Annotated in this window: 47 protein-coding genes, 1 pseudogene and 1 riboswitch; of the genes and pseudogenes, 5 read left to right on the top strand and 43 right to left on the bottom strand. The window is 38.4% G+C overall.

Features of this window, described 5'->3' with window-relative positions; all coding sequences use genetic code 11:
- Positions 1 to 90: 90 nt before the first annotated feature.
- The 9 genes from WKU33_RS12845 to WKU33_RS12805 form a co-directional block, all read right to left on the bottom strand.
- On the bottom strand, positions 91 to 540 hold the full coding sequence (locus WKU33_RS12845) for a hypothetical protein (protein WP_340454991.1): 450 nt from the start codon (positions 538 to 540) through the stop codon (positions 91 to 93).
- 32 nt (positions 541 to 572) lie between these two features.
- A complete protein-coding gene (locus WKU33_RS12840) occupies positions 573 to 857 on the bottom strand; it encodes a hypothetical protein (RefSeq protein WP_340454989.1) in 285 nt (94 codons plus the stop codon).
- A 37-nt stretch (positions 858 to 894) separates the two neighbouring features.
- Positions 895 to 1,209, bottom strand: coding sequence for a hypothetical protein (locus WKU33_RS12835; protein ID WP_340454987.1), 315 nt, complete (start codon positions 1,207 to 1,209; stop codon positions 895 to 897).
- A 27-nt stretch (positions 1,210 to 1,236) separates the two neighbouring features.
- On the bottom strand, positions 1,237 to 1,698 hold the full coding sequence (locus tag WKU33_RS12830) for a regulatory YrvL family protein (RefSeq protein WP_340454986.1): 462 nt from the start codon (positions 1,696 to 1,698) through the stop codon (positions 1,237 to 1,239).
- Positions 1,699 to 1,813: 115 nt separating this feature from the next.
- Positions 1,814 to 2,491 carry a DUF3885 domain-containing protein gene (locus WKU33_RS12825; RefSeq protein ID WP_229782716.1) on the bottom strand — a complete coding sequence of 226 codons (678 nt, stop codon included), beginning with the start codon at positions 2,489 to 2,491 and terminating at the stop codon, positions 1,814 to 1,816.
- A 389-nt stretch (positions 2,492 to 2,880) separates the two neighbouring features.
- Positions 2,881 to 3,300, bottom strand: a complete 420-nt coding sequence (arsC, locus tag WKU33_RS12820; protein WP_340454984.1) for an arsenate reductase (thioredoxin) — start codon at positions 3,298 to 3,300, stop codon at positions 2,881 to 2,883.
- Between the two features lie 14 nt (positions 3,301 to 3,314).
- The gene (locus tag WKU33_RS12815; protein ID WP_340454982.1) at positions 3,315 to 4,628 is read right to left on the bottom strand and encodes an arsenic transporter; all 1,314 of its coding nucleotides are present in this window, start codon (positions 4,626 to 4,628) and stop codon (positions 3,315 to 3,317) included.
- Positions 4,629 to 4,973, bottom strand: a complete 345-nt coding sequence (locus WKU33_RS12810) for an ArsR/SmtB family transcription factor (protein ID WP_188858052.1) — start codon at positions 4,971 to 4,973, stop codon at positions 4,629 to 4,631. It lies immediately after the preceding gene.
- Between the two features lie 82 nt (positions 4,974 to 5,055).
- A complete protein-coding gene (locus WKU33_RS12805; RefSeq protein WP_188858028.1) occupies positions 5,056 to 5,256 on the bottom strand; it encodes a hypothetical protein in 201 nt (66 codons plus the stop codon).
- 365 nt (positions 5,257 to 5,621) lie between these two features.
- On the opposite strand from WKU33_RS12805, the gene WKU33_RS12800 reads away from it, so the two are divergent.
- The 3 genes from WKU33_RS12800 to WKU33_RS12790 are packed head-to-tail and all read left to right on the top strand — an operon-like array spanning position 5,622 to position 7,859.
- Positions 5,622 to 6,371 (top strand): methionine ABC transporter ATP-binding protein, encoded by a 750-nt coding sequence (locus tag WKU33_RS12800; protein ID WP_340454979.1) that lies wholly within the window; start codon positions 5,622 to 5,624, stop codon positions 6,369 to 6,371.
- Between the two features lie 55 nt (positions 6,372 to 6,426).
- On the top strand, positions 6,427 to 7,026 hold the full coding sequence (locus WKU33_RS12795; RefSeq protein WP_340454976.1) for a methionine ABC transporter permease: 600 nt from the start codon (positions 6,427 to 6,429) through the stop codon (positions 7,024 to 7,026).
- Positions 7,027 to 7,043: 17 nt separating this feature from the next.
- Positions 7,044 to 7,859, top strand: a complete 816-nt coding sequence (locus WKU33_RS12790; RefSeq protein WP_340454974.1) for a MetQ/NlpA family ABC transporter substrate-binding protein — start codon at positions 7,044 to 7,046, stop codon at positions 7,857 to 7,859.
- A 451-nt stretch (positions 7,860 to 8,310) separates the two neighbouring features.
- Here WKU33_RS12790 and WKU33_RS12785 read toward each other — a convergent pair whose 3' ends face one another.
- The 4 genes from WKU33_RS12785 to WKU33_RS12770 form a co-directional block, all read right to left on the bottom strand.
- Complete coding sequence (locus tag WKU33_RS12785) at positions 8,311 to 8,445, bottom strand: YvrJ family protein (RefSeq protein ID WP_188858022.1); 135 nt, start codon at positions 8,443 to 8,445, stop codon at positions 8,311 to 8,313.
- A gap of 103 nt (positions 8,446 to 8,548) precedes the next feature.
- The gene (locus WKU33_RS12780) at positions 8,549 to 8,764 is read right to left on the bottom strand and encodes a DUF2922 domain-containing protein (RefSeq protein ID WP_188858020.1); all 216 of its coding nucleotides are present in this window, start codon (positions 8,762 to 8,764) and stop codon (positions 8,549 to 8,551) included.
- Positions 8,765 to 8,822: 58 nt separating this feature from the next.
- Positions 8,823 to 9,047 (bottom strand): DUF1659 domain-containing protein, encoded by a 225-nt coding sequence (locus tag WKU33_RS12775; protein WP_188858018.1) that lies wholly within the window; start codon positions 9,045 to 9,047, stop codon positions 8,823 to 8,825.
- Positions 9,048 to 9,881: 834 nt separating this feature from the next.
- The gene (locus WKU33_RS12770) at positions 9,882 to 10,253 is read right to left on the bottom strand and encodes a hypothetical protein (RefSeq protein WP_340454970.1); all 372 of its coding nucleotides are present in this window, start codon (positions 10,251 to 10,253) and stop codon (positions 9,882 to 9,884) included.
- A 567-nt stretch (positions 10,254 to 10,820) separates the two neighbouring features.
- Between WKU33_RS12770 and WKU33_RS12765 the strand changes: the two genes are divergently transcribed.
- Entirely contained in the window at positions 10,821 to 12,134 is a 1,314-nt protein-coding gene (locus WKU33_RS12765) for a nucleotide sugar dehydrogenase (protein ID WP_156854377.1), read from the top strand.
- Between the two features lie 33 nt (positions 12,135 to 12,167).
- Here the strand turns inward: WKU33_RS12765 and WKU33_RS12760 are convergent, their stop codons facing one another.
- The 5 genes from WKU33_RS12760 to WKU33_RS12740 are packed head-to-tail and all read right to left on the bottom strand — an operon-like array spanning position 12,168 to position 16,701.
- Entirely contained in the window at positions 12,168 to 12,944 is a 777-nt protein-coding gene (locus WKU33_RS12760) for a putative hydro-lyase (protein WP_340454968.1), read from the bottom strand.
- A gap of 39 nt (positions 12,945 to 12,983) precedes the next feature.
- The gene (locus WKU33_RS12755) at positions 12,984 to 13,928 is read right to left on the bottom strand and encodes a 5-oxoprolinase subunit C family protein (protein WP_340454967.1); all 945 of its coding nucleotides are present in this window, start codon (positions 13,926 to 13,928) and stop codon (positions 12,984 to 12,986) included.
- Complete coding sequence (locus tag WKU33_RS12750; RefSeq protein WP_340454965.1) at positions 13,929 to 14,696, bottom strand: LamB/YcsF family protein; 768 nt, start codon at positions 14,694 to 14,696, stop codon at positions 13,929 to 13,931. It abuts the gene before it with no gap.
- Positions 14,693 to 15,424 (bottom strand): 5-oxoprolinase subunit PxpB, encoded by a 732-nt coding sequence (pxpB, locus tag WKU33_RS12745; protein WP_340454963.1) that lies wholly within the window; start codon positions 15,422 to 15,424, stop codon positions 14,693 to 14,695. Before pxpB ends, WKU33_RS12750 begins: the two co-directional genes overlap by 4 nt.
- A gap of 50 nt (positions 15,425 to 15,474) precedes the next feature.
- Positions 15,475 to 16,701: an NRAMP family divalent metal transporter gene (locus WKU33_RS12740; protein ID WP_340454961.1), complete on the bottom strand. Its 1,227-nt coding sequence runs from the start codon at positions 16,699 to 16,701 to the stop codon at positions 15,475 to 15,477.
- A 324-nt stretch (positions 16,702 to 17,025) separates the two neighbouring features.
- Between WKU33_RS12740 and WKU33_RS12735 the strand changes: the two genes are divergently transcribed.
- Entirely contained in the window at positions 17,026 to 18,090 is a 1,065-nt protein-coding gene (locus tag WKU33_RS12735) for an LCP family protein (RefSeq protein WP_340454959.1), read from the top strand.
- 104 nt (positions 18,091 to 18,194) lie between these two features.
- Here the strand turns inward: WKU33_RS12735 and WKU33_RS12730 are convergent, their stop codons facing one another.
- The 25 genes and pseudogenes from WKU33_RS12730 to WKU33_RS12610 all read right to left on the bottom strand — a co-directional run.
- Positions 18,195 to 19,634: an APC family permease gene (locus tag WKU33_RS12730; RefSeq protein WP_340454957.1), complete on the bottom strand. Its 1,440-nt coding sequence runs from the start codon at positions 19,632 to 19,634 to the stop codon at positions 18,195 to 18,197.
- Positions 19,635 to 19,879: 245 nt separating this feature from the next.
- Positions 19,880 to 20,014, bottom strand: a pseudogene (locus tag WKU33_RS12725) (GntR family transcriptional regulator); the annotation flags it as partial.
- Positions 20,015 to 20,075: 61 nt separating this feature from the next.
- Positions 20,076 to 23,018, bottom strand: a complete 2,943-nt coding sequence (locus WKU33_RS12720) for a peptidoglycan-binding protein (protein WP_340454955.1) — start codon at positions 23,016 to 23,018, stop codon at positions 20,076 to 20,078.
- A gap of 176 nt (positions 23,019 to 23,194) precedes the next feature.
- A complete protein-coding gene (locus tag WKU33_RS12715) occupies positions 23,195 to 25,444 on the bottom strand; it encodes a peptidoglycan-binding protein (RefSeq protein WP_340454952.1) in 2,250 nt (749 codons plus the stop codon).
- Between the two features lie 145 nt (positions 25,445 to 25,589).
- A complete protein-coding gene (locus WKU33_RS12710; protein ID WP_340454951.1) occupies positions 25,590 to 27,335 on the bottom strand; it encodes an ATP-grasp domain-containing protein in 1,746 nt (581 codons plus the stop codon).
- 54 nt (positions 27,336 to 27,389) lie between these two features.
- Positions 27,390 to 28,967, bottom strand: coding sequence for an acylphosphatase (locus WKU33_RS12705; RefSeq protein WP_340454949.1), 1,578 nt, complete (start codon positions 28,965 to 28,967; stop codon positions 27,390 to 27,392).
- A 61-nt stretch (positions 28,968 to 29,028) separates the two neighbouring features.
- The gene (locus WKU33_RS12700) at positions 29,029 to 30,615 is read right to left on the bottom strand and encodes an ATP-grasp domain-containing protein (RefSeq protein WP_340454947.1); all 1,587 of its coding nucleotides are present in this window, start codon (positions 30,613 to 30,615) and stop codon (positions 29,029 to 29,031) included.
- A gap of 32 nt (positions 30,616 to 30,647) precedes the next feature.
- Entirely contained in the window at positions 30,648 to 32,261 is a 1,614-nt protein-coding gene (locus WKU33_RS12695) for an acylphosphatase (protein ID WP_340454945.1), read from the bottom strand.
- Between the two features lie 66 nt (positions 32,262 to 32,327).
- Complete coding sequence (locus WKU33_RS12690) at positions 32,328 to 33,950, bottom strand: ATP-binding protein (RefSeq protein ID WP_340454943.1); 1,623 nt, start codon at positions 33,948 to 33,950, stop codon at positions 32,328 to 32,330.
- Positions 33,951 to 33,985: 35 nt separating this feature from the next.
- Complete coding sequence (locus tag WKU33_RS12685; protein WP_340454941.1) at positions 33,986 to 35,401, bottom strand: ATP-grasp fold amidoligase family protein; 1,416 nt, start codon at positions 35,399 to 35,401, stop codon at positions 33,986 to 33,988.
- Positions 35,391 to 37,544, bottom strand: coding sequence for a glycosyltransferase family 2 protein (locus tag WKU33_RS12680; protein ID WP_336253220.1), 2,154 nt, complete (start codon positions 37,542 to 37,544; stop codon positions 35,391 to 35,393). Before WKU33_RS12680 ends, WKU33_RS12685 begins: the two co-directional genes overlap by 11 nt.
- Positions 37,537 to 39,465 carry a glycosyltransferase family 2 protein gene (locus WKU33_RS12675; RefSeq protein WP_156854341.1) on the bottom strand — a complete coding sequence of 643 codons (1,929 nt, stop codon included), beginning with the start codon at positions 39,463 to 39,465 and terminating at the stop codon, positions 37,537 to 37,539. The genes WKU33_RS12680 and WKU33_RS12675 overlap by 8 nt, the downstream gene beginning before the upstream one ends.
- A 24-nt stretch (positions 39,466 to 39,489) precedes the next feature.
- Positions 39,490 to 41,061: an ABC transporter ATP-binding protein gene (locus tag WKU33_RS12670; RefSeq protein ID WP_336253218.1), complete on the bottom strand. Its 1,572-nt coding sequence runs from the start codon at positions 41,059 to 41,061 to the stop codon at positions 39,490 to 39,492.
- Positions 41,062 to 41,087: 26 nt separating this feature from the next.
- Positions 41,088 to 41,882, bottom strand: coding sequence for an ABC transporter permease (locus WKU33_RS12665; protein WP_156854337.1), 795 nt, complete (start codon positions 41,880 to 41,882; stop codon positions 41,088 to 41,090).
- Between the two features lie 47 nt (positions 41,883 to 41,929).
- Complete coding sequence (locus WKU33_RS12660; protein WP_156854335.1) at positions 41,930 to 42,703, bottom strand: glycosyltransferase family 2 protein; 774 nt, start codon at positions 42,701 to 42,703, stop codon at positions 41,930 to 41,932.
- Entirely contained in the window at positions 42,704 to 43,858 is a 1,155-nt protein-coding gene (locus tag WKU33_RS12655) for a glycosyltransferase (RefSeq protein WP_336253217.1), read from the bottom strand.
- Positions 43,859 to 43,890: 32 nt separating this feature from the next.
- Positions 43,891 to 45,006 carry a glycosyltransferase gene (locus WKU33_RS12650; protein WP_336253216.1) on the bottom strand — a complete coding sequence of 372 codons (1,116 nt, stop codon included), beginning with the start codon at positions 45,004 to 45,006 and terminating at the stop codon, positions 43,891 to 43,893.
- Between the two features lie 346 nt (positions 45,007 to 45,352).
- On the bottom strand, positions 45,353 to 46,165 hold the full coding sequence (locus WKU33_RS12645) for a MetQ/NlpA family ABC transporter substrate-binding protein (RefSeq protein WP_156854329.1): 813 nt from the start codon (positions 46,163 to 46,165) through the stop codon (positions 45,353 to 45,355).
- Between the two features lie 18 nt (positions 46,166 to 46,183).
- Entirely contained in the window at positions 46,184 to 47,269 is a 1,086-nt protein-coding gene (locus WKU33_RS12640; protein ID WP_340454936.1) for an iron-containing alcohol dehydrogenase family protein, read from the bottom strand.
- 30 nt (positions 47,270 to 47,299) lie between these two features.
- Positions 47,300 to 48,442: an alpha-hydroxy-acid oxidizing protein gene (locus WKU33_RS12635; protein ID WP_340454935.1), complete on the bottom strand. Its 1,143-nt coding sequence runs from the start codon at positions 48,440 to 48,442 to the stop codon at positions 47,300 to 47,302.
- A gap of 33 nt (positions 48,443 to 48,475) precedes the next feature.
- Entirely contained in the window at positions 48,476 to 49,138 is a 663-nt protein-coding gene (locus tag WKU33_RS12630) for a methionine ABC transporter permease (RefSeq protein ID WP_156854325.1), read from the bottom strand.
- Between the two features lie 5 nt (positions 49,139 to 49,143).
- Entirely contained in the window at positions 49,144 to 50,160 is a 1,017-nt protein-coding gene (locus tag WKU33_RS12625) for a methionine ABC transporter ATP-binding protein (RefSeq protein ID WP_340454932.1), read from the bottom strand.
- Positions 50,161 to 50,565: 405 nt separating this feature from the next.
- Positions 50,566 to 50,677, bottom strand: a riboswitch (SAM riboswitch).
- A 79-nt stretch (positions 50,678 to 50,756) separates the two neighbouring features.
- Positions 50,757 to 51,923, bottom strand: coding sequence for a pyridoxal phosphate-dependent aminotransferase (locus WKU33_RS12620; RefSeq protein ID WP_308425605.1), 1,167 nt, complete (start codon positions 51,921 to 51,923; stop codon positions 50,757 to 50,759).
- 25 nt (positions 51,924 to 51,948) lie between these two features.
- A complete protein-coding gene (locus WKU33_RS12615; RefSeq protein WP_340454929.1) occupies positions 51,949 to 52,734 on the bottom strand; it encodes a carbon-nitrogen family hydrolase in 786 nt (261 codons plus the stop codon).
- 253 nt (positions 52,735 to 52,987) lie between these two features.
- Positions 52,988 to 53,210 (bottom strand): hypothetical protein (locus WKU33_RS12610; protein WP_340454927.1); only part of this gene is annotated, 223 nt, incomplete at its 5' end.

Below are 53,210 nucleotides of genomic sequence, written 5' to 3'. Positions count from 1 at the left end.
AAAAAGTATTGCTTCTCTACTCAGAGAGGGCTTTCTGGAAGTATGAGACGAAAGTAACTGATTTTTCCCGATTGACGCGGGAAAATAACGTTAGAAAGTGATCTCCCAGAACTCCAGGTCTTCCAGGACTAAATCATAAGGATCTTTCATATCAGACCAGCGAATGTGGCGCTTTTTTGAAATGGCGGATTCCTCTTTACCGTTTAAACAAGTGAAATACTCTACAACACCGCTTGCCTGGAGAACTTCTTCTATATAAGCATGCAGAATGCCTAAACACTTCGCTTCCTCCGCCGTCCCTCGTAACTGAAGTTTCAACGGGATGTCGCGAGCATCGGCCGCTACTTGATGCTTGAAGGAAAAGTGCGGACTATAGGAGAATCTATCTTTTAATCCGGGATCATAATTGTTTTCAAAATGTAAGTGGGCAAAATCCAATTCACTCTTAAAGATATTCGGTTGTTCAGGCGCTAAAGATGACTGTCCAAACGAACCTTTTGGCAGTCTGATAGGTGAAGCGAGATAAATATATTGAGTCATCGGTGTTTTCCTCTCTTAGCTTTTAAGATTTATCACTTTATACCAACACTCGAGAAAATAATTCCAATCATGAATGCTATTATTATAAAGTTTAAGATAGAAAGAATGATTTTACTTTTTAATGATAACGAATCGAAACGTTTAAATAACGTAAACGCTAAAAATAATAAATAGCCTAGAATAGGAAGACATATGATGCTCGCTAGGACATCAACCTTAGTAAATGGTGGGCCAAGATGAATGTTGTAAAAATAATTCACGATGATAATCAACCCAAATAATATCGACTCCTGAATAAGAAACTTAACATAATGCAAGTTGCATTGCTCCTCAACCTCATGTTTTTTTATTGCCCTACTTTGCTGATTTATAACGAAAGACGAACAGCGTAATGGCATTTAATAGAATCGTCACGATGAGCAAAACTGTGGCAGCAAAAACGACCGCGCCAGCTGTATCCATCAGAGCAGCCCAATCCTCTATTTTCACGAGATGATAATTGTAAAACATCTGGAAACATAGCGAAATCGCACAAGCACTCAAACTGAGAATGGAAAGCGTAATCCAATTCGTATTGTTAGTGCTTCTATATTTCAATAGACTGATGACAGGCAGGATCCAAGCAATCAGTCCAAGTACGAGACTCCCAACATTAAGCAAACCAATCATATGTAATTTCCCCTTCTATTTTTCTTTTCACTCCGCGGTGTTTTTCTTCGTATCTTTATCATCGAAAACAATTTCGAGTGTGGCAATAAACAATGCAATGATAATCTCTGTTTGAAGCGATAGTGTGATACTCCTCATCAGCTCATCCACTGTAAAGATGACAACCCAGTTCGTGATTGCCTCGATAAGGAATCGGATCATGAGCACTTTTGCTTTTCCCGTCATATTCCGGACGGACAATTTAAATATCACGTTGGAAAATATCTCGAATAGAAGGCCGATCACAAGCAAATTAACAACAAAAATAGCTAACGACCAGACCGAATCATACTGGACACCGAGCACTTTAAAAACACCCGCAAGCCCAAAGAAATAAAGTCCAAATATAAAACCTGCGACAAACAGTATGAGAAGTCCTATTCCTACAACGGTTGCGACTTTTTCTTTTTTATTCATATTACGAAATGAATAATCATTGGATTCTGGCATAACTGTATTTCCCCTTTTGTTTTTCTATAACTTCATGCTGTATATATTAAATGGAGTGGTAATCTCGGTTTCACGTGAGGACAGCCGCTCATTCGAGTATTCCCCATTTCCAACTTCATGTAAAGTATTGATCGATTTCTGCCCGATTGCTTTCATCCAACCAATCCGCATATTTTTCATAAATAGGGCGTATCGCTTCTCTATCCCTCGCGATCACCTCACACCCTCGATCATCATACATGTAAAAAATAATATTTCTCGTCGTGTTCATAAAGAATATATCCGGCTCCTCCAAGTTAGATGGATTATGTATGCTTGGCTTCAATGACGGAAAATCCTGATTGCAAATTGCCTTTATTAAAATAGAATACCGGATGTCTTGCTTACGGCATCGTAAAGAAAATTGGCATGTATATTTTTCTTCCTTCTCCTCGTCGTCCTCAAACATATAAGGTAAGGTTGCTTGTGTTAAACGAGAGCGAACATCTTTACTTTTAATATAATGAAGATATATCCCAAGCTTTCTTCTCTTCTTTCTCCTTTCCTTTTTATACCGATAACTATTCGTTACCAATAGTATTTCATCTTCGGCTGAGAATAGGTCGTGAAACAGGGAGATGGCTTGATGATAGACGGTTTGAAAATAAACTGGATTTAGCTCGTCACTCCCCTCTTTGAATGGATAAAGCCCTTTGGCTAGTTCAAGATGAAGACTTGGTTTCCATTCGGAGCTGAGGTTTGGTTTTAGCGTTAGGCCTGGGAAGTTTGTTTGGATATATTTTTTTAATTGCATTATGTATGGTCTCCGTTCTCGTACAATCTGTTTAGCTTTATATGTTAATGCTCTGCTTTTTCATTCGACTTCTAATCTAGTTCCTATATTGCATTTTACCATTCTTTGTTATTTATATTAATTCGTAATACGGAATTGTTTAGCTGAAGGTTTCGGGTTGGAGGTATTTTTTTATAATGCATGAAAACAACCCTTCTCTATTATGAGAAGGGTTGAGAAAAATTTGATTATATTACGTTCGGTTCCTTTTAACTACGCTATCATGTTATGGTCTTATCAATTATTGTACATGAAATCAGTCACAAGAAGGTAGGCCCATATTGCGACAACGAGACATAGTAGATAGGAGAATTTTAAATAGTTTATTCGCCCCTAGAGATGACCTATCTTTACTCCCCAGTTTCTGCAAAACGTTTAATACGCTCTCCTATTTCATCCCGAACACGCTGAAATACGGCCCATTTCTCTTCAGGGGTTCCCTCCGCTTTTGCTGGATCATCAAACCCCCAATGTTCTCTTTTTACATGTGGCGGTGTCATCGGACAACGGTCAGCTGCATCACCACAAAGGGTCACTGCTAACGTGGCATTATGAAGGAACTCCACATCAATTAATTCTGATTGCTGGTTCGAAATATCTATCCCTACTTCATCCATAGCTTTGACAGCTTTTGGATTTAATCCGTGTGCTTCCATACCAGCACTCTTAACCACCCATTCTTCTCCAAGCAGTTTCTTCGCCCACCCTTCTGCCATCTGACTTCTGCAAGAGTTCCCGGTACATAAGAAATAGATTGTTTTTTTATCCATATCAATGCTCCTTTTTAAAAAATAATCAATGTTACATATAGACCTAGTAACGTGATAAACAGGATTGGTATCGTTAAAATAATTCCAGTCCTGAAATAGGTTCCCCAAGAAATTTTGATACCTTTTTGCGATAATACGTGAAGCCAGACTAACGTTGCCAAAGAACCAATCGGCGTAATTTTCGGACCTAAGTCAGACCCTACAACGTTAGCATAGACAAGTGCTTCTCTTACTACACCAGAAGTATCCGTTTCGGCAATTGCCAACGCATCAATCATCACGGTCGGCATATTATTCATAATCGATGATAAGAAAGCAGCAATGAACCCCATTCCAATTGTCGCAACAAACAAGCCCTTTTCAGCAGCAATCTCAATCAAGCTTGACAGTGCAGATGTAAGACCGGCATTTCCAAGCCCATATACAACGACATACATTCCGATGGAAAAGAACACAATATCCCACGGGGCACCCTTTATTGCTTTTTTTGTATCGACAGCAGGACTTTGTCTGCCCATTATAATGAAGAATATAGCAATCGTTCCAGCAATAATGGAGACCGGTACATGGATGAATTCACTCGTAAAGTAGCCAATTCCTAATAAACCAAGGACATACCATGATAGACGAAACATTTTATTGTCCCTAATAGCTTTTTTAGGTTCATCCAATTTAGAAACATCATATGCCTTTGGAATATTTTTCTTAAAGTAGATAAGCAGTACGGAAATCGTTGCTATCAACGAGAAAAGGTTTGGTATAACCATACGTGAAGCATATTGAACAAATCCAATACCAAAGAAGTCAGCTGATACGATATTCACTAAGTTACTAACAATAAACGGTAATGAGGTTGTATCTGCAATAAATCCACTTGCCATAATAAAGGGAAAGATCATTTTTTCTTTAAACTGTAAATTCCGTACCATTGCCAGTACAATCGGTGTGAGTATGAGTGCAGCACCATCATTCGCAAATAAGGCGGCAACAATCGCACCTAAGATACTAATATAGACGAACATTTTTATCCCATTTCCCTTTGCAAATCGCGCCATATAAAATGCAGCCCACTCAAACAATCCTACCTCGTCTAATAGTAAGGAAATTAGAATAATAGCCACAAAGGCAAGTGTCGCGTTCCATACGATTTCCGTTACTGCAATTACATCACTAAATCCGACAACTCCTGCTAATAAAGCTACAACTGCCCCGCCCATCGCAGACCAGCCAATGTTTAATCCTCTAGGCTGCCAAATGACAAGGACTAGGGTAGCTATAAATATTAAAAGTGCGAGTATGAGCGTTGCCTGCAACATGATACCTCCCATTTAACAACATGAAATTCTTGTACCTTCTTCTTCCAATTTTTTTATCCGATAATTTTGGTTCGGTAATTGTTTCAAAACGGATTGTATGAAAGCATAATATTCATGGTTGTTATTCATCGAATAAAAAATCCATTGTCCCCGTCGCTCTTCTTCTACAAGCCCCAAATCTTTCAGCTTGCGTAAGTGCTGACTAATCGCCGGCTGACTAATTTGAAAGATTTCTACAAACTCACATACACAACAAGCATGCTCATCCATTAACTTCAACATGGTCAGACGGGTCTCGTCGCCAAGCAGTTTTAAAATAATAGATGCTTTATCTATTTCAATCGTTGTTTGCAAAATAGCTGTTCCTCCTTTTTAGTTGGGTTGATATATAAGTATATAATTATTTACTTATGTAGACAACGAAAAAGTAATTGTTAAGTTATGGGATGTACACGAAAAAACACACTGACATATTGAATGGACAGTTCGATATTCCAAGCTCTGTAGCCGCCTGACCAGGCGTCATTAGATAGTCGGTGTGATAATGGTATGTAATTTCTTTTCCACCTATCTTATAATACCAATCTTCCAAATTGAATTTCAATTCTCCAAACTCAAGGTCTGTGTAGCTTTTTTCCATTTTTCGAAGGGATTGTAACCAATAGCTTAAATCTTTAAAGTTCTTATCAGAAGAGATATACGAGTAATTATAATAGACATGATTAAAGGTTATACTTTTGATTCGGTCTTTAAAAACATTCATCATGCGTATAATCAAGCACATCAAGGACAACAAGAGTCTGTAATATCTATTTTAAGGATAAGGAGGATATGTATGAGGTATTCAAACGCGACAATCAGCCCCCTTAATTGACTATAACAGATTTTTAACCCTTGAATAAGCACAACATAACTGTTACACTCACCATAGAGATTAAACTATAACAACCTGAAAATGAATACAGAAATATACCGAATGAACTTTAGTCAAGATTGGAGATTTATATGATTACTCTTCACAATGTTACCAAACGATATGGCACGTTTAAAGCGATTCAGTCAATATCATTAAACATTAAGGCTGGTGAAATTCACGGTATTATTGGTGCAAGCGGTGCAGGAAAATCAACGCTGTTACGTATGATGAATTTACTTGAAAAGCCTGATGAAGGCGATGTCATTATTAATAATAAAAAACTCAACCATTTAAAAAGTAAAGAGATTCGTCATATACGTCAGTTGTTAGGCATGATTTTTCAAGGATATCATTTAATTGGCAATAAAACGGTTTTTGATAATGTCGCTGTGGCATTAGAAATAGCTAAAATAACAAAGAAGGACCGAACAGAACGCGTTATGGAGAGCTTGCGTTTCGTCGGTCTAGAAACATATAAAGATCAATATCCTAGCCAACTTAGTGGTGGACAAAAACAGCGTGTCGCTATTGCACGCGCAATTGTTAATAATCCTAAAGTGTTGTTATGTGACGAACCAACATCAGCACTTGATTCAAAAACGACAACAGAAATACTTGAGGTACTAAAACAAATTAATCAGCAATTTAACGTAACAATCGTTATTGTGAGCCATGAGTTGGAAGTCATTCGAAGCCTTGCTGAGCGAGTGACAGTTATGGCAGATGGTCAAATTTATGATGTAGTAGACATAGAGCCGACAGGTGTAAATAAATTTGAAAAAGGTGCAGCAGCATTTGTCGAACAGCTGAAGTCAGGGGGAGATACCAATCTTTCCTGATATATTAATTAAGTATCAATCTGAGATTTGGGTGGCGATTGGCGAATCATCTATTATGGTAGGATTTTCAGTAATAGCAGCATTGTTAGTTGGACTACCCATTGGAACATTTTTATTTTTATGTCGCAAAGGGCAATTGCTTGAGAACAGACTCGTTTTTTCATCATTAAATTTAATCGTGAACATTATTCGATCATTCCCATTTTTATTGCTCGTTATTTTTATGATTCCATTTACTCGTTTTGTTATGGGGACAGCAATTGGCACAGCTGCCGCAACACTTCCAATGATGGTGATCGCAATTGCGCACTACTCACGTCTTGTGGAGCAATCCCTTCTTGACGTACCAAAGGGGGTGATTCATGCAGCTGTTTCAATGGGAGCATCCGTCAAAGATATTATTTTTAAGTTTTTATATGTTGAAGCACGTTCTGCACTCGTTCTAAGTATGACAACATCTACAATTAGTTTTATTTCTTATTCAACGATTATGGGGGTTGTCGGTGGTGGCGGAATTGGAGACTTTGCCATTCGCTATGGTTATTTACAATATCGCACAGATTTAATGATTTATATCATTATCATTATCGTAATATTTGTACAACTGATCCAATATGCAGGAATCACTTTAGCAAGAAAAATAGATAAACGATAGAAAGAAGGGAACAATCTATGAAAAAATCACTTTTCGTAATGATCGCCGCACTTGTAACTTTACTCGTTGCATGTGGTGATAACCAAGATAATAATACAAATGAAGAAAATAACGCACAAACATTAAGAGTTGCAGCTGTAGAGTCACCGATGACAGATGTTGTAGAAATTGCAAAAAAACTTCTCGCTGAAGATGGTATTGAGCTAGAAGTTGTGGAGATGGGCGATTATATTCAGCCAAACGAAGCATTAAAAAATAAAGAGATTGATGCAAACTTTTCACAGCACATACCATTTATGCAACAATTTAATGAAAACGCAGATGGTAACTTAGTTGACGTTCAACCGATTTATTTTGCTAACTTCGGTCTTTATGCAGATGGATATGAAAGTATTGATGAATTACCTGATGACATAACAATTGGTATTGCCAATGATCCATCTAATGTTGATCGCTCTTTACGCTTATTGGATTCACATGGTTTAATTGAGTTAAGTGAGATTGACGGAGAGCAATATGGATTAGAAGATATCATAGATGACTCACACAACTACAGTTTTGAGCAAGCAGAAATTGCTTCGTTATCACGTTTATACAAAGATGTGGATGGTGTCATTATGAATCCAACGCATGCGAGTCATTTAGATTTAACACCGGCTGATGATGCGCTTATCACTGAAAAAGAAGACAATAAATTTGCTATTACATTAGTAGCCCGCGAAGATAACGTAGATTCAGAGTTAATTCAAAAATTATCTGAAGCAATGACAAGTGCAGAAGTACGAGAGTTTTTGGAGGAACGTGAAGGAGAATCAGCAGTTCCGGCATTTTAAAACAGAAAATCTTCACTCTTCCTATCTTTTGAAGGGTACTTGGAAAGCAGGTACACCCTTCCGTTAACTAAATTAGAACATACATGATATTTTTTATCACTCGAATGAATTTCATAATTACCAAAGTCAGCTTCACCATCACCATATGTAGTTGGGAACGAACCAACTCAACTACATATGGTGATGGCGAAGCATTAAATACGTATTATGAAATTCATTAAATTTAGATAAATTAACTTTTTTGTATCCAAAATATTGACGTAGATCCACTTCTTTATTTGACCACATGGGGAATTCGAATATTAGGAATTGGATATGAAATAATATAACGTGCAGCCAAGACGGCGCATCAAGCTATTGCAGCTTGCTAAAAAGTCCAAAAAACCTTATTCCTTCATTTGTCGGAATAAGGTTTTTTTGTTATGCAAGAATAAACTGGAATGATCATCTATTATTTCATCTTATCCGGCAGCTGGTGAATGGAATCGATGAGCAGGTTGAGCTTCCCTTCGATCCGGTAGAGTAAATAAAAAGTCACCGCAATCGGGAAGCCAACTTCCGCGACAAACGAATACCAAGCATCCATCTCTCATCCCTCCTTCTTGAAAGTGATTGATTCATTTTCTTTAATATGGCGCAAGACCCCAATCGTCCAGATGAACAATTGGGGCCCCGCTAATCTCTAGATTTTAATAAATCTCGATTTCTTCTGTTATCTGTTCAACGACACGAGCGCCTCGTTTCGCAACTAATTCACCGCCACTGGAATTGAACGCGTTCTGGGCAATAACCGTATCCATTGCCTCGTTTACTGCCTCATGGTCGATTGGCTCAACCGGGTCATCCAGTGTATACGTGACGACTTTTCCTTCTTGGTTTTCAAATTGCATTTGTAACCTTTTCATGGTCCCCCTCCTCTCTGTAGTTGATTGGTTCGCCTGGAGTTAGGCTGCGTGTTCGAGCTTAGCCTTCGCGAATCTCGGAGTTGTCACGACGGTTGATCTGCGTGAGCGGGTGCTGCTGCAACCCTTCGAACGCAATCGCGATTTCATATAACTGATCCGCCGTTGCGCTCGTTTTCACGTTGTTAAAGCTCTTATTCTTGTACGTGGAATTACCCGATTCCGGGTCAACTCCTGTCAGAAAAACGAGTTGCAGTGTCGACTGTGTTAAGTCTTGTGCTGCCATGTGCCTCACCTCCCTTTCAACTCTATAATCGAAGGGGGGTGGGGATTGGGGGTGTGAGGGACGAAACTTTTTTGGAAATAGTTTATTCTGTGGGTGGAAAAAATAATCATTCCAGCCAATATCGTTCAGATAGAAGGGAATAACAATGAATAAAGAGGAAGAGAAGGAAATTCCAGTATTGAAATCAATTTTGAGAGGTTTCTCAAATAAAATAAGCGATAGTTCCATTATCAGATCCACCGCTCCGGTATTCAAGATTTCAATCCCATAGGATCCTCACCAATATTGTGATATGCACGAAGAAAATATACTGTAAATGGGCCTTAAAGTCTTGGAGTGACTTGAGTAAATGTAAATAATTATGTATATTTAGACTTGAGGGTATGATACCTTCCATCCCTTTATAGAAGGGAGGGCATAGAAGTATGGAGCAGGTTTTGATTCTGATTACGTCTGTGGTCAACCTGATAATAGCAATCACTAATCTGATTGTCATAGTATTAGACAGACACAAAAGACGTAAAAAGAAAAAGAACTCTAAACGATCGCAACGTTAGAGTTCTAAACACCACGGAGGGGAGTAAAATCTCCTCCTACCCATAATTCTATGTTAATCATACCCTCTTTATTCAAAAAAATCAACATAAAGGATGAAAATTATGGTTACGATTGCATTAATCATTTCACTTGTGGCTCTTGTGGTGTCTGTAATCAATTTAGTAATTGTATCTAAAAATCGAAAGTAACAATGGATGTATAATGAAAAGTACATTAAACTGATTAAAAAAACACATCAAACTGCTGCCAAGGTATGACCACGTTAAAAAATGATTTTCACATAAATAACGGCATATACAAGAAAACTCCCAGCACAATCATGGCAACAAGCAGCACAATACTTTTCCAGCGTTTTCTTTTCCAGAACAAGAGGGAAACGATGATACTCTGCACAAATATGAGCGTTGCCCCGATAATAACCATCCATAAAGAGCCGACTGCGTTTCCTAACATATTGATGACAATTCCAACAGGCATCAGAGCAACAACGATGATGGCTGCAGGACTACCTTTAATTCGGTCTACAATTTCTTTCCGTTCTGATTCAGGATATTGATCGTATTCCACGAGCGCAAACCACCCGGTAAGTATAACGATCGCACCTAGTACCGTAAATGATCCGATGTGAAAAACCTCCCTTAGTTCCATTTTAACCAACTCCTAGTTAAATGAAACGTGAAGGTGGGACATTGGGGTCAGAGTAACTGTCCCAGTTAACTCATTTGTTAACCTCAGTATACTCACAGTGATCTTCAGTATTTACTAGAGTTTGATGTAGTTTTGGAAACTGCACGGCATATCTAATTGTGAATTTGAGCATTTTCACAAAAGACGTTCTTTTCTTTTATAAAGTTTCTGGGCAAGCGTAAGGCTAAGGACTTCAAGGGCAATTTCTTTCCTGAAAAGCTTTGGGCGACTCAAGGAATACCTTTACGAGATCACTGTAGCAATTCTAGCGTAGCTCCGCGGCCTGTTTTTCACCAGGGTATGTTTGTTAAAGGATACGAACAGGCCTTTTCAGAATAGGTACGCAAAGGATCAGTCCTAGAAAGTGGGACAGTTACTCTGACCCCATTGTCCCTCTCCAAACTGGGACAGTTGCTCTGACCCCGTTGTCCTTGTCCTCGATTTCGATATTGTTGTAATCAACTGTTGAAAGTCATATAATATAACTACTCGAAGTAATTGAATTCACTATAGAAAGGTAGCAGTACCATGAATTTATATGAAAAGTTGCTAGCAAAGGAAGAAAAGATTGCAGTAGTTGGATTAGGTTATGTAGGATTGCCGTTAGCGGTTGAATTTGCTAAAAAGTTTGATGTTGTTGGTTATGACTTGAATAAGGATAAGTTAGCTAAATATAGAAGTGGGATTGATGTGACAGATGAAGTGGGCGATCAAGCAGTTCAGGAGACAACGTTGCAATTTACAAGCGAAGAACACGATCTGCAAGATTGTAAATTTCATGTTGTAGCAGTCCCAACACCCATTAATACCGACAAAACACCGAACTTAAAACCGATAATTGGTGCAAGTGAAGCAATCGGCAGAAATTTAACGCAAGGCTCCATTGTTGTCTACGAATCCACCGTCTATCCTGGTACGACAGAAGAGATTTGTATTCCTATATTAGAAGAGGTCTCCGGATTGAAGTATGGAACAGACTTTAAAGTTGGGTATTCACCTGAACGGATCAATCCAGGTGATAAAGTTAATACATTAACTAAAATCACAAAAGTTGTATCTGGCTCAGATGAAGTTGCACTTAGAGAAATCTCAGCGATTTATGGCGCCATTATTGAAGCTGGGGTGTTCGAAGCGGAATCCATCAAAGTTGCTGAAGCTGCTAAAGTAATTGAAAACTCCCAGAGAGATATCAATATTGCTTTTATGAATGAACTTGCCATGGTATTTGATAAAATGGACATTGATTCAAAAGCTGTGCTTGAAGCAGCAGGAACGAAATGGAATTTCCTTAACTTTACCCCTGGCTTAGTTGGTGGTCACTGTATCGGTGTTGATCCATACTATTTCACTTATAGAGCGGAACAGCTTGGCTACCATTCCCAGATTATTCTTTCCGGGAGAAAAGTGAATGATGATATGGGCCAGTTTATCGGTAATAGTGTCATTAAACAAATGATCAAAGCGAAGCAGGATATTGATGGTGCACAAGTAGCCATTCTAGGGCTGGCATTCAAAGAAAATGTTGCTGATGTCCGGAATTCGAAGGTTATCGATGTGATTGAGGAATTGAGGGAATATGGCATAGACCCAATTGTCTACGATCCTCATGCAGATCCAGAAGAAGTTTACAACGTATTTAATGTCCGTCTATCTGATAAAGAAGGTATTAAGAATGTAGATTGTATTGTTTTAGCTGTTCCACATAAAGAAATTCTTGAGGATTTCACGCTTGAAGAGCTCGATAAGCTATATCGAAACGATAAGAAAGTATTCATCGATATTAAGAGCGTCTTAGATAGAAAAGAATGTGAAGCCAAAGGATTCCAATACTGGAGCTTATAAGTCGAGATACAGGAAGCGATCGCTTCCTGTATTTTAAATTACAGCATGTTCCTCTTCCTTTATATCTGTAATAAACATATGCCCAGGTGCATGTGTAATTACGAACTCTGGCTTACTTGCCATTACCGTTGCCTGTGGTGTGACGCCACAGCCCCAGAACACAGGAACTTCGCCGTCTTCGATCGTGACCGGATCACCAAAGTCAGGTTTGTTCATATCTGTAATTCCAATTTGTGCAGGATCACCAATATGGACAGGCGCGCCGTGAACAGATGGGAATCTGGAAGTGATTTGCACCGCTCGTATTGCGTCTTTAGGCTTCATTGGGCGCATGCTGACAACCATCGGGCCTTGAAATACACCAGCGGATTCACAAGGAATATTGGTTTTGTACATCGAAACATTACGGCCTTCCTCGATATAGCGAATCGGAATTCCATTTTCGAGCAAAGGTTTTTCAAATGTAAAACTGCAACCAATTAAAAAGGATACCAAATCATCCTGCCAATACTCTGTGACGTCCGTTACTTCTTCTATTAGTTCACCATTTCTGTAAATTCGATATTTAGGAAGATCGGTACGTAAGTCTGCAGTCGGGGCCGACTTCTTCGGTACTGGAGAACCAGTATCTGTTACTTCGATTAATGGACAAGTTTTTGGATTGCGTATACAGAACAGCAAGAAATCATATGCATACTTTTTAGGTAATATAACAAGGTTAGCCTGTGTATATCCTGATGCCTGACCTGTCGTCGGCTGAGTCCAGTCTCCCGTCCTGATTTTTCCTCTCAATTGTTCCACTGTTTCCATCCTATAATCTCCCCCTTATAAATATATCACTATAAGATGTCACCCAATCTTACTTAACATCCTTAATAGGCGTTCTCTTCTTTTATAAAGTTTCTGGGCAAAGGTAAGACTAACAGCTTCAAAGCTAATTTCTTTTCCCGGAAAACTCTGAGCGATTCGAGGAATATCTTCGGAGATTACCGTTGCAATCCTTGTATATCCTCCAGTTGGTTGCCTGTCAGCAAGAAGTATGATTGGCAGTCCGCTAGCTGGCACCTGCACGGTTCCTGGTAGGATTGCATCTGAAATAATATCTGCTTCTGCCACATGCTCGATTGCCTTTCCTTCGAGCCTCGTTCCCATTCTGTCCGTTTTTGTTGTAATTCTATATGTTTCTGATAAGAATGTATGCAGTCCCGCTTTTGTAAACGCATGTTGGTCCGGACCAAGGATAACGCGCATTCTTTTTGACTTTGTATAATTCGGAATTAAATGAGGGAGTAGCGAGCGTCCTGCTTTATCAAACTTGGGCTCTCCAGCTGGCAATCGATCGCCTTCAGCTAAGTAATCACCAGTGAGTCCGCCAATTTTCGCCTTCACATATGTCGATCGGCTACCCATCAATTTATCCGTAGTAATTCCACCGCCGACCGCAATATAAGCATACGAACCATTAATCGGTTTTCCGAAAGAAAGCTCTTGTCCCTTTTCTACTATCTCGGAGTGCCACATTGAAATGGCTTTTCCATCTAGTTTGGGAGAAAGATTCGCGCCACAGATTGCGATAACCGTGTCCTGTAAAAATTTAAGCTTCGGTCCCATAATAACCACTTCTATACCTGCTGCTTCTCGTGGGTTGCCAACTAGAATATTTCCAATCTGTAAAGCAAAAGGGTCCATCGCTCCTGCTACAACCATGCCAAATTGCTGATAGCCAACACGTCCCAAATCTTGAATCGATGTGGAAAGACCGGGCTTCACTACTTTAATTACTGCATTTTCCAATTAACTCCCCACTCTTTTTATCAGAATTCCGTTTGCTTCAAGACCTTCTTTCAGGTGATGTACAAATTCGAGTGCTTGCGGTGTATCCCCATGAACACAAATTGTATCAGCTTGCATCTCGATTTCTGAACCATCCACCGCTACAACTTTCCTATCTTTCACCATGTGGATTACACGGGAAACTGCCTCTTCCGTTTCCGTGATCAATGCATTTGAGTCGGTTCTTGGCGTTAGTGTTCCGTCAGGCTGATACGTGCGATCCGCAAAAACTTCCTGTGCAACTTTTAAACCAATCTTTTCTCCAGCTTTAACGAGTTCACTGCCAGCGAGACCGAAAAGAATCAGGTCTTCATTAACATCATAAATCGCTTTCGCTATCGCATGAGCTCGGTCTTTGTCACGTGCTGCTATATTATAAAGAGCGCCATGTGGTTTAACGTGATTGAGTTCCTTATCAAATAGCTTAGCAAAAGCCTGAACCGCGCCAATCTGATAAACGACGATGTTATAAATTTCTTCCGGATCAAGAAGGAGAGAGCGTCTTCCGAATCCTTGCAAATCCTGGAATCCTGGATGTGCTCCGATTCCCACGTTATTCAGAGCAGCACGCTCGACAGACTCACGAAGCACATTATGATCACCTGCGTGGTAACCTGCAGCAATATTTGCAGAGGTAATATATTGCATCACCAATTCATCCTGACCAATCCGATAAGTACCGAAACTCTCCCCTAAATCACTGTTTAAATCAACAACATGCTTTGTCATCTCCCCACCCCCTGATAGAATTCCTTTATTACCTGATACGTATTCCTAGAAACTTCTTGGACAATATTATCGTACTCTTTTTCCGTTATTGGTTTGAAGCGGACATAATTACCCGTCCGGAGTAGAATAGGTGTCTCGCTCTCCGGGTCATATAAATTCAAGGGCGTTCTTCCGATAATTTGCCAGCCACCTGGAGATTCTAATGGGTAAACACCTGTTTGCGAACCAGCAATACCGACAGAGCCGGCAGGAATCTTGGTTCGCGGAGATGCAAGCCGCGGTGTTGCAATTTTTTCCGACATGCCTCCTAAATAAGGGAATCCAGGCGCAAAGCCCATCATATAAATAAGATAGTCCCGTTCAGAATGAATCTTGATTACTTCCTTTTCTGTAAGCTGATTTTCAGCCGCTACATGTTCTATATCTGGTCCATATGTCCCGCCGTAACATACCGGAATTGTGATTATTTCTGCAGGTGGGATTGCAATATCAGATAGACCCTTATATAAAAAAATCATGCGTGCTTTTAAATCCTCATATGTCGTCTGAACAGGATCATAATAAATAGTAATGGCCGTATAAGTCGGAATCCATTCGATGATCCCGCTATTATTCTCCTTTTCCAACAATGCAGAGAGGCTGCGAATTCTCTCGTTCGTTTCCTTTGATATGGAATCGCCCAATTGAATTCTTAAGCCTCTATCGCCATAAGCTTCTATTACAAACATTTATTTCCCCACTTCTATCCTGCTTTTTATAATACTTCTATCATATCATATTAGAAGATCTGAGGAACCATCTGGAATAGCGTTCTAATTCCTAGTATTGCCGTCAGTATGACAACAATCGCTCCAAACACCGTTAACCAGATTGGATGTTTGTAATCACCCATTATTTTCTTATTATGGGCAGCAAATAACATGGAACCAAGCGTCAGCGGCAGAATTAAACCATTCACTGCACCAGCAAGCACAAGCAATGTCGCTGCTTGACCAACAACAAGATATACTATTGTCGAGAATAAAATAAACCCAATTATCCAGTACTTATGATATTTATCAAAAATGCTATGGAAGGAGCGTAAGAATGAGACTGATGTATAAGCCGCTCCAATTACTGATGAAATCCCTGCAATCCAAAGTACGATACCAAACATACGGTAACCAATATCTCCTGCAGCGTATTGAAACACGGTTGCGGCCGGGTTATCCGGGTCAAGAGCCACCCCCTGCATAACGACGCCTAACACAGCTAAAAACAACAAAATCCGTACAAGGGAAGCAACACCAATTCCCAAATAAGCAGTTTTATTTACTTCTGATATGGAATCTTTTCCGCTAATCCCAGCATCAAGCAAACGATGCCCACCAGAAAAAGTGATATACCCTCCAACTGTACCACCGACAATCGTGATGATGGCATATACATCAATCTCTAGCGGAACAAAGGAACGATAAATTGCATCCCCTACCGGTGGCTGGCTAACGAACATGACGTAAGCAATTAATAAAACCAGCATTGCTCCTAGAATATTCACGACTCGGTCCATCGCCGTTCCGGCCTCTTTCGATAAGAAAATAAATATCGCCAATGCAGCGGAAATAATCGCTCCAACTTTCGGATCGAGTCCAATAGCTACATTCATCCCAAGACCAGTACCACCAATATTCCCGATATTAAATGCAAGACCACCGATGACTATAAATATCGCAACGACATATCCCAATCCAGGTAGTACTTTATTCGCAATCTCTTGACCCCGCAAGCCCGAGACACTGATGATCCGCCACACATTAAGCTGTGCTCCTATATCAAGAATAATGGATAGCAAAATTACAAATCCAAAACTCGCCAACAGTGTTTCCGTAAACACCGCCGTTTGTGTTAAAAATCCAGGACCAACTGCAGATGTAGCCATTAAAAAGGCAGCTCCTAAAAGTGATCTCCTGCGTGACTTTTGGTCCTTTATAGAAAGTAATTCATTATGTTTATTTGACTTTGACATAATTTCCTCCTCAGTTCTGTCATTTGACAGTTATTTCTTTTTATATAATTAATTTGTACGGATTTACTATAATAACACGAAATGCATATAAAAATCTTGGTTAATGTATACAATTAGTTTGTCTATTTTTGGAAAAAATTATCATTATATCTCCCGAAAAAATGATAGTAATTCTTGTAATCTATGATATGATAGAGAGAGTGGATTGGGATTCAGCATATCCGCATTTTTGTAACGCGAATTTAATATACGAGATGTCGGTTTTATAGTAAAATAGAGAGAAACATGTCTAATGCCACATTTATAATAAGGAGTTAAATGAACATGTCTCATAATAATAAGAATGTCCGGATTGTCAGGGTAAAGAAAAAGAAATTACGGAAAAAAGTTCTATTTGTTTTAATCCCTCTTCTCATTGCTTTCCTAAGTATAGTTGGCTACGGTGCTTATTTATATACAAAAGCAGACACCGTTTTATCTGATTCCTATGTAGAAGTTGAAAGGGAAAAATCCCCATTAAGAGACGCTGAAATTGATCCGAATATTGATAATGTCTCCGTACTCATCATGGGTGTGGATTCTAATGATCACCGTGACAATGCAGAAAGTGCGCGCACAGACGCTTTAATGGTTGCAACATTTAATAAAGATGATAAAAGTATTAATATTGTAAGTATTCCTAGGGACTCATTAGTTTATATTCCTGAAGTTGGTTACGAAGATAAAATTAATCATGCACATTATTTCGGCGGTACAGAAGCAGCTATTGAAACAGTCGAGAATCTGTTGGATATCCCAGTTGACTATTATGTAAAATTAAATTTCCATGCATTTGTTGATGTAGTTGATGCATTAGATGGAATTACCGTAGATGTACCTTACGAATTCAAGGAATCCAATTCCATGGATAAACGAGATTCAATCCACCTCTATCCAGGTGTCCAAAATGTAGACGGGGAAGAAGCACTTGCACTCGCAAGAACAAGAAAGCTTGATAATGATATTCAACGTGGTATAAGACAGCAAGAGATTATAAAATCTGTCATTGATAAAGCAACATCTGTCAACTCAATCTTAAATTATGATGATTTACTCGAAGCTGTTGGAGATAACCTTGTAACGAATATGACCTTTAGCGATATAAAAACATTTATTACTTACGGAACAAGTGGAGGTAAGCTAAAAGTCGATACCTATACACTAGAAGGGACCGACTATCAACCAGGCGGTGTTTATTACTGGGCACTGGATTACCCAGCATTGGAAGAAACAAAAATGCTGTTAAAAGATCATCTAGAGCTCCCAAATGCCATTGTAGATAATGACGATAATGACGATAATGACGATGGCTGGATACAGGAAGATGCAGCTACGAATGAAAGTTATTAAGACAAATGCAGCCAATCACTTGGATGATTGGCTGCATTTTATTGATTTACTAATATTTTATTTTTATAAAGTTCAGCTACCAGCCTTATCCATATCTCTAACGGTTACTTTTTTTTCCCCAAAATTAAATAATTCATTTCTTCATCCGATATTGCCTTATAATCTCGACGTTTACTCAAATAAAATATTACACCTAAAACAACCCATATAATCAAAGCAATACGAGATTCAATTCCTAAAAATGCAGGAGAACCCGGAATAAGTAACAATCCTAAGAAACAAATACTTGAGATAATACCTAATAATGCAAATGTCTTCTGTACTGGTGCAATTACATGTTTATTTGGATTGAAGCGATGATCTTTTTTCCATCTAAAAATTACATAAGCTGTATAACATGTATAAAAATAAGCAATTGTTACGCCCACTGAAGACATATCTACCACCCATGTTAAAGCTTGGCGGCCAAACCAAGGTGCGGCCATGGAAACAATCACAATAAATAGAATACTGATATAAGGTGTTTGATATTTTTTATGTAATTTAGAGAACGAAGCAGGAATAAACTTCGCACGTGACATAGCAAATAATAATCTACTAGTAGAAATAATAAATCCATTTAGTCCAGTAAATATTCCCATTGATAATGCAACAACAAGTATAACAACCCCCATAGTACCTAGAGTTTGTTCAATAACATACCCCGTTCCCCATAGATGGCCAGCCGCTGCTACCTCCTGCCAGGGCGCTGCCATTGCAGTAGCTAATATCATTGCACAATAGATAGCGACTGCAAAAATAATAGCAAAAATAATTAAACGAAATGCTTTACTTGATGAGAAATTAAATTCTTCTGCTGCTTGAGGAACACTATCAAAGCCGACAAAAGCCCACGGAGCAATGGCTACGATTGAAAAGATAGCTACCATAGCACTCTTATCTGTTTGGAAAGACGGTTGAACGTTCTCTAGTCCAGCAGATGGATTGATACCGACTAAAAACGTTATTGCAACTACCCCGAGAATCATAATTGCAACAAAAATAAATTGCATGCTACCGGAAAAAATACCGCCTTTAATATTAAAATAACAAAATATAGCTAGTGCAACAGAGGCAAGAATGATCTCCATGCCATAAACATCCCAACCGGCAATCTGATACATATAAAAATTCTCTAATAGGGATGGGAAAACATATTTAAACATCAATGCAAATGCCGATGCATTCAAAGCGACAATACATATGTATCCTAATGTCAGAAACCAGCCACTTATAAAGGCGTGTGTTCGCCCTAAGCTAATATATGCATAAGCAAATTCCCCGCCAGATACCGGAAAACTCTTAATCAAGAAGCCATAACTGATGGCAATCACCATCATTAATAGACCCCCGATAGCAAATCCGAGCATTACGCCGAGAGGTCCTGCTGTTTCCATCCAGTTCGTTGGTTGTACGAAAGCTCCCCAGCCAATTGATGAGCCGAGAGCAATCGCCCAGACCCAGTGTGGTTTTAATGTACGTTTTAGAGTTGTTCTTTGTTCCATTGTATTCTCCTTAACTTTTATAAATTACATAAGTAACTTTAATACATATTAGTCATTAAATAAAGGTTGTACGTACCAGTTATATGTTAGATTTAGTCGGCTTTTGTAAATTTATAAAAAAACCTATGTAAATGTATCATGCTATTTGCACATACATTTACACCGGAGTCTCATTTTATTATTCCATTGAAACAACTCTCTGGAAAGTACTATGATTACTGAAACTATTATTATAACTGCTTCCCTTAGCTATTGTTTCTTGCTAGTTTTATTTTAAATGAATACATATCTGCTCGGTAAACAGCCTGTTCATATTCTACCATTTGGTTTTCAATATCTACTAATTTTCGACTAACTTTTAAAACTGGAGTGTTTTGGTTTACACCGAGGAGTTAAAAATCTAGCCTCACTATAAGGCTAGTAAAGGCTAGATTTAATAGATTACTTGTATTGAACAACATTAAACTTAAGTACTGGGTTAGCTAATATCTCTCGATGTAATTTCTTTAAATTGTTAATTTGCTTTTTGGCCCATTGAATGTCTGTAGCGTATTGGTGCGTTGCATATCCGTGGCGAGCCATACCTTCTGGATTCCAGCGCATCTTGTACAAGGTATTTTGATTATATTCGTTATGAATATATTTATCACCTATAAATTTCGCGCCACCTACTATTGCTTTGGCAGGTGTATCCCATCCTTCTTTATACGCTCTCTCTGAGCCGCATTTTTCTGGACAAGAGTCTACCGCGCCAATACCGAACATATTGTAAACCTTCTTACCATTTACAACTATTCCATTAGAGAGTTTTGATGTACCATTGCCCGTTTCCAATAATGCATGGGACAGCAAATATAGCTCATTGATATTGTGCGATTTCGCTGCATCAATGAATGCTTGCCCTTTACCTGCGAGAATACCTTTTCCTTCGAGATATTTATTCAGTTCCGCAGCTTTAGCGCCAACCGGTGACGATAAATCCAAGTGCTGGAACTCATCAATATCTTTATTCAAGGGATCAAGATACTCTAACGTATCCGATTCAGTAGCATTTCTCCAAGCACCGTAAGGAACTTGTAACCACGTTCCCTTTTTTCCAATTACCTCCAGGACCGTTCCCTTACTGAATGAACCATATTTATGAGAGTTTGCAGCAGCTTTTGCTCTTACATTCAAATTGCTTGCAGTAACAATCGCCATTTGAACTTTATGTTCGTTCACAAGAGAACTGTGGACATAGTTCTCTTTACCGCCATACCAAACTTTGTACCATTCTGTACTTCCGTTTACAGTCGAACCTTTTACTGTTCCGAGTATGACCACCGTTGTGTTTGGTCGTAGAGTATAATTAACCGTAGCTGTTGTATTTGCCTTAGCCCTTAAATTAACGTTGGAACTTGAATTTGTTGTTCCTTTTTGGCCAAGATTGACATAGCTGCTCGAAATATATGCAGGTTCGTTTCGATATTTATCTGTTTGAGGGTTGGCTGCCATTTGCATTCTTAAGGCTTCTTCGAGTGTAATATCATAGTGAGAATCCTGCATAGATTCAAGCTTTTTCTCAACTTCAATTTCTATTTTGTTTAATGTAACTTCATCTACCAATCCACTGACTTTTAAATTGTGGTGCTTTTGGAACTCTGAAACTACCCTCGCCGTGACAGAACCATATACAGGGGTAGGATCAGACCAATTTGCAAAACCTAGCAGTGTCAATCCTTCTTTTAATTTTTTGATATGTGGTCCACTATCACCAGATTGATAAGCCATCGTTAAAATATGTTGAATTGTAGATAACACTTCACTATCCGCAACCCCAGTTTTATTTAAGCCATAGTAAGACTGGAACTCTTTAACCACATTCGCTGTGACGGAACCATAAAACTGTGATGGATTTGACCAATTTGCAAAGCCTAATTTTACTAAGTTTTCTTTAAGTTTTACAACCGGTTCTCCACGATCACGATTCTTATATGGCGGGTTTAGCACCTCAGCAATTTTATTACGTGTAGTCTCATTAGCTTCTCCTGTAGCAGGAAGTCCATAATAACTTTGGAATTCACGTACTACATTAGCAGTAATATTTCCATAAACTTGACTAGGACTTTTCCAAGAAGCAAAGCCTAGCTTTACTAAGTCTTTCTTTAGCTCCACTATATGTTGCCCACTATCACCATTCTTATATTTACTTTCTAAAGTTAATAACTCTTCAATTTTAGCAAGCGTGCTTGATCCCGCAATACCATCCACCGTCAAGTTATTTTCTTTTTGAAATTTCTTTACAACATTTGCTGTAGCAGTGCCATAAAATTGACTAGGATTTGACCAATTTGCAAAGCCTAATTTTACTAAGTTTTCTTTAAGTTTTACAACCGGTTCTCCACGATCACGATTCTTATATGGCGGGTTTAGTACCTCAGCAATTTTATTACGTGTAGTCTCATTAGCTTGTCCTGTAGCAGGAAGTCCATAATAACTTTGGAATTCGCGTACTACGTTAGCAGTAATATTTCCATAAACTTGACTAGGATTTTTCCAAGAAGCAAAGCCTAACTTTACTAAATCCTGTTTTAATGCTACAACATGCTGTCCACTATCACCATTTCTATACTCATTTCCTTCTATTAGTGCCGTCTGTATTTTATTTAGTGTTTGTGTACCAGCAATCCCATCAATTGGTAGACCATAATCAGACTGAAACTTTTTTACCGTATCAGCTGTAATTTGTCCATAAAATTGACTAGGATTCTTCCAATTCGCATAGCCTAATTTCACTAGGTTTTCTTTTATTTCAACAATCTGTACACCACGATCCCCTATTTTATATGGAGGATTAAGGACCTCCTCAATTTTAGCTCTAGTTGTTTCATCGGCGATTCCGGTTGGTGACAAATCATAATAGGCTTGAAACTCTGCCACAACTTTTGATGTAATCTGACCATAGGAAGGGGTCGGAGAACTCCATTTTGCAAAGCCCAACCGTACTAATTTACTCTTCAATTCAACAATGTGATCACCATAATCTCCTGGTGCATATTGTTGAACTGTGTTTAAAATTGCCCCTGTTGTTTCTTCATTCGGTCCTTCCTCTTCAGTCGATTCTTTCTCTGTTATTTCTTCTTTCATTTCCTCATCTACCGGTTCAGCATTTATTTCCTCATCCTGAACTTCATTTGTTTCTTCATTAGCTGATTCTTCTATTAAACTCTCATTATCGCTGGCAGTTTCTTCTTCACTATCTGCTTTCTCAGATTTGACTTTAATTTCATTCTCATCTAATAGAGGAGTTTGTTCCTCAGTCAAACCCTCATTATGTATTTCCGCCTTTTCTTCTGCACCTACTATTGAACTAAAGCTGAAAAAGACTAAGAAAACAATTGACATTATTAGACTTCTTTTTACCACTTTAGATTCACCTCCCTATAATTTTCTCTATTCTATATTATTATCGGCAACTCAAAGGATATTTTCAATAGTTTTGATAAATTCTATTACCCTATCGCATTTTGTTTAACTTCTTATAAAAACTCGACAATGGTTTTAAGCATTGTCGAGTTAAATTAGTAAGATATTTTAGTATTATTTTTCTTTAAGTTAAAAGATTTAACAATTGCATCTGCTGTTATTTTTCCTAATTTTTCACGATAACTTTTGCTCTTCAATAGATTGTTTTCTTTACTGTTATCTATGAACATATATTCAAGGAGTAACGATGGCATTTCACTTTCCCTGAGCACATGAAAATTAGCACGTTTTTTTCCCCGATCATTAATCCCATTATTGGACTTAAGCCAGCTAGCAACGTGGTTATGGATATCATTTTGCCTATCACTGGTTTCTTTTGAAACTACACCGTTATATATAAATGATTCAAATCCATTTGCATTATAGTTGTGAGAGTTAGTATGTAAGCTTATAAAGAAATCCGCCCCCCAATTATTAGCCATTCGTGTTCGCTCTTCTAAGGATATTGATACATCTGTCGTTCGTGACAACATAATCTCTATACCAGCATAACTACTAAGCTCCTGTGCTAATTTTAATGCAATAGATAACACGACATCTTTTTCATATAGCCCATAAGCAGTGGCACCTGAATCAAGACTGCCATGCCCCGGATCGATAAACACCTTTACTGTGTCTGATATAGCATCCTCCATCTTTTTAAGCGTCGCTACTCCGGCTATTCCATCGACTGTTAAACCATTAGCTCGCTGAAACTTCTTTACCACCTTCTCCGTTGCAGAACCATAGAATTGACTTGGATTGGACCAGTTAGCATAACCTAGCTTCACTAGATTTTCCTTTAATTTTATAACCGGCTGTCCTCTATCTCTGTTTTGATATGGTGGATTTAAGACTGTTTTCATCTTATTTCTTGTCGCTGCGTCAGCTATTCCTGTTTCTGTTAAACCATAGTACTTTTGGAAATCCTTCACGACATTTGCTGTTATTTGGCCATATACTTCAGTAGGTTTAGACCAATTTGCAAAACCCAACTGCACTAGGTCCAGCTTTAATTCTACTACATGAGGACCTCTATCTCCATTCATATATCGAGAGGTTAACAATTCATTTATTTTAGATAACGTGCTAGAACCAGCTATTCCATCGACTATTAAACCATTAGCTCGCTGAAATTTCTTTACCACCTTCTCCGTTGCAGAACCATAGAATTGACTTGGATTGGACCAGTTAGCATAACCTAGCTTCACTAGATTTTCCTTTAATTTTATAACCGGCTGTCCTCTATCTCTGTTTTGATATGGTGGATTTAAGACTGTTTTCATCTTATTTCTTGTCGCTGCGTCAGCTATTCCTGTTTCTGTTAAACCATAGTACTTTTGGAAATCCTTCACGACATTTGCTGTTATTTGACCATATACTTCAGTAGGTTTAGACCAATTTGCAAAACCCAACTGCACTAGGTCCAGCTTTAATTCTACTACATGAGGACCTCTATCTCCATTCATATATCGAGAGGTTAACAATTCATTTATTTTAGATAACGTGCTAGAACCAGCTATTCCATCGACTATTAAACCATTAGCTCGCTGAAACTTCTTTACCACCTTCTCCGTTGCAGAACCATAGAATTGACTTGGATTGGACCAGTTAGCATAACCTAGCTTCACTAGATTTTCTTTTAATTTTATAACCGGCTGTCCTCTATCTCTGTTTTGATATGGTGGATTTAAGACTGTTTTCATCTTATTTCTTGTCGCTGCGTCAGCTATTCCTGTTTCTGTTAAACCATAGTACTTTTGGAAATCCTTCACGACATTTGCTGTTATTTGACCATATACTTCAGTAGGATTAGACCACTTTGCAAAACCCAGACGAACAAGTTCTTGCTTTAGCTCCTTCACATGAGGGCCACTATCACCAATATCAAACAATGATTTTGCATTTACAGATTTAACCGCCGACTCATCTATTTCACTTTCGTCTTCATCACTGACAACATCCTTATTTTCTGGTTTCTTATCAGATTGTTGATCACTCTTTTTTTCTTCTTTGTAAATATTCGTTTCCGTAATATTTTCTTTTTCTTCTATTTCATTATTCGGATCAATCGAATCTTTATCTTCAATGATTTCTTGTTCATGTTTCTCTTCTGAAGTCGCTTTATCTACTATGTCCTCTTCCTGATCAACCTGATTTTGTAGAGTAGATTCTTCTGCCATTTCACCTTTAGCTGAATTTTCTATTTGTTCAACCTCTTCTGCAGACACATTTTGAATGGTAGTGTTAAACGAAAACACCAAGATAAGTCCCAGCACAAAAGTAGTAGTTTTTATTTTTCTCAACTTTTCACCTCCTAAATCTCTATTACATTATCTAGTATCAGTGATAAAGCATCAAAAATCAACAGTTTTACCCATTTTTTTACTTTATTCCAATAAAAAAAGGACCTATCTGAGTCATAAGTCCTTATATAGCTTTAAATTCATGCTACTTAAATAGCCTTCTTAAATTTCTAAATGGTTTCGTTACAATCCATGATTTACTTTCTAAGATATTTTCATACCTTCTCTCAAATTGCTCTCTGATGAGTCTTTCATCAGTTAATTCTTTTTGCAATATTTTATTTCTTTTTTCTAATTTCTTTTGTCTTTCTAAAAGTGAATCTAGTTCTTGTTGTATTCTTTTATTTTTTTCTTTTTGTTTATTTAAATCTTCTTTTTGCTTTTTTTGTAATCGATTTAGATTATTTTTATCTCTAATCAAGGACTTATTAGTAGACCTTTCTATTGCTAGAGATTTATATAATTCTTGCAGTCCATCTCTTTTAATTTCAAATCCAACTTTAACAGGCTTTCTCCAATCTTCTTCTTCAACAGTCTCAATTTCAACGTTGTTAAGAGAATAAATATGATCCATGACTCTCTTTACGATATCAAGATCGTAGTGAGCTAAAACAATTTCCACTGAATTTGTTTCTAACTTTTTAATATAGCCATATACGCTATTCTGCATTGATATTCTTCTAACTTTCCCCATAAATGTTGCATTTAAGTTTTTTCCTATTATGCTAATCTTTTTTCCAAAATATTCTTTTAGATTATTCGGAGGGAGTAATTGTAATTCTTTAGTAGTGATATTATTTAAGGCTCCTATAACATTTTCAAAATCAAAATAAAGATTTGACTTTTCTCCATCAATAGATTCTGGGAAATAATAATCTACAATGTGTTTAACGACATCTCTAGATTTTCCTTCCATTGGAAACACGTGTAATCCTATCATAGGTTTTGTATTTATCTCTATAATCGTGGGAGCCCCAGTTTCTATGTCTACTAACATGTCTAAACCACAAACATCTAAACCAGGTATTGATTTAGCAGCCTTTTGAGCCATGTCTATCTGCGTGTCTGTTAGGCTATCCGTTACATCAATGGAATCTCCCCCAGTGGATACATTACTATTGTTTCTCAATAAAATCTTTTCTCCCTTTGATGGGATACTTTGCATATCATAACCACAGCTTTTCAGATTATTTATTATTTCTCTATCTATTTTAATAGTCTTGGAAGAAAGTGCCGGATTATCTTTTCTCGCTTTATTTTTTTGGTTTATTAGGGTTTCAACAGTATCTCTTCCATTTCCAACTATGTTAGCAGGAATCCTATTAACAGCAGCCAATACTTTACCATTTATTAGGAAGACCCGATATTCCGTCCCTGGGATAAATTCCTCAACGATAAAATCTTTATAATTCAATTCTTCCGTCAAATGCCATAAAGCCTCTTTTAGCTCTTTCGCACCGGATATATTGGAGAATACACCTTTTCCAGCATTTTGATCACTAGGTTTTAAGACCACAGGATAGCCTATTGTTTCAGCAAAGGATACCACATCCTCTTCTTTCACGTCCTTAAAAAATCTCTTACCCTGTGGTACTTTCACACCTAATTTTGTCATAAACTGTTTAGTCAAATCTTTATTATTACAGATTTCAAATGCTTCCTTGCTTAACTTATTGCCTCTGGATGATTCAAATTGATATTCTTTCCCACCATAATTCAGTGAATACCTTATTAGGTTTTTATTATCCGGATTATCTTTATTAAAAAAGTTTATAGTTATTCCTCTACGCCAAGCTTCGAGTGAGATTAGATACATACTAAGTCTGTTCCCATACCCCTTCAATGGGACAGCCTCTTCCAAATGATTTAACCACGTCCTATTTTCATCCATTATCAAATCATCTCCGTATCTATAAACTTCCTATATTTTCATTACTCTTCTCTCTTATTTCCCCTTTATCTTATCAAGCACAGTTCGAACAGGAGATGTATATCTCCACATTCTGCTTGTTTCAATTTGAGTAAATTTCTTTTTAAAATAATCTCTCTCTTTTTCCAAAACAATTGAATCCTCTTCAAGTTCTTTAATTTCCTCTTTACTAAGAGTTTTATTGATTTCGAATCCGATTTTTACTGGTTCATCAAAGTTTTCTTCAATAATATTAGTTATTTTAGCTCTTCCATTACCCTTTTCACAAATCTCCTTAAAATTGACTACATCTTCCTTTTTAGGTGATGCAACAACAATGGCAATACCCCCATCTTCCAAGTCCTCCATAAAACCATTCAGTCTATGAAGTAAAGCTTGCCTCTTTATCCAAACTTTGTAACCAACTTTTTGCAACTTTCCATATACAATATACTTTTTGCCAAAGACTTTTCCCGTAGGCGCTGGACTCACATAGACCGTCTTAGCAGTTCTATTTATTAATGGCTCTAGAATGCTATTAAAGTCAAAGTATAAACTTGATTTTTCAACATCTTTCGTTTCGGGGAAATAATAATCAACAATAACCTTTGGTATGTCTTTTGGTGTTCCTTCAACAGGGAATAAATGGCCTCCTAAACCTGGTCGTGTATTAGCTTCAATGATAACACCTGATTTATTATCGCTGTCTACCATGATATCCATACCACTTACAGTTAATCCAGGAATAGCCTTTGTACCTTCAATCGCAATTTTTTTTAGCTCGGGAGAAATTACATCCGTTAATTCTATAGAATCTCCACCTGTAGAAAGGTTACTTGTTAACCTTAATTGAACCACTTCTCCTTCTTTTGGAATTGATTTCAAAGTATATCCCAATTCATCTAATAGATCAGTTACAGTACGGTCAATTTTAATCATTCTACTTTTTAAATGTGGATTTTTTCTTCTTTCTTCATTTTTTTCCCTTATCAATTCTCTAATTGTGCTTTTTCCATTTCCAACAATATGAGCTGGAACTCTATTCAATACTCCCACTACTTCATTATCAACCACTATAAACCGGAATTCATTACCTTGAACAAATGATTCTACAATTACTTCAGAATAATCTAATTCATGCCGAACATAAGATAATGCATCTTCTAGTTCTTTTTGGTTTTCAATATTTGAAACTACACCTTTTCCTCCATTTGCACTAATTGGCTTAATAACTAAAGGGTAACCCAATTTATTTGCATATTCAATTATTTCATCATTACTCACATCTTCCGAAAAACTCTTTCCTTCAGCAACTGGCACACCAGCTTTTTGAAGGTATTCTTTTGTAAGATATTTATTATCACAAATTTTGTATGCTAAATCTGTTGTTTTATCACCTTTCGAGGACTCGAATGTATGCTCCCTCTCATCGGAGCTCAGTGTATAGCGAATCCGTAATTTATTCTCAGGATCATCCAAAGTGAAAAACTTCAACTTTAATCCTCTTCTCCATCCTTCTAGAGCGATTGTATACAAACTTAATCTTTTTCCAAAACCAGCAGCCGGTACCGCATTAATTAAATGGGGTAACCAATTCTCCTTAATTTCTTTCATTATTTTCTTCCTCCTACTGCTTTAGATCCAACTTTATAGCTCATTAAACTTTAATCTAGATTCAATTACTTTTTATTACCCTTTTTATTCTCGTTAACAGTCTCCATGTATTGCTGTTTTTCATCTTTGTAATTTGAGAAGAAACCCTATTCAATTCTCTCTCAACAATGGATAGTTCTTTTTCTAAATCCTTTATTTTTTCTTCTAATTCTCTTTTACTGAGCATGTGATATCCATCAATAAACTCGAACCCATATTGAGTTGGTCTATTCCAAGGCTCTTCTTTTACTTGCATAATATATTTTTTAAGAATGTTATCATTTAATATTTCATAAAAACTTGCGATTTCTTCAATAGTCTCTCCAGCGACTACAAACTCAATCCATCCTTGATCAAGCTTAGTCATAGAGCCTATCAGTTTTTTTTCAAACATTTTATTCCTTATCCAATTATAATATCGTATAGGTTCAAATATAGCTTTAACCAAGTATCTCTTTGTCTGCCATACATTTTTATTTATCTGTCCAATAGTTACTTCATTTAAACCAGTGTTATTCAAGACATCTAAAACTGTATTAAAATCGAAATATATATTAGAATCTGCTGTTTTTATATCCAGCGTTTCAGGAAAATAATAATCAATTAGATACTTCGGTATATCAACCGCTTCTCCGTCTAACGGAAATAAATGGGAGCCTAGACCTGGTTGTGCATTTACCTCAAGTATGGAGTAATTTTCATTATTAATAATCATGTCAATACCACCATGAACAAAACCAGGTATTGATTTAATAACGTTAACTGCAGTTTCTTTGTGTGAATCAGTCAATAAATGTGTAACCTCAAAAGGTTCTCCGCCAGTTGAAATATTGCTCGTTTCACGTAAATAAATTAATTCATTTTTTTTAGGTATATCATCCATAGAATATCCCATTTTTTTTAATCGTTTTGTTAAACTCGCATCAATTTTAATAGGTCTGTAATATAGTGTTGGTGTCTTTTTTCTGATTTCATTTTTCTCTTCAATTAGTTCCGATATGTTCTTTATTCCGTCCCCGATAATATGAGCGGGTTTTCTATGAACAGCGCTGAGAACTTTGTCTGCAAGAACATAAACCCGTACCTCTTTTCCTTCTACGTATTTTTCCATAATAATGTCTTGATAAGGAAGTTTTTTTTCGATAAATGTAAGGGCATCTAAAAGCTCTTTTTCACTTGCTAGGTTTACAAATACTCCTCTTCCTCCACTTGCATTGAGTGGCTTTAAAACGACAGGATAATTGACCTCGTTAGCATAATCTAATATTTCATGGGAGTCGGTTTGAATATTAAATTGTCTACCCATCGGAACATTTATTCCACTTTTATTTAGCAGTTGCTTTGTTTTAACTTTATCATGACATATCTGTACCGCTTCTTCGGTATTCAGATCCCCACAAGATCCAAAAAAATGATGGGTTTTATAACTGTCGGATATTGAATATTTAATATCAAAAATACCATCAACTTTTGCTGTGTAAAAATTAACCAATAAACCTCGACGCCAAGCTTCAAGAGCCAGCGAATACATACTTATTCTATTTCTTTTAGCTGCATTTGGTATGGTATCGATTAATTGCGGTAACCATACATGATAATTCTTTCTCATATCTAAAACTTCCCTTGGTTTTTACCAAATAATTAATTTCGTTTCATTGTTTTTAACAATTTCCTTGCCGGTAGCGTTAATCTCCAACTCTTGCTTTTCTCCATCCAGCTTAACTTTTGCTGAGTTTTCTTAAGTTTTGTTTCTAATTCATTATTTCTATTTTTTACCTTGCTAAGCTCTTTTTTTAATTTATCAATATTGCCTGTAGAAGTTTTTATTTCAAAAGCAGCTTTTACAGGATTATCCCACTTAGTGACACGTACCTTTTCTACCCTTATTTTTTTTGACTTTTTAGTTTCAACATTTTCAATAAATTTATTGACATTCTGACTTGTACCAGCAATAACTATTTGGACATTCCCATTTTTAAGGTTTTTAACAAAACCATTTAACGCAAAACCTGTAGCTGTTCTTTGAACCCATTTTCTAAATCCTACTCCCTGCACTTTTCCAGTAACAATTAGTTTTTTCATGATTATTTCCTTTTTAGTCAGGGGCGGCACAATTATTTCTTTTGCAATTCCAGCTTTTAATATTCTTGAGATTTCATCAAAATCAAAATAAAAATTATCGCCCTCGCGTCTCTTGGTTTCCTCAAGACTTTCAGGGAAATAAAAATCCACTATTGCCTTTGCTATATTTTTTGGAGTACCAACCCATGGAAATAAGCTGCCAATAATATTTGGTCGGGAGTTTAACTCCAAAACATAGCGAGTATCTTTTTCTCGATCTATCATTATATCTACACCACATACTGTTAGTCCTGGTAAAGTTTTAGCTGCCTGTACAGCTAGTTTTCTATCTTCCTCTGTTAATTCTTCAGTTACTTCAGCTATTTCCGCTCCGTTTGAAGGAAAGGTATGTGTATCTAGGGTTATATTTTTACCTTCTTCTAAAATTGAATCTAGAGTTAAGTTTTGTTTCGCAAGATGTTCAATGACATCATCATTAATTGGTATCCTTGATCCGTTCATGTGAGGGTGATTTTTCCTCTCATCATTTTTGTCAGAAATTAATTCTTTAATAGTATCTTTTCCATTGCCTGTAACATTTGGTGCAATTCGTTTAAACGCACTAAAAACCTCATCGCCAATTACAAATAAGCGAGTGTCATCTCCTGTAACTTCTTGCTCTAATATGATTTCTTTATATCCCATTCGTCCACGCAGTTCTTTTAATGCTTCTTCAAGCATATCCTTATTCTGAATATCGGTAATAACACCGATTCCAAGACTAGCATTCGTAGGTTTTATTATTAATGGATATCCTAAATTTTGTGCATACTCCATAATATCCGTATCAGTATCCTTCTCATTGAAACTCCCTCCCTGAGGAGTTGAGACTTTATTTCGAATTAAAACTTCTTTTGTATCTGCTTTACTTCTTGTTATTCTCCTTGCTTTCTTAGGTACAATTTCTGCTAGAGATAATTGAAATGGTATTTCTTTCTCTTCACTTGCTAAAGCGTATCTAATTTTGACACGGTTTTTAATCAGTTTTGTATAAAATTTAAGCTGAAGGCCTCTTCGCCAACCTTCTAAAGCAATTGCAAACATGGTCGAATTCGGCCCATATGCACTCCGAGGGACAATATCCTTTAATTGATATAATAATTCTAATTCATAATTATCTTTAGTCGACTTCATTTGTATCTTCCCTTCGTATAAAAGTAATTGTAAATCATTATTAAATAACATTGTCGTTAATTGTTTTTAAAATATTTTCTTCATCAAATAACTTAATTGTCTCACAGGTCTCGTTATTTTCCAAAGTCGACTATTCAACATATCATTGTATAATTTGGAAGCTTTGTTCTTTTCTCTCACCATATTACTCAATTTCTTTTCGGATTGATGTATTTTGTGTATTAATTCTTCTTTACTATTCTGTACATAAAATCCAACTTTCACTGGCTGGTCGCACTCGGATAGTAATATATTTGTTTTATCAATGCCCAAATTATATAGCGAACACAAAAAATCATTAATCAACTTTCTATCCAAACCTGTTATTACAATTTCTAATAAATGATCTAAATTAATTTCTTTTACATAGCCATATAAGCCATATTCGATTGCTATTTTTTTTATCTCTGCAGTTAAGTTCTTCTCTTTAAATTGTTCATGAATGACAATTTTATTACAATAGTAATCTCCACTTTTTATAGACGCCACTCTTGTACATGTTGCTATTTTCTTTCTCAAAGGTTCTAATGCTTCTTCCAAATCAAAATAAAGATTTGGCTTTAGGCTTTTGTTTTCTTTTGACTCAGGAAAATAATAATCTATTATAGCTGATGGAACATCTCTCGACTTTCCAACCATAGGAAACAATATACCACCAAGTTGTGCAGTCGGGTTCACCTCTATTACAACTCCCGTGGAGTCCTCATTATTTTCATCCCATATAACATCCACAGCCCCATGATTTAAACCCGGTATCGCCTTTATAGCGCGGACTGCAATATCTAAGATTTTTTCAGGTAATTCATCTAAAATGTCGATAGGATCACCACCCAAAGATACATTACTTTTTTCACTCAAATATAGTAACTGATCTTTGACAGGGATAAAATCTAAATCTAACCCACTATAGGATAAAAACCTTTTGATTTCCTCATTAACTTGAATAGGACAACTCACTAAACGAGGATTCTTAGCTCTTTCGCTATTTTTCTTTTGAATGAGTTCTGCAATAGTACTTTTTCCATCGCCTAACACGTTTGGAGGAATTCTATTGATAGCCCCTACAGCTTCATCACCAACGACGTAAATTCGAAACTCTTTTCCAAATACATGCCTTTCAACAAGAACTTCTTTGTATCCCAACTCATTCCTGACATAGGAAATTGCATCATTTAACTTTCCATCCTCAGTTATGTTTGTAATAACACCATTACCAAAACTTCCATCGAAAGGTTTAATCGCTACTGGGTATCCTATAGATTTCACATATTCTCTAATCACTTCATCAGAATCATGCTCTAAAAACTTTTCACCTTCAGGAGTACTTATACTTGCCGTTCTTAGCACTTGCTTTGTCCGTTCCTTATCTTTCCCAATCATAACAGCTTCATTAGACACTTTATCCCCTCGAGTCCGGAAAAAATAATGTGTTCTTTCCTTTGAACTTAAAGAAAAAAGCTGTCCCGGCCGTTCCACAAACCAGGTTGCCATATCTTTAAATTTCTCCGAGTCCTTCACATGCCATCTAAGTGTAAGTCCTCTCCTCCAGCCCTCAAGCGCTATAACATATGCATCCAATAAGTTGCCATGCGCGTCTGCTACAATATCGCTGGACAAGTGTGAAAGCCATTCTGCATGATTCTCTTCCATCGGTTCTCCTCCTAGTATATAAGAACACGTTCCTGTTATTCATTGATATTTTTGAGTAGTTGCTTATAATAGTGGAACTCTTTTCCACTTAGTAAATCCTGTTCCAAACGGGCTTCTGCTTCTAAGTAGAAGTCACCAAGCCATTTGTCTGTCGGGGTGTCAAATTCATCATAATTCCCCGGCTTTGGCGTCAATTCTCCAAAGACCAAGTTCTCTTCGCCTCTTAGGAAATCAATTCGAATAAATGGCGCGGGTATTTCCCGGCTGATTTCTTCTGCCATCTTTATTTCCTCTTCGGTAACCCCTTTTCCTTCGAAGCTGCTGTATTCGTATTTCCCGGTAGACACTCGCTCGCCGGTTGCCGTCCACCAACAATACTTCAATTCTGGATAACGGACGATTTCTAAAACAATCCCTACTTTTCCATAGAAGCAATAGAATTTAACATCTCGAGCAGGTGTATGTGCTTTGGCATCTTCTGTAATTAGTTCTTCCACTAGCCAAGCATCTCTATCCACTCTACCTGCTTCCAGATCCCTTTCCATATTTCGACGCAGCACAGTGAAGTTTGGCACGGACTTTGCTTCTCGTACATCAATTATATCATCATTTCGATAGACAAGGTATACTCCCCTTGCTCCAGCTCCGTCAACCGGTTTAATGACTATATTTTCCCGCTCTTCTATTTCACTTAGCTTATATTCTTTTTCATCTATTCTTGGTGAGCTGATGTGTAACATGTCCATGAACTGGTAGGCAATCTTTTTATCGTCAAGGACCATTTCAGGAAGTGAACCTGTAAGCTGTAATTTCCGCATTCTTGCTGTTAAACTCCCCCGAAAGGAAGCAGCTTGATGTAAAGAAACCTGCTCATCTGATAAAGCAGCCCGCACCATGAATTCAGGTATATCTTCTTGATTCAGACCTGTTAAAATTTTTTCATATACTGTTTTTTTATAAATCGGATTTTCATTTATAAATAATCTTGCCGCAGCTTGTAAAAATTGTTGGTGATTCATATCCCGTAACTCTTTCGCTGCAATCATCTTATCAAGATGTTCGATTAAAGATCCATCCTGTTTCTTTTCCTGAGCCATACGCCAGATAGTTTGGTAATCTATTTTTTGATTGCTGAACTCCATATTTCTCAGTTTCTCTTTGATTTGATGCAACTCGGTTTCAAGCATTGCAGTTTGGAGTTCAAGTTCCTTTATATATGCTTCTCTTTCCGCTTTGCCAGAGATGAACTTTCTTGCCTTCCTTGTTTTCCTCCAGGAGTTACTATTTTTCATCTGTTTGATTTTCTTTTCACAGCCTCGAGTTTCTGCTTCGAGCTTGTCCGCTTCAGCTTCTCGCTTTATTAGCTCTTCAATGAACTCCTTTGTCACAGGGGAAATATGCTCATCCTTTACCGGTGTGTGCGTTGTTTCTTTATCCTGCTCATTCGTCATCGTAATCCCCTCGGTTCCCTAGCTTATATTGATTCTGTTCCGTTTGCCAGTCGTCGATATAATTTGCGATGGTTGTCTCCGTTATATCATCTTCAAACCAATTTTCCTTTGATAAGCGGATGGATCGTAATTCTCTCAAATGATTTTCTAATAGATTTTCTCTTACTTTATTATTTAATGGATACCATGTACTCGTTGTCTTCCCATAACTTTCAATTTTTCGTGCACAAGGACGCAATCTATATTTAACTTTAGCATCCCTTGGCGCTTGTGTTACAATTACATGAATTACCTTTGCTGTCACTTCAGGAATATATTTCTGCTCCTCGCTGAAAATCCCTGGGTGATTCACAAGAAGAATATCGCAGTTGATAGATTCCCCGTAGACGAGCATTTGAATGTTATTTCCATCGATATATTCTCGGACGGATGGATGGATTTGTTGCTTTGCTTTTAGGTCATATACTCCCATTTGCACAAGACCTACTCGCTTATCCCGCTCCTTCATTTGCTGGAGAAAGCGTCCCAGATGCGCTTCAATTTCTTCACGGAAATCACATACAATAACAAAATCAACTTGACGTTCGCCATTTATATCTATCTCACGTTGCGGCCACATTGGTTCTGGTACAGGGAAGGGCCGTTCTGTTTGAGGGTATGGTATATACAAAGATGCTGCATGGTTATGGAACCAGTGCTGACTCTCTGCATATTCCTTTCTTATTCCTTTCAGATGGCCGTTATACCCGAATGCAGAACTTCCTGTAAGAGAATTTGCTGACTGCATTGGGAATGATAAAGGGCCTGTCTGTAAGTCAATCACTTTATCAGTCCCAAAAATCTTTATTAAACGCTTTTTAAATTCACTATCCGCCGCAAAACGTAGACTGTCCCAATAGCCGGCATTATTAAGCACAGGATCTTTCTTAAACATAAGGGATGACATATTGGAAAAAATATACTGACCAGGCATTCCACGCCGATAGAACTTTAATTCCTCCGTTACCCTTGCGTGCTCACTCGTATTTGCAATTCGGTCCGGATTCTTCAGAAAGTCTTCTACCTGTACGGCAATCTTTTCTGGATGGGACCAATCATCTGCATCATTAATTGTTACTAGTTCTCCACTTGCTTGTTGTAAGGCGAGGTTTCTAGCAATGTATGGACCCCCATTTTCTCTCGCGGATAAAAATTGGACCCGGGAATCTTGTTCAGTATATTCTTTTAGCACACGAGCGGTCTGATCTGTACTGCAATCATCCACCGCAATTATTTCCAAATTGCGATAGGTTTGTTTTAGCAATGATTCGATCGCAATATGGATAGCTGCCTCTGCATTAAAGGCAGGAATAATGACGGTTACTTTCGGTCTATTCCTATCTGTTTGCTCCAACTGTTGCGTCGTTAATCTTTCATATAACGATAAATCTGTTTCAGGGGCTAATTCAATTGGGGCTAGTTTATACATTTTCAATGCTTCATTTGATGCCTTAATTCTTGCTTGTATTTCGTCTTCTAGATTAGCTAAAGCGAGATAAAGATCGGGATGTTTTTGCTTTCTTAATATTTGCTGGATTAACTTTTTACCGTCCGCTTTATTTCCTAATAAATCAAGTGCTTCTGCTTGCAGGATGGTACCTTTTCTTATAACTTCCTTTCTTGTCTCTCGCTCTAGCGCTATTTCCAAATAATGAAGGGTTAGTGTTGCTGTTTCTTTATTTAACTTATTTGCATACCATAAAGAAAGCTCCCAAGCGACAGCTTTCCGTAAGTAGCGATTTGATGTTTCGTGAAATAAGCTTTGAAGATCGGCAAGCACCTTTTCTTCAAAGCCATAATTGTATAAGTAGCTTTTATACTTCTTTAATCTATTGCTAGCATCTTTTAGTTTATAAGATTTGCTGTAAAGCTGCTTCAAGTTTCTTCTACCTAGTAAGTAAGCAGGAATAGAACGGGTGAATGAGATTATATTTCGCTTTGTCCTTTTCAAGCTGTCTGTGAGGTATTTCGCCTTTCTAAATTCCTGCTCAACTTGAGCATACTCTTCTCCAAGCTTCTTTAATTCCTGCTGCTTCCTTAGGATATCCGCATCTATTATTTCTCGGTATGTTTTCAGCTCTTCGTTGTTCGTGTTCTTATTCATCATTAACCCATCTTTCGTGAAACACTTGGTTGAGTTTAGGAGTTTCCGCTTGTGCAACACAAGCTTTTTCCACTTCAGAATCCACTGCATGCCAAGTAGCTTCCGATTGGAAATAGGTTGTAAGATTTTCTTTGTACACTTCGATATTTCCCTTTGTTTCCGTTGCGGTTAAAATAACAAACGTCTTCGTTGCGTTCACTTCTGGAACATAATGCTGTTTATCTTTGAGCACTGCTGCATCCATTATAAATAGTTTATCTGTCTTGATCTTCTCTCCATAAACAAGGAAGGAGACCTTTGATTCGTTAATTAAATTCCTGATTTCTTCTGTTAGGTTCGTCGCCTCTATCATATATTTATTCAATTGCACAATTCCAATTGTTTTCTTCGATTGTAAAGCTTGATCGAGTAGAGAGAGTAAGTGCTCATCTGGATCTCTAAAGTCACTAGCAATTACAAGATCTAACTGCCTAAACCCATTTTGCTTCTCTAGTCGGTTCGGCCACATCGGTTCAGGCACTTGGAATGGTCTTTCCATCATTGGATAGTCGTAATAAAGTGATTCAGCTTGCTGATGGAAAGCCTCCATCGCTTCCACATATTCTCTGCGCACTCCCATAAAAAAGCCGTTATAGCCAAAAGCCGAACTTGCAGTTAACGATGTAACAGATTGCCTTGGGAGTGATAGTGGTCCTGTCTGTAAATCGACATAACTCTGCCTACCAAATGCTTGGAGGAGACGACGCTTAAACTCACCATCTGCAGCAAAGCGAACACTATCCCAATGACCAATTTTCTCTACTACTTGTTTACGTCGGAACATAATGGAAGACATATTTGGGAAAATATATTTACCAGGTGTACCACGGCGATATAATTTCAAATCCTCCGTTAGTCTGGCATGTTCCGAAGTATTTGCAATGACATGTTGATTCTCCATTAAATGCGTTACTTGCCGTTCTATCTTTTCTCTGTGTGACCAGTCATCCGCATCATTAATTGTGATATATTCTCCTGTGGCGTGCTGTAGTGCAATATTTCTCGCAATATATGGCCCACTGTTTTCAGGAGTCGTTAACAATTTTACTCGCTCATCTTTAGCCGCATATTCTTGAATAACAGCAGCTGTACGATCTGGACTACAATCATCAACAGCTAATAACTCGATATTCTGCCATGTTTGTGAAAGGATCGATTCTATTGCAACACGTACTCCCTCCTCCGCCTTAAATGCAGGAAGGATAACAGATACCTTAGGGCCATCCGTAATCTGTCTATCCATTGCTTTTGTTTCTAAATCATCATATTCTGGTTGCTTACCGTTAGCGGAAAAATAGATTGATTGAAGCCCATAGGTATTCATTGCTTTATTGATCCACTTGAGCCGTTCTTCTATTTTCTCTTCCATGTTAGCAGCAGCAAGGTAGAGATCTGCATGTTTTTGGAGCGCAAGCATTTCCTGAATGACTTGCTTTCCTTGCTCGATACGCCCAGTTGCTTCCAAGCATTCCGCTTCCAATATTGCTATTCTTCGCAACTGGTGGATATCTTTTTCATTATCTCTTGCTGCCTCTATATAATCCAGCGCATGCTTAGAACCTGCTTCTGTGTTTTGATTCGCATGCCATAATGTTAATTCCCATGCGGCAAGCCGTTTGAGCTGGGGATCATCTATCGTCTGATAGTAATGTACCAAATCAGCGTACGCTCTATCTGTAAATCCTAAATTATATAGTTGGTATTTAATTTGTTTCAGTTTTTTTCTTTGGGCCTGTTTCTTACCGAATAGAGCCTTTTTTATCTTTTGCTTTTGTTCAGCTGAAAACTTATCCGTCAAATTTTTTCTTTGCGTTTCACTTAGTACGGAGTATATAAACCAATCTACTGGGCCAAAGAATATTTTTTTTATCGTTTGTTTCATTTGTTCATCACCAAGCCGATCGCTTTATTTGTTCGCATTGGTTTGTTGCCTTTGTTTTCGCTTTTTATTTCTGCGGACGACAACTTTCTTATTCGTCTCCTTGCCAACTCCAAGTGATTCCCGATATGCAGCGACAGCTTCTTCCGCTGTCCCATCAAAACGAATCTGGCCTCGCTCCATCCAGATCCCTCTCGTACATACCTTTTCTACAAAGTTCATACTATGGGAAACGATGATAACGGCTTTTGCATGAGACATCATTTCTTGGATTCGTTCACTCGCTTTTTGCTGGAAGGCAATATCTCCCGTTGAGAGAGCCTCATCAACAATAAATATATCCGGTTTTAATGTTGCTGCAATGCTAAAGCCTAAACGGGATTTCATACCTGCTGAATATTGTTTAACTGGCTTATCAATCGCTTTTCCGATACCCGAGAATTCTACAATTTCATCAAATTTATCCTGTATTCTCTTCCGTGGGATACCGAGAAGCATAGCATTGAGGAAAACATTATCTCGCCCTGTGAGCTGGGCATTAAAGCCAGTTCCATAACCGAGGAGGGAAGACGTCTCTCCGTTAATCTCAATATCACCTTCATCTGGTTTTAAAATATTCGTTAATACTTTACATAGGGTAGATTTCCCTGCTCCATTATGACCGATGATCCCAACAACTTCGCCTTCTTTGATTTCGAAATCCAGATTTCGTAGGGCCCAAAACTCTCCTGTATTTAATTCAAAAGAAAGTCCAACATTTTTGGCACGGACGATTGTTTTATCCCTAACATCTGCCTCTGTTTTCTTCAGATTCAAACTGCGCTTCCTTCTCACTGGCGCTGGGACAGTTGCCCGGTAGCTTGCAACAACTTCTTTCGGGTCACCAATTTCTCGCACAACTCCATTATGAATCCACATCAGGCGATCACAGTTCCGCTCTGCATATCTTAGGCTGTGTGTGACAATGATAACCATTTTCGCTTGTTTTACAAGTTCTTTCATCTTTTGTGCAGCTTTCCTGCTAAAGCGGGCATCACCCGTATTCAGCGCTTCGTCTAAAATGAGAACTTCTGGTTCTAAGTGTGCTGCAACACTAAAACCTAGTCTTGCACGCATTCCACTTGAATAGTACTTCATTGGTTGATTGATAAATGCTCCAATATCTGCAAACTCCTCGATATCAGCCATGTAACGGTCTATGACACTCTTATCAATGCCGAGCATCATACCGTTTAAGTAAATATTTTCTAATCCTGTTAATTCTTTATTAAACCCCATGCCAAAAGAGAACAATGCTGTTACTTTTCCGTTCACATGCATTGTTCCTTTATCTTGCGCGAGGATTCCAGCAATTATTTTACTCAGCGTCGTTTTACCTGCACCGTTTGAACCGATAATTCCAAGGATTTCCCCTTGATAGCCTGTAAAGTCAATATCCTTTAATGGCCAGACTTTTTCTTTTTCCTTCTTTTCTTTCTTTTTGAACATGCTAAAGACACGCGATTTAATATCATCTTTATACGATTGATTATCGAAATAAACACCGATATCCTTCGACTTGATTATTTCTTCTCTTTGGTCTTTCGTTTGTTCTTGCATGCTTTTCCCTCATTTATCTCCTGACGTTATAATGCTTTGATAATCTTATGTTCATTTTTACTGTAGTAATTCATCATGTAGATCACAACAATCGTTGCTATGACAAACAACCCGCCAAGCCCAATCCAGTTCGGCTGCTGGTGGTAAATTAAAATATCTCGGTAGCTTGTGACAAGAATGGCTACCGGGTTATATTCGACGAGTGGAATTAGCCAATCGGGAACCTTTTCGCTGCGGAGTAATCGTGCCCCTTCCCAAATAATTGGTGATGCGTAGAAAAATATTCTTGTGATATACGTCATCAAATTCTCAATATCTCGTACAAAAATCGTAATATAACCAAGAACAAGTCCAAGTGCAATATGAACAACCAATTGCAGTACGATCAGCACCGGTAAATATAGCATGAACCATGTTGGCTTGACACCATAGACGGCAAGAAATAGCGCAATCACGACAAGGCCAAACATAAAGTTAAATAACTGGGTCAATGTAAACGATATAGGAAATATAGCTTTCGGCAAGGCAACTTGATTCACAATTGAACTATATCTTAAAATAGATCTGGACGATGAGTTAATCGTTGTACTAATCCAACGCCAGACAACTAATCCAACGACTAGGAATAGTGGATAGTCTTCCCCACCACGGTTTAAAACAATTACTACCAAAAAGTAATAAACTAGCACATTCAATAATGGATCAAGGAGCCACCAGAAATAGCCTAAATAACTATTCCTGTGTTCTGCTTTTAGACCTGACTTTACTAAATAGTAAAGCAAATCTTTTCTCTTCAGCATTTCTTGTATATATTTCTTCATTAATTTTGACACCGCCTACTATTCAAACGAAGCTTTCTTCAAGAACATTATCGCTTCGTTTTCCACTTAATCAAGTCTCTAATAGACCTTACAATGTAATGAGCAAAGTACCAAATGCTTTTTGGTAAGCTCTGCTTTTCAATTTCTCGGAATACATACCAATTTCGTTTTGCAGCTTTCCATTTATTACTGGAAATTGAATTACCGACAAGCCGATATTCAGCGAGAACTTCTGGCAGTCCATATGCTAAGAAGCCTCTTTTTGTAATATGCAGCCAGAATACATAATCTTGTCTTGTCCGGATATTAACCATTCTCATATCACCTATTTTATCCATATCGAGCATTACTGTCAGACATCCAATAACACAACGCTTCATTAAATCATCATAATTCACTGATTCGGGAGTGTTACTGATTGCCTTCGTTCTCGTTCCATCTTCTTGCATGCGGACATAGGTAGTAAAGGAAAAAGCAATATCCTTTTCTTGCATAAATTGTAGTTGTTTCTCTAACTTTTCAGGAAGCCAGCGGTCATCACTGTCAAGAAATGCAATGTACTGGCCGGTTGCTTCATCCATCGCTTTATTTCGAGCGATAGCTGATCCACTATTCTTTTCGAGTGTTAAGAGCTTAATTCGTGGGTCATTGCTTTGATATTCTTTAACAATTTCTCTCGTATGATCCGTAGAACAATCATCAACGATAATCATTTCCCAGTTCGTATATGTCTGCTCTAATACAGAGGAAATCGTTTCTCCTATAAAGCGTTCTGAATTATACGCAGGTGTAATTACCGATATTAGTGGTTGTTGTTTCATTTATACATCGATTCCTTCTTGCTTCCTTGTGGCTTGTCCTAACAGTTTGTTATACCAAGCAATTAATTTCTTTTCTTCTGTTCCCCAATTCAATTCTTCTTGTACTGCTCGCTTACCATTTTCCCCCATTCGTCTTGCTTCCTCTGGGTTATCTTTCAGATATAAGATAGCATCTTTGATTGCTTCATCATCATAAGGGTTCACAGCAATACCACATTCATACATTTCCATGAATTCTTTCCAAACTGGAAAATCGGAACAAATAATTGGCAGTCCAGCGTTCATATATTCAAAGAACTTTGTCAGTTCTTTTTTCATATAATGCTCTGTTGGCGGGAACAGTGCAATTCCTGCAAGCCAATTCGTATTCAAATAGCGAGCCTCGATTACTTCTTTTTCGATAAATTGATCGATTCCTTCTATGAATAGTCTATCTTTGTTGTCCCCTGCTACCTGATACATCTTCTCTGCAATGCTGCTCGGACATTTCCCTACCACATGTACTTCGATGTCTTGATCAAGCTGCGGAATTCTAGCATGCTCCATGGCTCCTCTTTCGAAAGTTACGTTTCCTGTATACAATAGTTTATATTCTACCTGGCCTTCTCGTTTATTGTTTAAAAATGGATCATTTATTGTTGGGTAATTTAAAATGCATACTCCGGCTGGATAGATATCTTTATAGTACTTTTCCGCCAAACACAAGGCTGCATCCCTGGCAAAAAAACGCTCCGTCCATTTATAAAAGCTGGCAAGGAGCTTTTTCACTGGCATGCTTGCATAATCTTTTTGCAAAATACTTGTACGATAATCTTCATGAATATCGTAAATAACGACATTATCTTTTCGTTTTAAAAGCCAACCGACAGGCAAGAGCTCTGGGTCATGAAAGTGGTACACATCCGCGTTTAAATATTTTGCTTTTTTATAAGCATCATAAACCCCTAAAGTCATTCGCTTAAGACGGTTATTATATTTCTTTAACGGGATATGTCTGATTGGCTTATCTTGTATATCGTCGTTTTCATTCGATTGTGCAATCAGCGAAACATCAAATCCTGCTTTCTTCAGTGATTTGCATTCTTTATGATAAATCCTCGGATCTGTAGGATGATGTACAGTTGTCAGGTGCGCTACACGCTTTGGAGCAGTCATACTCCTTCAACTCCTCGTATTTTCTCTTTCCTTCAATCTAATGTTTCCAAAAACATTTTTTCGTATTGTCTTACTATCGTTTTCGCATGAAAAGTCTTCACGCGTTCCAAGCCTTGTTCAATGACAGTATTTCTTTCTGCATCTGTCCATGCTAATGCTTGTATTATTTTGTCTGCTACATCCTGTTCATTACCGATCTCACACAACAGGCCAAATTTACCTTTATCTAAAACCTCAACGGCACCTGGTTCTGCTTTTGTTGAAACGACCGGTACTCCTGCTGCCAGTGCTTCTGCAAGTACATGGCCAAATCCTTCTCGCTTTGAAGTTAGGCAAAATACATCCGCCTGTGAAAAATAAATATAAGGGTTTTCCTGAAATCCTAGGAAATGGATGACATCCTGTAAATTAAGCCTGCTTGCAAGTTCTTTTAATTCGGTTTCCCGTTCCCCTTCACCCAAGATAATCAGCCTTACGTTCATTTTATCACGTATCTTAGCAAAGGCTTTGATTAGTGTCTGCTGATCCTTGTCATCAACAAGTCTTCCAGCTGTAATGATTATCTTTTCGCTTCCATTAAATAGGGCTTTATGTTCTTCTTTTAATTTTCCCTTTTCGATACCTGTTTTGATTTTTTGTACATCAACTGGATTATAAATTACTTCAATTTTATTTTTATCTACCTTGTATCGGGAAATAATATTATTTCTCACACCTTGTGATAACGCAATTACACGGCTGGAAAATGTGTATAATAGACCATATAATCTTAATTTTAGATCCGCTTTGCGCGAGCCACCCAAGTAGGCAGCTTCTCTTACTATATTTTTTGCCCGTGTAAAAGAAAAAAGCCTGCCAAGAATCGCGACTGTATTATAATTCGGAATCGTGCTAAATACAATATCTGCTTTTTCCCGTCTGATTACTTTTGCTAACGGGAATATCGCTGAACGTAACTGTTTCGTATCTAACTTAATAAATTTAATATCTGAGTTTAAATACTTCTCATAATTCCCATTATAGTTTAATGTTACAAGTATTGGGGTAAACTTCGACTGATCGATGTTATTCAATATATTTAATAATGTACGTGCAGCCCCTCCTGCACCCATTTGATAGATAAAAAATATAATTCTTTTCTTCTCCACTAAAGCTTCATCCTTATCTTTAGTATCTCATTGTAAAGCGAATTTACACTCTGGTAATTATACCATAGCAACACCAATTAATAAATTATCCCCGGTGGTTCGCTCGCTATAAAAATAGCTGATCGATACAGCAAGCCCACTCTATAGTTTAACATATTGTATATACCTATCAAATTTTTCAAGTTGTCCTGTTGCTTTTCTCTAATGTAAACTATCAAATTAACTAGATGTCTGCAGCTACTATATAATAACTTGAATAATCAATCCCATTGTGAAGTTTTGAACATTTTGTTAAAAAAGTTCGGGACAGCAGAATGTAACTTGCTGTCCCATTCGTCAAATATTTTTACCATCCTACAACAATCGATCCCCCATACGTTTCTTCAACAAATTGCTCCACTTCATCCGATTGATAAATATCGATGAACTGTTGAACGGCTGGATCGTCTTCGTTTTCTTTGCGTACCGCAATCAAGTTAACAAAAGTGGAATCTTGTTCAATGAAAATCGAGTCTTCTCCAGGTACAAGTCCTGCTTCCATTGCAAAGTTCGAGTTGATTGCTGCGATATCCACTTCACCAAGCTGACGCGGAATTTGTGCAGAATCGAGCTCAATAAATTCATAGTTATGTTCATTTTCTGCGATATCATTGACAGTAGCGTTTACGCCAAGTCCTTCTTCTAGCGTGATTAAGCCAGCTTGTTCAAATAATAATAATGCACGTCCACTATTTGTCGGGTCACTTGGAAGACCAATACTTGCACCGTCTTCTAAATCAGCTATATCTGTAACTTTCTCAGAATAAATTCCCATTGGGAAAGTAATCGTATCGGCAACTTTTACTAAATCCAGGCCACGTTCTTCATTCATATGATCAAAAAATGGCTCCGTTTGGAAACTATTGATATCGAGTTCTCCTTCCGATAGACTCACGTTCGGCATTACATAATCACTGAATGATACAATTTCAATCGTCAAGTCTTCCTCTTCGGCAAGCTCTTTTACTTTTTCTAAAACTTCTTCATGTGGTCCTGCTGTTACTCCAACGACGAGTTTGCCGTCTTCTAATAGTCCTTCCCCTTCATCCGAGCCGCCGCCACAAGCAGCGAATAGAATTAATACACTTGCAAGTATTGCTGTTAATAATGTCTTTTTCATTTATTTCCCCTCATTCTTTCATATTTTATTTTCGACATAGAAGATTGCTTTTTCTAACATGTCTTCTGTCACTTTTTCTTCCATTAAATGGATTGATTCTTGTGGAAGTAAAATCTTTTTAATGATCCTTCCTAGTAATTCCGTGTCCTTTACATCTACGGATAAATCTTTTAATGATGTTGGAAGTTCCCATTCTTTATAAAACTGCAGCAGTTTGTCGAGTTCTTCCTCTTTTCCTTCTATCGCAAGTTGGACTAACGTACCGTAAGCAACAATCGATCCGTGCAAGAAATCTTTGACACTAGGTGCCTCCGTTAAACCGTTATGAACCGAGTGGGCCCCGGCAATCCTGCCCGCTTTTTCACCGAAGCCACCGACCATGCCGCCTGTCATAATAATCGTTTCGATGACGCGGACAAGTGCGTCGGTAACTTCTTGCTTCGAAACCGATTCAAGTGCAGCTTTTCCGTCTTTTAATAAAATATCGCGGCATGCTCTTGCAGCGAACTGGGAAACTTGCAACCAAACTGGGAATTCTTGATTCTTGTAAAAACTGCGAACTAACGCGTCTGCTTCATAGTATTTTGCCAAAGTGTCACCGATCCCAGCCTTCAAAAATCGAATCGGTGAAGCTGCAATGATTGCTGGTTCAATCAGGACGAGCGTGTTCGCTACCGGGAACTCGGTATAGTGGGAATGAGTTCCGTCCGCTTCATAGAATACGCTAAGCGGTGTCCAGGCGGCACAGGTCGCTGCGATTGTCGGTATTAGAACCGACTTGATTCCAGCTTGGACGGCTGCTGCTTTTGCAATATCGAGTGCAGTCCCTCCGCCGATACCGATGACAGCATCCGCTTTTTCTTTTTCGCACATTGCTGCTAATTGTTCGCTCGTTTCTAATGTGCAAGGACCATCGACGAATGTTAATGCTTGGTGATCCAATTCTTCCGGAAGATAGGGTGATGTCGCTTGCCATGCCTTTCTGCCACTTACAATATGAATATTTTTTACACCTAAATCTGCCAGATGCGTCGGTAATTCTTTTAAAACACCGGAACCGGTCCGGTAATGGCCTGGTGCTCCTTTTACAATTGCTGTTGCCATCTAACGTGCTCCTTTTTTCGCCTACTTCGCTTAATATTTCAAAATATGAATATTTCGCGCTGCCTTGACACTCGACGCTCCGGCAAGCGCAAGGGAGGATCTTGTCTGCTGCATAAAGTTTGTGAGTACTTTTTCAACACCGGCTTGTCCAGCGAGGGCTAGCCCATATGCGTAAGGTCTGCCGAGTAAAACCGCGTCGGCACCTAGCGCAAGTGCTTTAACGACATCTGCTCCGCGGCGAATGCCACTATCGATTAAAATCGGGACTTCCCCTCCAACCTCTTCTACAACTGCTGGGAGCGCGTCAATGCTAGAGATGACACCATCTAACTGCCGACCGCCATGGTTGGAAACGATAATGCCATCGACCCCGTTTTCAATCGCGAGTCTTGCATCTGTCGGATGTAGGATTCCTTTTAATAAAACCGGGAGAGATGTGCGTTTCTTCAGTTCAGCAACATGCTTCCAGCTTAACTTCGGATGGTAAATGTTTTGCAAAATTTCTTCTACGACAGATGCCTCGTCGTCCTGCTTTAATGTGGATAGAAAGGCACTATCTGTAATATAATTCGCTTTTCCGTAGCCTGCTTTCAGCGGTGAGAATCGGTTCGTCATGTCCTCCTCGCGCCAGCCGAACATTGTTGTATCGATAGTAAGGACGATTGCTTGATAGCCTGTTTCTTCTGCACGCTTTACCATATTAAAGGAAATATTTTCGTTATTGGACCAGTACAACTGGAACCATTTTGGACTACCTTCTGAAACCTCTGCCACTTCCTCGATTGCGTAACTGGAAACCGTGCTTTGTATATAAGGTACATCCAATTTCGCAGCTGCTTTTGCAACCGCAAGTTCCGCTTCTTCATGCGTAGTTTTCAGCATTCCGATCGGAGCGAGCAAAAATGGGTGGGGGTACGTATGACCAAATAGCTCAATACTTGTATCCACGTTGGAGACATCATTTAAATATTGGGGCAGAATAGAATATTTCTCGAATGAAGCGGTGTTTTTCCGCAACGTCTCCTCCCCTCCGCCTCCTGAGCGGGTGTATCCAAATGCATTTTTCGACATTTTTTCTTTCGCTTTTGCCTCTAATTCTTCTACACGAAAAGGAAAAGTCTCCGTTGTTTCTAGGTTCGTAATGAATGCATCTTTCGGCTTTGTAGTCGTCAAGACTTCTACCTCCTAAAGTTGGCTTTCTTCCGTTTAATCCTTTTTCAAACGTGCAGCGATCCGGTTACCAAGGGACTGGATTCCTTGGACGAGGATGATTAAGATAAAGACCGTTGCATACATGACATCTACTTCATAACGTAAGTGTCCGAAACGATACGCAAGATCTCCGAGTCCCCCTGCACCGACTAGACCGGCCATTGCGGTCGCACCGATCAAGCTGATTGTAACAATTGTTAAGCCTAAAACGATGGATGGGCGTGCTTCTCGAAGCATGACACTCCAGATGATTTTATGTGTTTTAATCCCCATTGCTTTATATGCTTCAATAATTCCGCTATCCACTTCGAGTAGAGAACTTTCCAGTAAGCGTGCAAGATATGGTGCGGTGTAAATAACGAGTGGAACGATAACACCTTGCACGCCAATCGTTGTGCCGACCAAGAATTTCGTAAATGGCAGAATAAAGAATAATAGAATAATAAACGGAATCGAGCGGACTATGTTTATAACGAGATTCAATAATTGATAGACGAATTTATTTTCCAATGATTGTCCCGGGCGTGTCAGTACAACAAGTATGCCTAAAGGCACCCCAATCAAAATCGCAAAAAATAAGGAAATGATGACCATTTGAAACGTTTCAATGATAGCTTGGCCAATAATAGGCAGCCATTGTTCGATAAAGTTTTCCATTTTATTTATTCACCCTCCACTTCTTCTGTTACGACCCCTTGATCGTTTAAGAACGTTAAGGAGGCATTGATTTGTTCCTGTTCACCAACAAGATGAATGATCAGATTTCCGACGATTCCGTTTTTCAATTCCATAATATTCGCCGTTAAAATATTCGGCTTCACTTTAAACTTCTCAATCACTTGTGCAAGTAAAGGCTCCCCGGCACTCTCTCCAATAAAGGTCAGGCTTGTCACCGTACCATTTAGTTTCAATTGGTTGATGAGTGATGCGGATAATTTACGCTGGGAAATCGTATCTAAAAACTTCTTTGTCGTCTTATGACGGGGATCGGTGAACAATTCGATACTGGAGCGCTGTTCAACGATTTCTCCATTTTCAAGAACCGACACGTCGTCACAAATCTTCTGAATAACACTCATTTCGTGGGTAATGAGTAAGATGGTTATCCCAAGTTCTTTGTTAATCTTAAGGAGTAAATCAAGAATTGAATTAGTTGTTTCGGGGTCAAGGGCACTTGTCGCCTCGTCGCTCAGCAGGATTTCTGGTTCCTGTGATAATGCGCGTGCAATGGCGACACGCTGCTTCTGTCCACCAGATAATTGAGAAGGATAGCTGTCCTCTCTGTCTCCTAAATCAACAATTTTCAAATACTTTTCGACACGTTTCTTCACTTCTGTTTTGTTAAGGCCTAGAAGTCTTAGTGGTGTTGCTACGTTCTCATAAACGGTTGCAGTCTTCATGAGATTGAAATGCTGGAAAATCATTCCGATCTTCTGTCTCATTTTCCGCAAATTTTCATTTGATAGGGCTGTTAACTCTGTGCCATTGATTGTTACCGTTCCACTGTTCGGCTTTTCTAGTAAATTGACGAGCCGGATCAAGGTACTTTTACCAGCACCACTGTAGCCAATGACACCGTGGATTTCACCTTTTTTTACATGAAGGTTAACATTGTTTACCGCTGTAACATTCCCATTTTTAGATGGGAATACCTTCGTGATGTTCTCTAATTTGATCATCTATCTACCTTTCCCTTCCAATCGTCTTTAGATCAAGAAATAGTTGGTATAAACAAAGGCGGAAGCGCCCTTGCAGGTTAAAAACGCGACGTCCTGTCGCAACACCTGCACTAGCACATCCTGTGCGTCGTAGCAACGTACAAACTGGAGCACTCCGGAATGAGATAAAGGAAACACGGCGAACGTAGAGAGCCGATGTTGACTTATCGATTGGAGGAGTGTGAAGTTTGGGACTGCGCACTGCTCGTCCCACTAAAAGATCTGCTAGTTGCTGGGCGCAGAGCGGACGTGGCTGGCCCTGGACACCTAAGTTATCACAACACTTTTACTTTATAGTTCCTTATACAATAAAAATAGCCTCTCTTTTCTAAAGAAAGAGAGGCTTTGTATGTATTCAGAGGTCCTCTCTTATCTTTCAAAACATCACGTTTTGCTGGAATTAGCACCTCTTTTATGGTTGACATAAAAAGGTTGCCGAGCTTCATCGGGCCAGTCCCTCAGCTACTCTTGATAAGAGATAAAACTATTTAATTATATTGATATAGACTACAGCAAAAGTTACGTGTCGTCAACTCTTATTTTAGTAATCTTTCAGACTAAGAGAAAAGTTTAAGTTTTTCAATCCGTTCGACTGCTTCTTCAAGACGGGCTTCATCAACTAGTAAACCGATCCGGATATAACCTTCCCCGTACGTCCCGAAGCCATTTCCGGCGGCGACAGCAACATCAGCCTTTTCCAGTAGCAAATCAGCAAATTGCTCACTTGTATACCCACTCGGAACCGGCAGCCATGCAAAGAACGAGCCACTAGGAGCTTCAACTTCCCAACCAATCCGTTTACATGCCGCGATTAATGCATTCCTGCGCCCTTCATACAGCTCGACTAATTCCTCCACACTTGATTGCTCTGCAGTTAAGGCAACAGCCGCCGCATGTTGGACTGCGGGGAACAGACTAACGAATAAATGATCTTGCAGGAGATTGATCGCTTCAATCATTTTCGCGTTGCCAACAGCAAAGCCTACTCGCCAACCGGCCATATTGTATGTTTTCGATAAGGTATAAAGCTCGATCCCGATATCTTTAGCGCCCTCTACCTCGAGGAAACTAACCGGTTTTTTCCCGTCAAAGCCTATTGCACCGTAAGCAATATCATGGACGATACCGATACCGTGCTCCTTGCCTAACTGTGCCGTCTCTTCGAAAAATTCTTTGGAAGCGATGGCTCCTGTAGGATTATTCGGATAATTTAAGTAAAGTAATTTCGCTTCTTCTAATTGTTTCGGCGTGAGCTTGTCATAGTCTGGTAAGAATGCATTTTCTCGAAGTAATGGCATTACTTCATGCCGAACATTCGCAAGCTTGACGCCAGATAGATAGTCCGGGTAGCCTGGATCTGGCAGTAACAGCATGTCGCCTTCGTTCATTAAGGCGAGGGGTAGTTCGACTAAGCCAATCTTCGTCCCAAATAAAACAGCTACTTCCGCTTCCGGGTCTAAATCGACATTGTATTCCCGCTTATAGAAATCGGCTGCTGCTCGTTTCAATTCCGCTGTGCCACGAAACGGCGAGTATTTATGTGAATTTGGGTCTGCGGCAGCTTCTTGCAAAGCTTGCACAATATTGGGTGGAGTTGGTTGATCCGGGTTCCCTTGCCCCAAATTAATGACATCGCGACCTTCTGCGTATGCTTTTGTCACTTTTTCTACGAGAGTTGCAAAAAATTGAACGGGCAACTCCTTTAGGCGATTCGAAAATTCCATTGACATAACCTCTTTATTTGTATATTTAATATAACTCTGGGACACGGCTTTCAAAGATTGGGACACTTTTTCTGACTTCAATTACCCTGTCCGGATTGATTGTGCCTCGTAATGTTTCTTCTTTATCTTCTGAACCTTTTACGAGAACATCTCCCCAAGGGTCTGCGATTAAAGAAGTTCCGGTGTATTCAACCTCGTTCAGGGTGCCGACATTGTTTGCAGATACGACATACATTTGGTTTTCAATTGCGCGGGCTATTTGCAGGTTAACCCAATGATTGGTACGCGGTTTCGGCCATTCGGCAGGGATAAATAATACTTGCGCCCCGTCTAACGCCAACTTGCGCGTGAGTTCTGGAAAACGCAGGTCATAGCAAATAATGACACCCATCCGAATCCCATCGAGTTCAAAAGTTTGCACTTTTTCCTTGCCACCAGTCAAGTATGCTGGTTCGTTCAACATCGGTACGAGGTGCATCTTGCTATATTCATAAACAAGGTTGCCGGCGCGGTCAAAAACAAGACTCGTATTATATAATTTGTCATCCACTTTATTCGCAATCGAGCCACCGACAATATTAATCTTGTATTCCTTCGCCAATTCACTTAAAAAAGATTTAGTAGGCTCTAATGCATCATCTGCAATTGTTTGGAGCTCTTCCAGCACATAGGATGTTGTCCACATTTCCGGCAATAGGATGATGTCTGGCTTATCATTCCTTACTTCTGATTCAACCCAACGTTTCACCTTTTCCCTATTATCCTGCGGGGAACCTGGTACAAGTTCCATTTGGTAAACAGCAACTTTCATCATATCCATCCCCTTTCAAATATATATCATATTAGCATACTTCCACCTATCATACATAAAAAACATGGACAGAATATCATCCATGTTTCCGCTGGGACATGGGGGTTGGTGGGACATTGGGGTCAGAGCGAGTGTCCCAGTTATGAGCGGGACATCGGGGTCAGTGCAAGTGTCCCAGTTATGATTAAGATAGTATGGAACGCTTGGTTACGCTTGATCAGGTCGGCTTCATACCATTTGGTACGCAGTAAAATTATTCTTTAACATTGCTGGCGATTTTTTGGATTTCTTCTTGTGATAGACCAGTTATTTCTTCGATGATATGAGGATCTAAGCCTTTTTTTATCGAGTTTTTAACAAGTATTTCTTCCATTTCCTTTTTACCTTGTTTTTTACCTTCCTCTTTACCTAGTTCTTTACCTTCCTCACGAAACATATCAGCCAGGCTCATAATAATTTTGCTCCCTTCTGGATAA

It is taken from the genome of Oceanobacillus sp. HCA-5259, from assembly GCF_037892815.1.
GTDB classification, from domain to species: domain Bacteria; phylum Bacillota; class Bacilli; order Bacillales; family Amphibacillaceae; genus Oceanobacillus; species Oceanobacillus indicireducens.
This window is presented reverse-complemented; position numbering and strand designations above follow the sequence as displayed.

What these genes read in the sequence shown, in the direction of transcription:
- WKU33_RS12815 (WP_340454982.1), bottom strand. Translation starts at nt 4,628, where the DNA reads ATGGGAGGTATCATGTTGCAGGCAACGCTCATACTCGCACTTTTAATA.
- WKU33_RS12740 (WP_340454961.1), bottom strand. Translation starts at nt 16,701, where the DNA reads ATGTCAAAGTCAAATAAACATAATGAATTACTTTCTATAAAGGACCAA.
- WKU33_RS12685 (WP_340454941.1), bottom strand. Translation starts at nt 35,401, where the DNA reads ATGACGAATGAGCAGGATAAAGAAACAACGCACACACCGGTAAAGGAT.
- WKU33_RS12645 (WP_156854329.1), bottom strand. Translation starts at nt 46,165, where the DNA reads ATGAAAAAGACATTATTAACAGCAATACTTGCAAGTGTATTAATTCTA.
- WKU33_RS12805 (WP_188858028.1), bottom strand. Translation starts at nt 5,256, where the DNA reads ATGGAAAAAAGCTACACAGACCTTGAGTTTGGAGAATTGAAATTCAAT.
- WKU33_RS12625 (WP_340454932.1), bottom strand. Translation starts at nt 50,160, where the DNA reads ATGATCAAATTAGAGAACATCACGAAGGTATTCCCATCTAAAAATGGG.
- WKU33_RS12620 (WP_308425605.1), bottom strand. Translation starts at nt 51,923, where the DNA reads ATGGAATTTTCGAATCGCCTAAAGGAGTTGCCCGTTCAATTTTTTGCA.
- WKU33_RS12660 (WP_156854335.1), bottom strand. Translation starts at nt 42,703, where the DNA reads ATGAAACAACAACCACTAATATCGGTAATTACACCTGCGTATAATTCA.
- WKU33_RS12775 (WP_188858018.1), bottom strand. Translation starts at nt 9,047, where the DNA reads ATGGCAGCACAAGACTTAACACAGTCGACACTGCAACTCGTTTTTCTG.
- WKU33_RS12835 (WP_340454987.1), bottom strand. Translation starts at nt 1,209, where the DNA reads ATGATTGGTTTGCTTAATGTTGGGAGTCTCGTACTTGGACTGATTGCT.
- WKU33_RS12735 (WP_340454959.1), top strand. Translation starts at nt 17,026, where the DNA reads ATGTCTCATAATAATAAGAATGTCCGGATTGTCAGGGTAAAGAAAAAG.
- WKU33_RS12680 (WP_336253220.1), bottom strand. Translation starts at nt 37,544, where the DNA reads ATGAATAAGAACACGAACAACGAAGAGCTGAAAACATACCGAGAAATA.
- WKU33_RS12655 (WP_336253217.1), bottom strand. Translation starts at nt 43,858, where the DNA reads ATGACTGCTCCAAAGCGTGTAGCGCACCTGACAACTGTACATCATCCT.
- pxpB (WP_340454963.1), bottom strand. Translation starts at nt 15,424, where the DNA reads ATGTTTGTAATAGAAGCTTATGGCGATAGAGGCTTAAGAATTCAATTG.
- WKU33_RS12710 (WP_340454951.1), bottom strand. Translation starts at nt 27,335, where the DNA reads ATGGATGAAAATAGGACGTGGTTAAATCATTTGGAAGAGGCTGTCCCA.
- WKU33_RS12700 (WP_340454947.1), bottom strand. Translation starts at nt 30,615, where the DNA reads ATGAGAAAGAATTATCATGTATGGTTACCGCAATTAATCGATACCATA.
- WKU33_RS12800 (WP_340454979.1), top strand. Translation starts at nt 5,622, where the DNA reads ATGATTACTCTTCACAATGTTACCAAACGATATGGCACGTTTAAAGCG.
- WKU33_RS12825 (WP_229782716.1), bottom strand. Translation starts at nt 2,491, where the DNA reads ATGCAATTAAAAAAATATATCCAAACAAACTTCCCAGGCCTAACGCTA.
- WKU33_RS12765 (WP_156854377.1), top strand. Translation starts at nt 10,821, where the DNA reads ATGAATTTATATGAAAAGTTGCTAGCAAAGGAAGAAAAGATTGCAGTA.
- WKU33_RS12795 (WP_340454976.1), top strand. Translation starts at nt 6,427, where the DNA reads ATGGTAGGATTTTCAGTAATAGCAGCATTGTTAGTTGGACTACCCATT.
- WKU33_RS12720 (WP_340454955.1), bottom strand. Translation starts at nt 23,018, where the DNA reads ATGTCAATTGTTTTCTTAGTCTTTTTCAGCTTTAGTTCAATAGTAGGT.
- WKU33_RS12770 (WP_340454970.1), bottom strand. Translation starts at nt 10,253, where the DNA reads ATGGAACTAAGGGAGGTTTTTCACATCGGATCATTTACGGTACTAGGT.
- WKU33_RS12640 (WP_340454936.1), bottom strand. Translation starts at nt 47,269, where the DNA reads ATGGCAACAGCAATTGTAAAAGGAGCACCAGGCCATTACCGGACCGGT.
- WKU33_RS12705 (WP_340454949.1), bottom strand. Translation starts at nt 28,967, where the DNA reads ATGAAAGAAATTAAGGAGAATTGGTTACCCCATTTAATTAATGCGGTA.
- WKU33_RS12780 (WP_188858020.1), bottom strand. Translation starts at nt 8,764, where the DNA reads ATGAAAAGGTTACAAATGCAATTTGAAAACCAAGAAGGAAAAGTCGTC.
- WKU33_RS12690 (WP_340454943.1), bottom strand. Translation starts at nt 33,950, where the DNA reads ATGGAAGAGAATCATGCAGAATGGCTTTCACACTTGTCCAGCGATATT.
- WKU33_RS12665 (WP_156854337.1), bottom strand. Translation starts at nt 41,882, where the DNA reads ATGAAGAAATATATACAAGAAATGCTGAAGAGAAAAGATTTGCTTTAC.
- WKU33_RS12790 (WP_340454974.1), top strand. Translation starts at nt 7,044, where the DNA reads ATGAAAAAATCACTTTTCGTAATGATCGCCGCACTTGTAACTTTACTC.
- WKU33_RS12675 (WP_156854341.1), bottom strand. Translation starts at nt 39,465, where the DNA reads ATGAAACAAACGATAAAAAAAATATTCTTTGGCCCAGTAGATTGGTTT.
- WKU33_RS12750 (WP_340454965.1), bottom strand. Translation starts at nt 14,696, where the DNA reads ATGACAAAGCATGTTGTTGATTTAAACAGTGATTTAGGGGAGAGTTTC.
- WKU33_RS12695 (WP_340454945.1), bottom strand. Translation starts at nt 32,261, where the DNA reads ATGAAGTCGACTAAAGATAATTATGAATTAGAATTATTATATCAATTA.
- WKU33_RS12670 (WP_336253218.1), bottom strand. Translation starts at nt 41,061, where the DNA reads ATGCAAGAACAAACGAAAGACCAAAGAGAAGAAATAATCAAGTCGAAG.
- WKU33_RS12760 (WP_340454968.1), bottom strand. Translation starts at nt 12,944, where the DNA reads ATGGAAACAGTGGAACAATTGAGAGGAAAAATCAGGACGGGAGACTGG.
- WKU33_RS12615 (WP_340454929.1), bottom strand. Translation starts at nt 52,734, where the DNA reads ATGAAAGTTGCTGTTTACCAAATGGAACTTGTACCAGGTTCCCCGCAG.
- WKU33_RS12730 (WP_340454957.1), bottom strand. Translation starts at nt 19,634, where the DNA reads ATGGAACAAAGAACAACTCTAAAACGTACATTAAAACCACACTGGGTC.
- WKU33_RS12630 (WP_156854325.1), bottom strand. Translation starts at nt 49,138, where the DNA reads ATGGAAAACTTTATCGAACAATGGCTGCCTATTATTGGCCAAGCTATC.
- arsC (WP_340454984.1), bottom strand. Translation starts at nt 3,300, where the DNA reads ATGGATAAAAAAACAATCTATTTCTTATGTACCGGGAACTCTTGCAGA.
- WKU33_RS12830 (WP_340454986.1), bottom strand. Translation starts at nt 1,698, where the DNA reads ATGCCAGAATCCAATGATTATTCATTTCGTAATATGAATAAAAAAGAA.
- WKU33_RS12785 (WP_188858022.1), bottom strand. Translation starts at nt 8,445, where the DNA reads ATGGATGCTTGGTATTCGTTTGTCGCGGAAGTTGGCTTCCCGATTGCG.
- WKU33_RS12845 (WP_340454991.1), bottom strand. Translation starts at nt 540, where the DNA reads ATGACTCAATATATTTATCTCGCTTCACCTATCAGACTGCCAAAAGGT.